Source organism: Corynebacterium stercoris, from assembly GCF_024160105.1.
GTDB lineage: Bacteria > Actinomycetota > Actinomycetes > Mycobacteriales > Mycobacteriaceae > Corynebacterium > Corynebacterium stercoris.
On record NZ_JAMFTQ010000004.1, the window covers coordinates 55,473 to 113,143 of the forward strand.

At 66.9% G+C, this 57,671-nt stretch carries 43 protein-coding genes, 1 tRNA gene and 1 riboswitch (2 of these 45 cut by a window edge); of the genes, 27 read left to right on the forward strand and 17 right to left on the reverse strand.

Annotation, left to right across the window (positions count from 1 at the left end):
• The 4 genes in view from M5J20_RS11490 to M5J20_RS04975 are tightly spaced (at most 6 nt apart) and all read left to right on the forward strand, a layout consistent with a single transcriptional unit that may run on beyond the window.
• Nucleotides 1–135, forward strand: partial view of a siderophore-interacting protein gene (locus tag M5J20_RS11490; RefSeq protein ID WP_253577099.1) — the end only. Its footprint begins 774 nt before the window's first position; only the last 135 of its 909 coding nucleotides appear in the window; its start codon lies beyond the left edge, outside the window; its stop codon occupies nucleotides 133–135.
• A gap of 6 nt (nucleotides 136–141) precedes the next feature.
• Entirely contained in the window at nucleotides 142–1,161 is a 1,020-nt protein-coding gene (locus M5J20_RS04965; RefSeq protein WP_253577101.1) for a FecCD family ABC transporter permease, read from the forward strand.
• A complete protein-coding gene (locus M5J20_RS04970; protein WP_253577103.1) occupies nucleotides 1,158–2,156 on the forward strand; it encodes a FecCD family ABC transporter permease in 999 nt (332 codons plus the stop codon). The genes M5J20_RS04965 and M5J20_RS04970 overlap by 4 nt, the downstream gene beginning before the upstream one ends.
• Nucleotides 2,156–2,923 (forward strand): ABC transporter ATP-binding protein, encoded by a 768-nt coding sequence (locus tag M5J20_RS04975; protein WP_253577105.1) that lies wholly within the window; start codon nucleotides 2,156–2,158, stop codon nucleotides 2,921–2,923. The genes M5J20_RS04970 and M5J20_RS04975 overlap by 1 nt, the downstream gene beginning before the upstream one ends.
• 6 nt (nucleotides 2,924–2,929) lie before the next feature.
• Here the strand turns inward: M5J20_RS04975 and M5J20_RS04980 are convergent, their stop codons facing one another.
• Nucleotides 2,930–3,877 carry an ABC transporter substrate-binding protein gene (locus M5J20_RS04980; protein WP_253577107.1) on the reverse strand — a complete coding sequence of 316 codons (948 nt, stop codon included), beginning with the start codon at nucleotides 3,875–3,877 and terminating at the stop codon, nucleotides 2,930–2,932.
• Between the two features lie 205 nt (nucleotides 3,878–4,082).
• Nucleotides 4,083–4,772 (reverse strand): GAP family protein, encoded by a 690-nt coding sequence (locus M5J20_RS04985; protein ID WP_253577109.1) that lies wholly within the window; start codon nucleotides 4,770–4,772, stop codon nucleotides 4,083–4,085.
• 73 nt (nucleotides 4,773–4,845) lie between these two features.
• Here M5J20_RS04985 and M5J20_RS04990 point away from each other — a divergent pair, with 73 nt between their 5' ends.
• The 12 genes from M5J20_RS04990 (at nucleotide 4,846) to M5J20_RS05045 (ending at nucleotide 24,117) form a co-directional block, all read left to right on the forward strand.
• Nucleotides 4,846–5,418, forward strand: coding sequence for a TetR/AcrR family transcriptional regulator (locus tag M5J20_RS04990; RefSeq protein WP_253577111.1), 573 nt, complete (start codon nucleotides 4,846–4,848; stop codon nucleotides 5,416–5,418).
• An 85-nt stretch (nucleotides 5,419–5,503) separates the two neighbouring features.
• Nucleotides 5,504–7,450: a glycosyltransferase gene (locus tag M5J20_RS04995; protein WP_367614889.1), complete on the forward strand. Its 1,947-nt coding sequence runs from the start codon at nucleotides 5,504–5,506 to the stop codon at nucleotides 7,448–7,450.
• Complete coding sequence (locus M5J20_RS05000) at nucleotides 7,440–7,940, forward strand: phosphatase PAP2 family protein (protein WP_253577112.1); 501 nt, start codon at nucleotides 7,440–7,442, stop codon at nucleotides 7,938–7,940. The genes M5J20_RS04995 and M5J20_RS05000 overlap by 11 nt, the downstream gene beginning before the upstream one ends.
• Nucleotides 7,941–7,949: 9 nt before the next feature.
• Entirely contained in the window at nucleotides 7,950–8,975 is a 1,026-nt protein-coding gene (locus M5J20_RS05005) for a decaprenyl-phosphate phosphoribosyltransferase (protein WP_256478113.1), read from the forward strand.
• 36 nt (nucleotides 8,976–9,011) lie between these two features.
• Nucleotides 9,012–10,823 (forward strand): arabinofuranosyltransferase AftB family protein, encoded by a 1,812-nt coding sequence (locus M5J20_RS05010; RefSeq protein ID WP_253577114.1) that lies wholly within the window; start codon nucleotides 9,012–9,014, stop codon nucleotides 10,821–10,823.
• A gap of 78 nt (nucleotides 10,824–10,901) precedes the next feature.
• Nucleotides 10,902–11,912 carry an alpha/beta hydrolase gene (locus tag M5J20_RS05015; RefSeq protein ID WP_253577116.1) on the forward strand — a complete coding sequence of 337 codons (1,011 nt, stop codon included), beginning with the start codon at nucleotides 10,902–10,904 and terminating at the stop codon, nucleotides 11,910–11,912.
• Nucleotides 11,913–12,384: 472 nt separating this feature from the next.
• Nucleotides 12,385–14,340, forward strand: coding sequence for an alpha/beta hydrolase-fold protein (locus tag M5J20_RS05020; protein ID WP_253577118.1), 1,956 nt, complete (start codon nucleotides 12,385–12,387; stop codon nucleotides 14,338–14,340).
• Nucleotides 14,340–14,837 carry a hypothetical protein gene (locus M5J20_RS05025; RefSeq protein WP_253577120.1) on the forward strand — a complete coding sequence of 166 codons (498 nt, stop codon included), beginning with the start codon at nucleotides 14,340–14,342 and terminating at the stop codon, nucleotides 14,835–14,837. Before M5J20_RS05020 ends, M5J20_RS05025 begins: the two co-directional genes overlap by 1 nt.
• A gap of 13 nt (nucleotides 14,838–14,850) precedes the next feature.
• Nucleotides 14,851–15,834 (forward strand): cutinase family protein, encoded by a 984-nt coding sequence (locus M5J20_RS05030; RefSeq protein WP_253577122.1) that lies wholly within the window; start codon nucleotides 14,851–14,853, stop codon nucleotides 15,832–15,834.
• A gap of 35 nt (nucleotides 15,835–15,869) precedes the next feature.
• Nucleotides 15,870–17,684, forward strand: coding sequence for a FadD32-like long-chain-fatty-acid--AMP ligase (locus M5J20_RS05035; RefSeq protein WP_253577124.1), 1,815 nt, complete (start codon nucleotides 15,870–15,872; stop codon nucleotides 17,682–17,684).
• Between the two features lie 122 nt (nucleotides 17,685–17,806).
• Nucleotides 17,807–22,573 (forward strand): polyketide synthase Pks13, encoded by a 4,767-nt coding sequence (pks13, locus tag M5J20_RS05040; protein WP_253577126.1) that lies wholly within the window; start codon nucleotides 17,807–17,809, stop codon nucleotides 22,571–22,573.
• 2 nt (nucleotides 22,574–22,575) lie between these two features.
• Nucleotides 22,576–24,117, forward strand: coding sequence for an acyl-CoA carboxylase subunit beta (locus M5J20_RS05045; RefSeq protein ID WP_253577128.1), 1,542 nt, complete (start codon nucleotides 22,576–22,578; stop codon nucleotides 24,115–24,117).
• Nucleotides 24,118–24,248: 131 nt separating this feature from the next.
• Here the strand turns inward: M5J20_RS05045 and M5J20_RS05050 are convergent, their stop codons facing one another.
• The 7 genes from M5J20_RS05050 to trmB all read right to left on the reverse strand — a co-directional run bounded on the left by M5J20_RS05050 (nucleotide 24,249) and on the right by trmB (nucleotide 32,390).
• Complete coding sequence (locus M5J20_RS05050) at nucleotides 24,249–24,605, reverse strand: DUF3054 domain-containing protein (RefSeq protein ID WP_253577129.1); 357 nt, start codon at nucleotides 24,603–24,605, stop codon at nucleotides 24,249–24,251.
• A 97-nt stretch (nucleotides 24,606–24,702) separates the two neighbouring features.
• On the reverse strand, nucleotides 24,703–26,007 hold the full coding sequence (locus M5J20_RS05055; RefSeq protein ID WP_253577131.1) for an SAM-dependent methyltransferase: 1,305 nt from the start codon (nucleotides 26,005–26,007) through the stop codon (nucleotides 24,703–24,705).
• Nucleotides 26,000–27,457, reverse strand: coding sequence for an FAD-binding oxidoreductase (locus M5J20_RS05060; RefSeq protein WP_253577133.1), 1,458 nt, complete (start codon nucleotides 27,455–27,457; stop codon nucleotides 26,000–26,002). The genes M5J20_RS05055 and M5J20_RS05060 overlap by 8 nt, the downstream gene beginning before the upstream one ends.
• Complete coding sequence (locus M5J20_RS05065; RefSeq protein ID WP_253577135.1) at nucleotides 27,435–28,523, reverse strand: lysylphosphatidylglycerol synthase transmembrane domain-containing protein; 1,089 nt, start codon at nucleotides 28,521–28,523, stop codon at nucleotides 27,435–27,437. Before M5J20_RS05065 ends, M5J20_RS05060 begins: the two co-directional genes overlap by 23 nt.
• The gene (locus M5J20_RS05070) at nucleotides 28,513–30,939 is read right to left on the reverse strand and encodes an MMPL family transporter (protein WP_253577138.1); all 2,427 of its coding nucleotides are present in this window, start codon (nucleotides 30,937–30,939) and stop codon (nucleotides 28,513–28,515) included. The genes M5J20_RS05065 and M5J20_RS05070 overlap by 11 nt, the downstream gene beginning before the upstream one ends.
• A gap of 10 nt (nucleotides 30,940–30,949) precedes the next feature.
• Nucleotides 30,950–31,627 carry an NYN domain-containing protein gene (locus tag M5J20_RS05075; RefSeq protein WP_253577141.1) on the reverse strand — a complete coding sequence of 226 codons (678 nt, stop codon included), beginning with the start codon at nucleotides 31,625–31,627 and terminating at the stop codon, nucleotides 30,950–30,952.
• Between the two features lie 4 nt (nucleotides 31,628–31,631).
• Entirely contained in the window at nucleotides 31,632–32,390 is a 759-nt protein-coding gene (gene trmB / locus M5J20_RS05080; RefSeq protein WP_253577146.1) for a tRNA (guanosine(46)-N7)-methyltransferase TrmB, read from the reverse strand.
• 175 nt (nucleotides 32,391–32,565) lie between these two features.
• On the opposite strand from trmB, the gene M5J20_RS05085 reads away from it, so the two are divergent.
• Nucleotides 32,566–34,524, forward strand: a complete 1,959-nt coding sequence (locus M5J20_RS05085) for a phosphoenolpyruvate carboxykinase (GTP) (RefSeq protein WP_253577149.1) — start codon at nucleotides 32,566–32,568, stop codon at nucleotides 34,522–34,524.
• Nucleotides 34,525–34,731: 207 nt separating this feature from the next.
• Here M5J20_RS05085 and M5J20_RS05090 read toward each other — a convergent pair whose 3' ends face one another.
• On the reverse strand, nucleotides 34,732–35,526 hold the full coding sequence (locus M5J20_RS05090; protein ID WP_253577152.1) for a class I SAM-dependent methyltransferase: 795 nt from the start codon (nucleotides 35,524–35,526) through the stop codon (nucleotides 34,732–34,734).
• A 46-nt stretch (nucleotides 35,527–35,572) separates the two neighbouring features.
• On the opposite strand from M5J20_RS05090, the gene M5J20_RS05095 reads away from it, so the two are divergent.
• Nucleotides 35,573–36,715: a glycosyltransferase family 4 protein gene (locus tag M5J20_RS05095; RefSeq protein WP_253577154.1), complete on the forward strand. Its 1,143-nt coding sequence runs from the start codon at nucleotides 35,573–35,575 to the stop codon at nucleotides 36,713–36,715.
• Here M5J20_RS05095 and M5J20_RS05100 read toward each other — a convergent pair.
• The 3 genes from M5J20_RS05100 to M5J20_RS05110 all read right to left on the reverse strand — a co-directional run bounded on the left by M5J20_RS05100 (nucleotide 36,712) and on the right by M5J20_RS05110 (nucleotide 39,702).
• Nucleotides 36,712–37,164: a DIP1984 family protein gene (locus tag M5J20_RS05100; RefSeq protein WP_253577159.1), complete on the reverse strand. Its 453-nt coding sequence runs from the start codon at nucleotides 37,162–37,164 to the stop codon at nucleotides 36,712–36,714. The two genes, M5J20_RS05095 and M5J20_RS05100, sit on opposite strands and share 4 nt — an antisense overlap.
• 474 nt (nucleotides 37,165–37,638) lie before the next feature.
• The gene (locus M5J20_RS05105) at nucleotides 37,639–38,019 is read right to left on the reverse strand and encodes a three-helix bundle dimerization domain-containing protein (protein ID WP_253577161.1); all 381 of its coding nucleotides are present in this window, start codon (nucleotides 38,017–38,019) and stop codon (nucleotides 37,639–37,641) included.
• 204 nt (nucleotides 38,020–38,223) lie between these two features.
• Nucleotides 38,224–39,702 (reverse strand): MmpA family trehalose lipid delivery protein, encoded by a 1,479-nt coding sequence (locus M5J20_RS05110; RefSeq protein WP_253577163.1) that lies wholly within the window; start codon nucleotides 39,700–39,702, stop codon nucleotides 38,224–38,226.
• On the opposite strand from M5J20_RS05110, the gene M5J20_RS05115 reads away from it, so the two are divergent.
• Entirely contained in the window at nucleotides 39,701–40,906 is a 1,206-nt protein-coding gene (locus M5J20_RS05115) for an acyltransferase family protein (protein ID WP_253577166.1), read from the forward strand. The genes M5J20_RS05110 and M5J20_RS05115 overlap by 2 nt on opposite strands.
• A gap of 33 nt (nucleotides 40,907–40,939) precedes the next feature.
• On the opposite strand, the gene M5J20_RS05120 is transcribed toward M5J20_RS05115, so the two are convergent.
• A complete protein-coding gene (locus M5J20_RS05120) occupies nucleotides 40,940–43,978 on the reverse strand; it encodes an alpha-(1->3)-arabinofuranosyltransferase domain-containing protein (protein WP_253577169.1) in 3,039 nt (1,012 codons plus the stop codon).
• A 9-nt stretch (nucleotides 43,979–43,987) separates the two neighbouring features.
• On the reverse strand, nucleotides 43,988–44,212 hold the full coding sequence (locus tag M5J20_RS05125) for a DUF2613 family protein (protein WP_253577171.1): 225 nt from the start codon (nucleotides 44,210–44,212) through the stop codon (nucleotides 43,988–43,990).
• Nucleotides 44,213–44,296: 84 nt separating this feature from the next.
• Here M5J20_RS05125 and M5J20_RS05130 point away from each other — a divergent pair, with 84 nt between their 5' ends.
• The 3 genes from M5J20_RS05130 (at nucleotide 44,297) to M5J20_RS05140 (ending at nucleotide 48,156) form a co-directional block, all read left to right on the forward strand.
• Nucleotides 44,297–45,478: a glycoside hydrolase family 3 N-terminal domain-containing protein gene (locus tag M5J20_RS05130; protein ID WP_253577174.1), complete on the forward strand. Its 1,182-nt coding sequence runs from the start codon at nucleotides 44,297–44,299 to the stop codon at nucleotides 45,476–45,478.
• 165 nt (nucleotides 45,479–45,643) lie between these two features.
• Nucleotides 45,644–47,287, forward strand: coding sequence for a VanW family protein (locus tag M5J20_RS05135; RefSeq protein WP_253577317.1), 1,644 nt, complete (start codon nucleotides 45,644–45,646; stop codon nucleotides 47,285–47,287).
• 77 nt (nucleotides 47,288–47,364) lie between these two features.
• Nucleotides 47,365–48,156 carry a type IV toxin-antitoxin system AbiEi family antitoxin domain-containing protein gene (locus M5J20_RS05140; protein ID WP_253577176.1) on the forward strand — a complete coding sequence of 264 codons (792 nt, stop codon included), beginning with the start codon at nucleotides 47,365–47,367 and terminating at the stop codon, nucleotides 48,154–48,156.
• 289 nt (nucleotides 48,157–48,445) lie between these two features.
• Here the strand turns inward: M5J20_RS05140 and M5J20_RS05145 are convergent, their stop codons facing one another.
• Complete coding sequence (locus M5J20_RS05145) at nucleotides 48,446–49,261, reverse strand: alpha/beta fold hydrolase (protein ID WP_302467797.1); 816 nt, start codon at nucleotides 49,259–49,261, stop codon at nucleotides 48,446–48,448.
• 62 nt (nucleotides 49,262–49,323) lie between these two features.
• A riboswitch (SAM riboswitch) is annotated at nucleotides 49,324–49,439 on the forward strand.
• A gap of 125 nt (nucleotides 49,440–49,564) precedes the next feature.
• On the opposite strand from M5J20_RS05145, the gene M5J20_RS05150 reads away from it, so the two are divergent.
• Nucleotides 49,565–50,101 (forward strand): hypothetical protein, encoded by a 537-nt coding sequence (locus M5J20_RS05150; protein ID WP_253577178.1) that lies wholly within the window; start codon nucleotides 49,565–49,567, stop codon nucleotides 50,099–50,101.
• Nucleotides 50,102–50,292: 191 nt separating this feature from the next.
• Here M5J20_RS05150 and M5J20_RS05155 read toward each other — a convergent pair.
• Nucleotides 50,293–50,366: transfer RNA gene (locus M5J20_RS05155), tRNA-Gly, on the reverse strand.
• A gap of 92 nt (nucleotides 50,367–50,458) precedes the next feature.
• Here M5J20_RS05155 and dcd point away from each other — a divergent pair.
• From dcd to M5J20_RS05175, 4 genes are all read left to right on the forward strand, one after another.
• Entirely contained in the window at nucleotides 50,459–51,022 is a 564-nt protein-coding gene (gene dcd / locus M5J20_RS05160; RefSeq protein ID WP_253577181.1) for a dCTP deaminase, read from the forward strand.
• 43 nt (nucleotides 51,023–51,065) lie between these two features.
• A complete protein-coding gene (locus M5J20_RS05165) occupies nucleotides 51,066–51,578 on the forward strand; it encodes a hypothetical protein (protein WP_253577183.1) in 513 nt (170 codons plus the stop codon).
• Between the two features lie 95 nt (nucleotides 51,579–51,673).
• Complete coding sequence (locus M5J20_RS05170) at nucleotides 51,674–52,993, forward strand: UDP-glucose dehydrogenase family protein (RefSeq protein ID WP_253577321.1); 1,320 nt, start codon at nucleotides 51,674–51,676, stop codon at nucleotides 52,991–52,993.
• Between the two features lie 374 nt (nucleotides 52,994–53,367).
• On the forward strand, nucleotides 53,368–57,671 hold the 5' portion of the coding sequence (locus M5J20_RS05175; RefSeq protein WP_253577185.1) for a hypothetical protein. It continues 1,543 nt past the right edge of the window; 4,304 of the gene's 5,847 nt are visible here — the first part of the coding sequence; the start codon lies at nucleotides 53,368–53,370; its stop codon lies beyond the right edge, outside the window.

A 57,671-nucleotide genomic window follows, 5' to 3' on the forward strand; every position in this document is an offset into this window, starting at 1 on the left:
GGGGCGGGCGCGTCCGGCCACACCTACTACTGGATCGCCGGCAAGAACACTTCGGTGAAAGCGATGCGTCGCCTGTTGGTAAATGAGGCAGGGTTGCCGCGCCAGCACGTCTCGTTTATGGGGTACTGGCGGTGACAGACCATGAGTGCGACTAAACAGGCGGTATTCGTCGTTGTGCTCGGGATTTCGGCTGTCGCCGCGGTGTTGCTCTCGCTCGCCGTCGGCGCGCGGGAGATGAGCGTGGCAGAAAGCGTCAACGCTGTGCGTGACGGGCTTGCCCTCGCGTTCCACATTAAATCTGAGCAGGTCAGCGAGGAGGCGCACGTGGTTGCCCATCTACGGGTTCCACGCACGCTGCTGGGCCTGCTCGCCGGCTCGGCGCTAGGCACAGCGGGAGCCCTGCTCCAGGGGCACACACGCAACCCGCTGGCGGACACAAACCTGTTGGGCATCGCCCCAGGGGCGGCGCTTGCAGTGGCTGCGGCAACTGCCGTGTTCGGCTCGCTACCGGTGCTGGTCGCGGTGGTGGTCGGTTTCCTCGGCGCGACATCGGCGGTAGCGCTCGTATTCGCACTGAGCGCGCGAAGCCGCGGCTCCACCCCGATCACGGTGGTGCTCGGCGGGTCCGCACTCGGTGCGGTATGTTCCGCGCTGACCAGCGGAATCGTGCTCACAAACACTCAAAGCCTCAATGACATGAGGTTTTGGACGGCGGGCTCCGTAGCGGGTCGGGACATGCACGTTGTCGCCACCGTCGCCCCGGTCGTCCTGGTCGGCCTGGTCGCCGCGTTCGCCACGGCGAACCGGGTAAACATGGTGAACTTGGGCGATGACGTCGCGCACTCCCTCGGCGTCAACGTCGCAGCTGCACGCGCGGTGGGGATCCTGCTGGTCGCCCTGCTTGCCGGTGCAGCTGTGGCGGGGGCGGGCCCGATCGGGTTTGTCGGCTTGGTAGTGCCGCATATCGTTCGCTCCCTGACTGGGCCAGATTACCGGCTGGTGCTGCCGTGCTCCGCGCTTGCCGGTGCGACGCTGCTGCTCCTTGCGGATGTCGCCGGCCGAGTCATCGCCCGCCCTGGTGAGCTGCAAGTTGGCATCACCCTCGCCTTCGTCGGCGCCCCGTTCGCCTTGTACCTGCTGCGGAAAGGGGCGAAGCTGTGACCCGCACGTTTGTAGTCAATGTCGTGCTCGCGGCGTGCGGGCTCGCCGTTGCGCTCGGGGGCATCATGGTGGGGGAATTCGGGCTTGGGCTTCATGACGTCCTCGCCGCCCTTACCGGACAGTCCACCGGCATGGCCCGCACCGTGGTCGTCGAGTGGCGCTTGCCGCGTGTTGTCACGGCGCTGGCGGTGGGGGCCGCGCTCGGATTCGCGGGCGCGATCTTTCAGACGATCACTCGTAACCCGCTGGCCAGCCCAGACATCCTGGGCGTTGTTTCAGGTGCGTCGGCGTTCGCACTCACGGCACTGCTCGCGGGTGGCGGCACCGGGGCGCTGCTCAGCGCGCTCGGGGTGCCGCTGAGTGCGTTTGTCGGCGGGATCGCGGTCTCCGTGGCGATGTGGTGGCTCAGCCGCGGGGGCGGTCTGGGATCGTTCCAGCTCATCTTCGCTGGCATCATCCTCAATGCCCTGGCGGTGGCGTACAACTCGTTCCTCCTCGTCCGCGCCGACTACCGCGATGTGGGCAAAGCTCAGGCGTGGGTGACCGGCTCGGTCGGATCCTCGGGATGGGGTGACGCCGCTGCTGTGCTGGTGGCGCTTGCGTTGGTTGTGCCGCTGCTGCGCTGGGCGGCGTTCCAGCTCGAAGCCCTATCTCTCGGCGCCGACATGGCCGCGGGACTGGGTGTTGATCCGCGGCGCACCCAGCTTGTGCTCATGGTGCTTGCCGTGGCGTTGACATCGACGGCGGTGGCGGCTTCAGGTCCGATTGCTTTTGTGGCGTTTGTGGCGCCGCACGTGGGCCGTCGACTAGCGCATACCCCCACGCCCCCACTCGGCACCGCGATGGTTGCCGGTGCGCTAATCGTCGCTGGTGCGGACCTCGCGGTGCGCACCGTTGTGCCGGGTGACTTGCCGGTAGGCGTGGCCACGTCGGCGTTCGGTGGGGCGGCTCTGCTCTATGCGCTGATGCGCGCGTCCAGAAAGGTGACCTTGTAATGCTTCACGTGCGTGATCTCACTGTCAGCTACGGTGCGGCAACGATCATCGACGGGCTCGCCCTTGACGTCCCGCGCGGCGGCGTCACCACCATCGTCGGACCGAACGGCTGCGGTAAATCGACGTTGTTGCGTGCGGTCGCTGGCCTGATCCCGCGCGAGCACGGCGAGGTTGTCTTGGACGGCCGAAACACCGAGGAGATGAAACGCCGCGAGATCGCCCGCACGCTCGCGGTGCTGCCGCAAACCCCCGTAGCGCCGGATGGGCTGACGGTGCGAGACCTGGTCGGGCGCGGGCGCCACCCGCACCAGACGTGGCTGCGCCAGAGCTCGGAGAAAGACCGCGCGACGGTGGACGAAGTGATGGAGCTGACCCAGGTGGCCGAGTTTGCGGAGCGCCCGCTCGAGCGGCTCTCCGGCGGGCAGCGGCAGCGCGCGTGGATCGCGATGGTTCTCGCCCAAGACACCCCGCTCGTGCTTTTGGACGAGCCGACCACGTATCTGGACCTTTCCCACTCCGTCGAGCTGCTTGCACTCATTCGCCGTCTCGCCGATGACATGGGGCGCACCGTGGTCATGGTACTGCACGATTTGAACCTCGCGGCGCGTTTTTCCGACCAGTTAGTCGTGATGAAAGGCGGCGAGGTGCAAGCGGCGGGTACACCCGCCGAGGTTGTGTCGGAGCAGTTGCTTGCCGACGTATTCTCTCTGCCTGCCGTGGTCGCCGAAGACCCGGTGGCAGGAGGGCCGCTGATCGTGCCCCGCTAGCGCGCTCTAGAGCTCCTGGTCAAGCTGTGTGATCGCGTACGGGATGGTCAGCGGGTTGGGCATACTCATCGCGTTTGCGGTGTCGGTGTCGAGCCAGTGCACGCCGCCGCGCGTGTTTACGTCGAGGTTCGCAAACGAGGCATCGTTTTTCAGCGCGTCGATCGCGCCGTAATAATCCAGGATGAACACGTAGTCCACATCATTGAAGTCGGAGTAGTTTTCCGGGGACCAATCGATGAAGAAGCTGGATCCGTCACCGTTGAACTTGTCCGGGATGGTAAACCCGAGCTTCTCAATGAAGGAGCCGCGGCCGTCGCCCGCCGTGTACACGCCGAGCTTGCCGCCGTAGGGCATTCCGATGACCGCGGTCTTGCCCTGCAGCTCCGGATGCGCCCGCCGGAAGTCCGCGAAAGCCTGCTCGGATTCTGCGATGAGCTTGTCGCCCTCCGCTTCCTTGCCTAACGCCGCCGCGATCTCCTTGATCTGCTCGTCCCACGGCACCTGCCAGTCTTCGTGTTGGTCGGAATGGAAGGTCGCCGGCGCAATCTGCTGCAACAGGGCCTGCTTGTCGCTGTCGAAACCGCTGTTGACCGCGATGATCTTGGTCGGATCGAGCGCTGCGACCTGCTCAGCGGTATCAGTGCTGAACTCGGTGGTGGTGTTGCGGATCGGGTTCGGCTCGACGGTGAGCTTGTCTTTGGCCCACGGTCCGAGGCCGGACGGATCGCCCGAGCCCTCTGCCTCCCAGGTGGCGTAGCCGACTGGTTGCTCCCCCAGCGCGAGGACGGTGTCCACGTCGCCAAGCCCCAGCGTGACAATACGGTCGTTCGACCCCGCCGCGTCGGTGTGCTGGCTGGAGTCTGCGGACTCGTTGGAGCAGCCGGTGAGAAGCAGCGCAGCCGCAGCGAGGGTAGCTGTCAGCCGCCGGAGCGGCAGTGGGGAAGTGCGTTTCAAGGTTCGCCCTTTCGGTCTGGAACGAAAGCACCCTGAGTTAGGAGTGCCTAAGCTAACGGAACTAGCATACGGCACGGCGCTGCTGTCGGGCAAGCAACCCCCGTCGGGGCGAGCGGTTCGCGAGTGGTCTCGGTGTGAGGGGTAGCTACCGTAACGGCCCCGGGGAGGCAAGCGCACTGCAGCCGCCGCGCGAAAACAGTCCTCACTACGAGGCGGGGAGGTCGCCGCGGATCGTCGCCACGCTGTTTGCCACCATGTAGATGCCGACGATGGCGGCGATCCACAACAGCGTCACCTTCGCCTCGTACTCGAGGCGGGGGATGATGCGCTCGAGCTTCGGGAAGAACCGCTGCCCGAAGACGAGTGCCAGGGTGGCCAGAATGATCGTGGGGGCGATCATGATGAGGCAGTAGATGCCCACGGACCCCACCTTTGCCGCGGTCGGGATGTCCCAACTGCCGATGATGCCCATTGCGGCGAGGTAGGGGAGCATGGTCGCCGCCTCAGTGAGGGAGGCTCCGAGGCCGATGGCCACCATGCTCGGCACGCTGTTTGTCGCTCCAGCTGCCCGTTTCGGAAGCTGCCCGGGTTCGGGCTTTTTGGGGTCAGGGCTGAAGATGCCGAAGATGGCGAGGGCCGCGCCCAGTATCAACGTGATCCACGGGAAGACGTCAGTCTGCGTGAGCCGCTCTAGTGCAGTGCCCAGGCCCGCAAACCCGAGGAGGATCCCGAGTCCGAGGAGGAAATATACCCCGGCAACCGTGACCAGGTACGCGGTCAGCGCCGGAACGCGGACGCTGCGCCAATGGACGATGAGTGCAAGGGGAATGACAAGGGTGCCCAGGCTCAGGCTGTCGAGCAGCGCCAAGCCGATAACGGGGATGACCGAACCCACAGGTCGCTCCGATTCTCTCGTACGAACGTATTACGCCTTACGAACGTACGAGAAACTAGACTGGTGCGCAACCATGAACGACTATTCGTTAGACCACCAGTTTTCGGAATCGGCCGCGACCATCGCCGATGCGACCATCCGCATCATTGCGTCGCGCGGCCTCGACGCTGTCAGCGTGCGGGAGGTGGCGAAGGAATCAGGGTTCGCCGCAGGCTCGGTGCAGTACCACGCACCCAACAGGGACACCCTGCTTGCGCACGCGTTCATCCGCTCTATCCAGCGTTCGCGAGAGCGTGTCGGCGCTGTCGCCGAAAGGGACGGCGTGCTCGAGACATGGGTGGCGAGGCTCGCCGAGCTCCTCCCCATCGGCGGCGTGCGGTCTGAAGACGCCGCGATCTGGGTCACGTACGGTTCAGCTTCGGCTACTCGGGAGTGGATTGCGCAGCTCTATACCGAGGTGCTCGAAGATTTCCAGAATGGCGTGGTCGCGGCGCTCGGCGGTGACGAGCAGTCGAGGCCCAAGGCGCGACTGGTTACAGCGTTGATCAACGGTCTGACGCTGGACAACCTGCGAGTCCCAGAATCCGAGGCCGAGCGCATTCTGGCCGACCTCCGAGAGGGCCTGCGCCTCCTTTTCTCCAGTTGAGTGTTGCGAACTGCGACCCCGTACCGCGCCGCCCGCCCGCGAGCCAGACCGGGAATCCATAACGCACCCGTTACGCTTGGAACCCGTGAATACACCTATTGCAGTCGACGTCCTCGCGCGCGTCCTGATGCCGAAAAAGGGCGAGCCGCGCGATGTGCGCATGCTCTACCTGATCGAGCCGGAGTTCAACAAGCAGCGCCTGACCTGGTCTGACCGCACGAGCTTCGCCGTGCCCGCGGGCAACGAGGTCAGCTTCGAGACGTACTTCAACGCCTTCCCGGCCTCCTACTGGCGCCGCTGGTCCCAGCTGGACAGCATCGTCCTGGCCATGGACATCGAGGGCACGGCCACCATCTCGGTCTACCGCTCGAAGCACGACGGCACCCGCGTGGCCGTCGGCAACTACGAGGCCGCCGACCAGCGCGTCGAGATCCCGCTCGCCCTCAACAACTTCGAGGACGGCGGCTGGCTGTGGTTCGACATCACCGCCGAGACCGACGTCCGCGTCGCCGACGCCGCGTGGTGCTCCCCGCAGGAGCCCAAGGAGCAGGTGCTTGCCGACGGCACCGTCGTCCCGCCCCAGCCCAAGCAGGTCGCCGTGGGCATTCCGACGTTCAACCGCCCGCGCGACGCCGTCAACGCACTGCATGCGCTTGCGGAGGACGCGGAAGTACTTTCGTCGATAAGCCATGTCCTCATGCCGGACCAGGGCAACCAGCACCCGGCGGACGAGCCCGACTTCGCCGCAGCCGAGGCTGCGCTCGGCGGCAAGCTGCGCATGTTCTCGCAGGGCAACCTGGGCGGCTCCGGCGGCTACGCCCGCATCATGTACGAAGCGCTGAACACCACCGATGCCCCGTTCATCCTCTACATGGACGACGACATCGCTATCGAGCCGGACTCTATCCTGCGCGCGGTGCAGGTGGCGCGCTACGCCAAGCAGCCGTTCCTCGTCGGCGGGCAGATGCTCAACCTGCAGAACCGCTCCCAACTGCGCACCACGGGCGAGACCGTGGACAAGGACATCTTCATGTTCCGCCTCGCGGAGCACGCGGTGTACGACCACGACCTGGCGAAATACCCGCTGGGCTACGTAGGCACCCCGGAGGAGCAGATGGATCCGCGCAAGATCACCTCGCGCCCGCTGCACCGCCGCATCGACGTGAACTACAACGGCTGGTGGATGGACCTGTTCCCCCGCGTCGTCGCCGAGCGTATGGGGCTGCCCCTGCCGCTGTTCATCAAGTGGGACGACAACGAGTACGCCTTCCGCGCGGGCGAAGCCGGCTTCCCGACGGTCACCTGGCCCGGCGTCGCAATTTGGCACATGGCCTGGGCAGACAAGGACGACGCGATTGACTGGCAGGCGTACTTCCACATGCGCAACCGCCTCATCGTCGCGTCCCTCTACGGCCCGGACACGCCTGACGCGATGCTGCGCAACATGATGAAGTCCACCCACAAGCACATCATGTGCATGGAGTACTCCACCATGGCCATCCAGCTGGAGGCCATGCAGGACTTCCTCCGCGGCCCCGACCAGCTCTTCGACATTCTCGAAACCGCGCTGCCGAAGGTCCAGGCGATCCGCAAGGACTATTCCGATGCGCAGATTGTGGCGTCGGCAGCCGACCTGCCCGCCCCGACCGGCGCGCCGGGCGTGCCCACCCGCAACATCGGCGGCCGCCTGGCCAAGATCAAGAAGCTGCCGTGGGCGGCGAAAGCGTTGCTGCACCAGCGCAAGCCGGAGGACCGCGCCCACTGGGAAGCGCCGCAGCTCAACCTCACCGCCGACGAGGCCCGCTGGTTCACCCTCGCCCGCGTCGATTCCGCGACGGTGTCCACCGCGGGCGGCACCGGTGTGGCCTTCCGCAAGCGGGACAAGGCGCTTGCCGACGATCTTTTGGAGCAGACCAAGACACTCTACGACGAGATCAAGAAGCGCTGGCCAGAGCTGCGCGAAACGTATCGCGCGGCCATGCCCGAGCTGACCAGCCACGAGAACTGGGGGAAGATCTTCGATGAACAGTAGGGAAGCCGACCTCCTTGTTTGGCTGCAGGACAAGGCGTACTCCCCGGCCGTCGCGAAGACGGCGAGAGGCCTGAGCCACTTCGGCGAGCACGACTTGGGCTGGATGGCCGTCGCCGCGGCCGGTGCGGCGCTGGATGGGAAGCGCCGCCGCAAGTGGATTGCGCTCGGTGTGGGCACGTTCACGGCGCACGCGGTGAGCGTAGTGCTGAAACGCATCGTGCGCCGCCCGCGCCCCCACGACGAGCGCGTGACTATCGGCGTGAAAACGCCGTCAAAGCTCTCCTTCCCGTCGTCGCACGCCACCAACACCGGTGCCGCTGCGGTGCACCTCGCGGACATCACAGGAAAGAAGTGGCCTTTCGCACTCGTGCCGGTGATGATGCTTTCGCGTAACGTCCTCGGGGTGCATTACCCCACCGACACCCTGGCCGGTGCCGCCCTCGGCGCCGCGGTGGCCAAGGGGGTCATCGAGGCGGAAAGGCGGATCTAAGTGAGCGAGCTGAGAAGCGAGGCGGCTGCGTACGACGCGCGCAACCACGACCGGAACCCGGAGCACGAGCCCTTCTTGAAGCCGGAGCCGCACACCGAGGGCGTGGACTACCAGCGCAAGAAGACCCCGCCGAAGAACCTGCCGGACGCGATGATCAAGGGCCTGCGCCCGAAGCAGTGGGTCAAAAACGTCCTGGTGCTCGCAGCGCCCCTGGCCGCCGGCTTCGACGCATTCACCGGCCGCACCGTCGTCGACATTCTGATCGCGTTCATCGTGTTCTGCTTCGGCGCGTCGTCGATCTACCTGATCAATGACGCCCGCGACGTGGAGTCGGACCGCCAGCACCCCACCAAGCGCTTTCGCCCGATCGCCTCCGGCATGCTGCCGATCAACCTGGCATACGCCATGGCGGCGATCCTCATCGCGCTGGCCATCGGCCTGTCCTTCCTGGCCACCGACGGCTCGGCGCTGGCCACCGTCATCGCCGTCTACATCGCGCTGCAGCTCGGCTACTGCTTCGGCTGGAAGCACATCCCGGTCATCGACATCGCGCTGGTGTCCTCCGGCTTCATGCTCCGCACCATGGCCGGCGGCGTCGCCGCGGGCATCGTGCTGTCCCAGTGGTTCCTGCTGGTCGCCGCCTTCGGCTCCCTGTTCATGGCTTCCGGCAAGCGTTACGCGGAACTCATCCTCGCCCAGGAGACGGGCGCGAAGATCCGCAAGGCGCTCGAGGGCTACACCCCGACCTACCTGCGTTTTGTGTGGACACTGTCCGCCACCGCCGTCGTGGTCTGCTACGCCCTGTGGGGCTTCGAGCTCTCCGCCGAGGTCACCGGTGCCGCCGCGCTGTGGTACCAGATCTCGATGGTCCCGTTCGTCATCGCCATCTTGCGCTACGCCGCCGAAGTCGACGGCGGCCGCGGCGGCGCCCCGGACGAGATCGCCCTGGAGGACCGCGTCCTGCAGCTGCTCGCCCTGGCATGGATCTTCTGCATCGTCATGGCGGTGTACGTCGCCCCTGCTCTGGGCTGGTAGCCGGTTACCTCCTGGCCACGAAGTAAACTCCGCATAATGCATCGCAACGCCCGCGCCTCTCTCGCCGTCGCCACGGTGATCGCGGGCGTTTTCGCATTCTGGGGCGGCTGGGCGCGGCGTTGGATGTCGGACGACGGCCTGATCGTCCTACGCACCGTGCGCAACCTGCTCGCCGGCAACGGCCCCGTGTTCAACGTCGGCGAGCGCGTGGAGGCCAACACATCCACCCTGTGGCAATACCTGATCACCGCCGTTGCCTGGCTTACCGACGGCCGACTCGAAGACATCGCCACCGCCCTTGCGCTCACGTTCACCGTGCTCGCCGCGAGCTTGGGCACCTACGCTTCCGGCCGTTTCTGGCAGCTCAGCTTCCGCCGGGCACTGCCCGTCATCCCCTTCGGCATCATCATCTATCTCGCGCTGCCGCCGGCGCGGGACTTCGCGACCTCCGGCCTCGAATGGGGCCTAGCCCTGTTCTGGCTGGCCATCTGGTGGGCGCTGCTCGTGGAGTGGGCCACGCCCGCCCGCCGGGCGGTGCCGTCCGCCGGGTACCTGCTGGCCTTCTGGTGCGGCCTGTCCTGGCTGGTCCGGCCCGAGTTCGCGCTCTACGGCGGCGTGACCGGCATCCTGCTCATCGCGTACCCGCCGCGCAAGACGCCGGGCATTCTCGCCGCCGCGCTGCCGGTGCCCGCGGCGTACCAGATCTTCCGCATGGGCTACTACGGCCTGCTCACCCCGCACACCGCGGTGGCCAAGTCCGCCGCGGACTCGCAGTGGGGTCAGGGCTGGAACTACATGATGGACTTCGCCGGCCCGTACGCGCTCTGGCTTCCGGTGGTGATCACCGCCGCGGTGCTGGTGCTGCTGGGGAGGCGGGTAGGCGGACGTCGGCTAGCAATTGTGCTCCTCGTCGCAGGCTGCGCTCTCGCGCACGTCCTGTACGTGCTGCGCGTGGGCGGCGACTTCATGCACGGCCGCATGCTGCTGCTGCCGCTGTTCGCGCTGCTGCTGCCGGTGCTCGCTGTGCCGTACAACCGCGGGATGGCGGCGCTGGCGACGGTGCTGATCGTGTGGGCCACGGTGATCGTGGTGCGATCGAACCCGGTGGATGAGGACAACTACCAGGGCAAAAACATCAGCATCGTCGACGAGCGCGATTTCTGGACCGTCGCCGTCGGGCGCGAACGCGGTAACCCGCCGCAGTACGCAGAAGACTTCCTGGGCCTGCCGATGATGCGCCACTTCACCGAGAAAATCGCGGAAGGCCGGGAAGAGGACGCGGCGCAGGCCACGCTCGGCCTCGACGAGGACGATCCGGAGCTTTTCGAGTGGTGGGTGCGCCCGCGTATCGACGATTCTGAGACCGACCTCAACGACCTCGCGCTGACCGCCTACTGGATCAACCTCGGCATGACCAGCATGAACACCCCGCTGGACGTGCGCGTGCTGGACACCGTCGGCCTGGCCACGCCGCTGGCCGCGCGCATGCCGCGCGATCTCGACGGCCGCGTGGGCCACGACAAGCAGCTGCCGGAGCAGTGGCAGGTGGCCGACACGGCATTGGACTTGGACGATCTGCCGGATTGGTTCGACATCCGCGGCGCCAAACAGGCCCGCGCAGCGCTGCGCACCGAGGACATCGCCGAGCTGCTGGCGTCGTCACGCGAGCCGATGAGCCGCGAGCGCTTCTTCAAGAACATCCGCTACGCCCTCGGCCCCGGCCGTACACTCCAGCTTGACGACGATCCCTCCACCTATCTCGATGCCGCCACCCTGCGCGCGATCCGCAACGGCGAGGACCCCGGCCTGCACAGCGATATCGCACGAATCGCCTGGCCTACCCGATAGCAGCGCCAAGCGACTGGCTCGGCACGCCCCCTGTTGGTAACGTTGCGGTAACAATCACCAAGTTTTGAGGGGTTTACTATGTCCGCAGTATCCAAGCGCCGCAGCTTGCTGGCTCTGCTGGTCGCGATGTTCACCATGCTGGGCAGCGTGATCGCCGCACCGCAGGCCCAGGCTGCGCACCGCGACTGGCTGCGCCCGGACGCCACCGGCCACTGCGAGTGGGACCCGGTCGGCTACTGGGTGCAGCGCTGCGATGTGTGGTCGCCCGCCATGAACCGCACCATCCCGGTGCAGATCCAGCCGTCGCAACGCGGCGGCAACGCGGGCCTCTACATGCTCGACGGCCTGCGCGCCATGGACACCACCAACGCGTGGGTGCACGACGTGAATGCCGCGGCCAGCTTCGTCAACCACAACATCACCCTCGTGATGCCGGTCGGCGGCCAGTCCTCCTTCTATACGGACTGGAACGCGCCGGCAACGTATGACTTCAACAACCCCGTCACCTACAAGTGGGACACCTTCCTGACCAAGGAGCTGCCGGTCTACCTCGAGCAGCACTTCGGTGTCGCCCGCTGGAACAACTCCATCCTGGGCCTGTCCATGGGCGGCACCGCCGCGATCAACCTCGCCGCGCTGCACCCGGAGCAGTTCCGCCAGGTCCTGTCCTACTCCGGCTACCTCACTACCACCATCCCGGGCGCGCAGACGGGGCTTCGCGTCGCACTTCTCGACGGCGGCCTGTACAACCTCAACGCCATGTGGGGATCCGTGCTCAACCCGCGCCGCTACGAGAATGACCCGTTCCTGAACATGGGCAACCTTCGCGGCCGCGACGTGTACGTGTCCGCCGGCAGCGGTGTGCCGGGTCCGGCTGATGCCAAGTACCTGCCGGAGCACCGCGCGGCCGGTATCGCGCTGGAGCGCGTCGCCAGCTTCACGACGAAGCTGTGGGCCGCCAAGGCGACCGCGACCGCCGTGCCGCACACCGCCGTGTTCACCCCGACCGGCCTGCACAACTGGGACCAGTTTGGCTCCCAACTCGAGGCGACCAAGCCGCGCATCCTCGACGTAATGAACGCCTGGTAGGGGGCATCCCCGCCACTCATTTCGTTGACAGCTCCAGGGGTGGAGCTGTCAACGCTGTTGCTGTCAGGTGTCCAACGGAAACACCCAGGTCACAGGGTTGGTGCTGACAGCTCCAGTCGCTGACAGCTCCAATCGCAAAATGCACTGCGCTCTCCATTCGTTGAGAGCTCCAGGGTGGAGCTCTCAGCGCTGTTGCAGACAACTGTTTGTTTGGAAACTGCAGGTCACAGGGTTGTCGCTGAGGGCTCCAGTCGCTGACAGCTCCAATCGCTAAAAGTGCACTGAGCTCCACCCGCTGAGAGTTCGAATGCCTCACCGCCATCACCCCCAAATCCCCAGCTCGCGTGTGGCTGGTGTGACTCATCTGATATCCCCCGGCGTGTCGCCGTGTTAAAGTCTCAAGTGAAACTTAACCTTTTGGGTACTCCCGACCCCAAAAGTTTCCCGACCGAGAGTATTGAGGCTGACTTTCATGCGCGCACCACGATTCTCCAAGCAGGCCACCCGGGCACTCGCTCTCCCCGCAGCGGCGGCGATGGCCCTGTCGCTGCTGCCGGCCTTCACCGCCACGGCGCAGGCGCAGGACCTGTCCTCCCGGCTGTCGTCGAATAGCTCGAACCGTGGCATCTCGGACGGCATCCGTCCGGCGGACCCGCCGCAGCGCACCCCGATCGAGGTTGACCGCAACCCGCAGATCCCGGGTCTGCCGGCTGGCGTGTCGGTGGACCGTATTGAGTGGCTTACCAACCGTCGAGTAGCGGTGTTCATTAAGTCCGCAGCTATGCCGGAGCAGCTCGTCCAGGTGCAGATCCTCCTGGCGCGCGACTGGCACTCCAACCCGGGCGCGAAGTTCCCGGAGGTCTGGGCGCTCGACGGACTGCGCGCGCGTGACGACGAAAACGGCTGGACCATCGAGACGAACATCGCGCAGTTCTACGCCGACAAGAACGTCAACGTGATCCTCCCGGTCGGCGGCGAGTCTTCCTTCTATGCCGACTGGCAGCGCCCGAACAACGGCAAGAACTACAAGTGGGAGACGTTCCTGACCAAGGAGCTCGTGCCGATTCTGAACAACGAGTTCCGCTCCAACAACCGCCGCGCCGTCGTGGGCATTTCCATGGGCGGCACCGCCGCAGTGAACCTCGCGGAGCGCAACCCGCACCTCTTCGACTTTGTCGGTTCCTTCTCCGGCTACCTGGACACCACCACCACCGGCATGCCGGCGGCGATCAAGGCCGCGCAGCTGGATGCGGGAGGCTACGACACCGACGCCATGTGGGGCCCTCCGGGTTCCCAGGACTGGATCGACCACGACCCGAAGATGGGCATCGAGAACCTGGCGGGCAAGACGGTGTACGTCTCCGCAGGTTCCGGCCGCGACGACTTCGGCACCGCGGATTCCATCGCCAAGGGCGCGGCGAACCCGGCCGGCAAGGGCCTCGAGGTGATTTCGCGTCTGTCCACCCAGACCTTCGTGGATTACGCGAGCCGCACCAGCGTGAAGCCGATCGTGCGCTTCCGCCCGTCCGGCGTCCACTCCTGGGAGTACTGGCAGTTCGAGATGGCGCAGGCGTGGCCGTACATCGCTAACGCCCTGTCCGTGCCGGAGGCTGACCGCGGCGCCGCCTGCACCGCGATCGGCGCAATCGGCGAGGTGACCCAGTCCGGCGTCGTCGGCACGTGCGTGAACGACGAGTACCCGGTGGGCGAAAACGGTAAGGGCCGCGCGCAGGACTTCCGCGGCGGCACCGCGTTCTGGTCCCCGGAGACCGGCGCGCACGCGCTGTTCGGCGCGATCTTGGCGAAGTACTCCGGCCTCGGCGGCGCTGCCGGCTGGCTGGGCTTCCCGCTCACGGGCGAGACCAAGACCCCGGACGGCAAGGGCCGCTTCGTGCACTTCCAGAACGGCTCCATCTACTGGACCCCGGAGACCGGCGCGTACGCCATCCCGGGCGACATGGTGAAGGCGTGGGGCGAGCAGGGCTTCGAGACCGGCCAGCTCGGCTACCCGGTGGCCGAGGCGACCAAGACCGGCGAGGGCTACGTCCAGCGCTTCCAGGGCGGCTACCTGACCCGCAACCCGGATAAGTCACACAACATCGTCATCGGCGCGATCGCCAAGAAGTACGGCGAGATGGGCGCCGCGAACTCCGACCTCGGCTTCCCGAAGAGCAACGAGATCGCCATCCGCGGCGGCTTCTTCCAGGAGTTTGAGAAGGGCAACATCTACTGGTCCGCGGGCACCGGCGCCCACTGGATCGGCTACGGCGACATCTTCAACGAGTGGGGCAAGCGCGGCTACGAGCAGGGCGCGCTGGGCTGGCCGACGTCCGATTACGCCGCGATCCCGGCCGGCGGTCTCACCATCGACTTCCAGCACGGCCGCCTGAAGCAGGTCAACGGCATCGTGGTGGAGGAGAAGCGCTAATGCGCCGCGCACTCGGGGCTCGCGGATTCGGGGCACTGTGCGTATCGACGCTTCTTTACGCCACCCTCACAGCCTGCGGCGGGTCCGCCACGGTCGAGGGCGACAAGGCGACGGTGACCCCGACGACCACTACCGCGACCTCGACGACGGCGACCGCCGCGACATCGGCCACCACGACCACCCCGCGCGCCTCCGGCGGCGCGGCGGTGCCCCCGGGCGACGGCGACCGGCCAGCCCGCGAGGTGGAGACCGTGCCCGACCAGGCAACGGGTTACTCTCCGGCGGAGGAAGCTTTCCTGGAACAGTTGCGGGAAAACGGTCTGAATATTGAGGGTGTTGAGGACCAACTCACAGCAACAGGCTTTAGCGTGTGCTCGAACGACATGATCACCCGCGACGCGGTGGCCGGTCAGCTTGTCGAGCAGCGACGCACGGACATGGATCCGGCCGCCCTCGGTCAGCTACTGACGGACACCGCGCGCGCCAACCTCTGCTAGGAGGCGTTGCCGCATGCGCGATTCGCGCACGCGCCCCCGCTCCGGGGGCGCCCGAAACGTATTCGTCGTCGCCGCTGTCATCGTGGTGCTCGCCCTGATCGGGCTGGGCATCTACCAGTGGCGCTCCGGCCCCGGCCCGCTGCCTGGCCCGGACCCGATGCAGACGCAGACCGAGGCGCAGCCCGAGGAAACGACCACAACCCCGTCGCAGCCCGAATGGTGCCCTGCGGTGGAGTTCGTCTCGGTACCGGGCACGTGGGAATCCTCGCCCGAGGATGATCCCTTCAACCCGCAGGCGAACCCGGCGAGCTTCATGCTCACCATCACGCGCCCGCTGCAGGAGATGTACGACATCAACCACGTGCGCGTGTTCACCGTCCCCTACACCGCCCAGTTCCGGAACATCCAGACGGAACGCGGGCGCGCGGAGATGACGTACGACGACTCCCGCGCGGAGGGCACGGCGAAGCTGAATGGTGAGCTCGCATTCGTCGGCAAGCTGTGTCCGGATACGAAGTTCATCGTCGCCGGGTTCTCCCAGGGTGCGGTGATCGCGGGCGATGTGGCGAGCGAGATTGGCAACCGTCGCGGCGTGATCCCGCCGGAGCGGCTGCTGGGTGCGGTGATGATCGCCGACGGGCGCCGCGAGAACGGTGTCGGCGTGAACCCGGGTGTCGAGATGGCTGGCCAGGGGGCGGAGATTACGATGCAGCCGCTGCAGCGCGTCGTCGACCTGGCCACCCCGGGCGCGACGATGACGGGCCCGCGCCCGGGCGGCTTCGGCGAGGTCGCGGACCGCGCGTACGAGATCTGCGCACCGAACGATACGGTGTGCGACGCGCCGCTGGCGGTGGGGAACGCGATCGACCGCGCGTCGGCGCTGCTGCTCGCGAACGGCAACCACGCGCTCTACGCCACGAATCCGGAGGTAATTCCGGGAACTACCGCGTCGCAATGGACCGTGGACTGGGCGCGCTCTACAATCGATACTTTGTAGGTAGAAACTATCCCGAGTGAACGTGAAGGAGTCCCATGGATCTCGAAGTAATCATCCAGAAGTTCCTGGATGAGCAGGGCAACGTTGTCCTCCCGCCGAACTTCACCATCCCCGCGCTGACGGAGATGCTGTACGGTGCAGCTGTCCAAATGGGCCAGGCAGACACCGTGAACCTGCGGTTCTGGGACTACTCGCAGGACGTGGACGGTGAAACAGTCGAGTACACCCGCCGCGAGTGCAACACCCGTTTCAAGGCCGTAGCCGCGCGACTTCAGCAGGTGGGCCAGCCGGGGGACCGCGTGGCCATCCTGGCCGGCAACTCCCCGGAGTACATCTTCGGCTTCATGGGAGCCCTCTACGCCGGCCAAGTGCCGGTGCCGCTCTATGACCCGAACGAGCCGGGCCACGAGCACCACCTGCGCGCGGTGCTGGGCGATTCCGGCGCGAAGACGGTGCTGACCAACAAACAGGGTGCCCCGGCTGTGCGCGAGTACTTCGCCGAGCTGCCTGCTGCGGAGCGTCCGCGCATCCTCGCGGTGGACTCCCTGCCGGATTCGCTGGCGGATTCTTGGCAGCCGATCGAGGTGCCGGAGGGCACGGACACCTCGCAGAACGTCTCCTTCCTGCAGTACACCTCCGGCTCCACCCGCAACCCGGCTGGCGTGGTGCTGACGAACGAGTCCATCGTGACCAACGTGCTGCAGATCTACACCGGCATCGGCATCCAGCAACCGATGCGCATCCCGTCCTGGCTGCCGCTGCACCACGACATGGGCATCATCCTGACGCTGGTGCTGATGATTCTTGGCAACGAGCTGGAAATCTTCGCCCCGCGCGACTTCATCCAGCAGCCGAAGCGCTGGCTGGACCGCCTCAACCGCCGCGAGGGCGACCCGGAGGACATGAAGATCTACACCGCGGTGCCGAACTTCGCGCTCGAGCTCAGCGCCCGCTACGCCACCCCGGAGAACGCGGGAGACTTCGACTTCTCCCAGGTCGAGGCCGTGCTCTGCGGCTCCGAGCCGGTCACCGAGTCGTCCGTTGAAACGTTCCTCGGTGCATTCGGCGAGTCCGGCATGCGTCGTGAAGTACTGCGCCCCTCCTACGGTCTGGCCGAGGCGACGCTCATCGTCTCCACCCCGCAGACCGGGGACCGCCCGAAGTTCGCCTACTTCGACCGCGCCCAACTCGCTGAAGGCAAGGCCGTCGAGGTGGGGGAGGCCGACGGCGTGGCGTTCGCCTCGAACGGTCAGCCGGTGAAGTGGATGCACTTTGCAATCGTCGATACGCAAACGCGCGACGAGCTGCCGGAGGGCAGCATCGGCGAGATGTGGGTGCACGGCAAGAACAAGGCCGCCGGCTACCTCGACCGCGAGGAGGAAACCCGCGAGACCTTCGAGAACACCATCGGCGAGACCATCCAGGAGAACCTACCGAAGGACGGCTGGATGAATACCGGCGACCTGGGCACCCTCGTCGACGGCCACCTCTACATCACCGGCCGCGTGAAGGACCTCGTTGTCATCGCCGGCCGCAACCACTACCCGCAGGACATCGAGGCCACCGTGCTGGAGTCCTCCGAGCACGTGCGTGCGGACTCCGTCGCGGCGTTCTCCGTGCCGGGCGAGGACGTGGAGCGCCTCATCCTGCTCGCCGAGCGTGCCGACGACGCCTCCGAGGACGGCGACAAGGCCGCCGAGGATGCCATCCGCGCAGCCGTGACTACCAAGCACGGCATCAGCCCGGATGTCATCGAGTTCTACCCGCCGAACGGCATCACCCGCTCCTCCGCGGGCAAGATCGCGCGCCGCGTGAACGCGAAGCGCTACATGGAAGAGCACGCGGAGTAAAAACGCCCTGGTTGGGCCCCTCGCGGGCCCAGCTTTGTCGTTTTCGCTCTACCAAAATTGCCTGCCCAACGCGCGCGGGCGTGATAACGAATTGGATACGGTTGCGCGATAAGCTTCGCATTATGACAGAGAACGAATTGACCGCATGGCTGACGCGGTGGGTGGCCGCCACGACCGGCCAGCCGGACGTGGATACCGCAACACCGCTCGAGGCTTACGGTCTGTCGTCTCGTGACGCTGTGGTGCTCTCCGGCGAGCTGGAAAACCTGCTGGGGCGCAAGATCGACCCCACCATCGCGTACCAGTACCCGACCATCGAGGCGCTGGCGAAAGCCCTCGTGGCGGCGCCTAGTGCGGCGGCGCGCTCCTACGAGCGTCGTGAAGCGGAGAGCTCCCCTGCGGAGCGCGACATCGCCATCGTGGGCGCGGCGGGGCGCTTCCCGGGCGCGCGCACCGCGAGCGAGTTTTGGCAGGTGCTTATCGACGGTCGTGTCACCACCGGCCCCCTGCCCGCCGGGCGCTGGAGCGAGTACTCGGGCGACCCGTACTTGCGCACCAAGATGGCGGAGGAAGCCACCGACGGCGGCTATCTCGACGACATCGCGTCCTTCGACAACGAGTTCTTCGGGTTGAGCCCGCTTGAGGCGCAGAACATGGACCCGCAGCAGCGCATCATGCTGGAGGTCGCGTGGGAGGCGCTCGAGGACGCGCACATCCCGGCCGACAGCCTGCGCGGCGAGGCCGTAGGCGTGTTCGTGGGTTCGAGCTCGAATGATTACGGCATGCTCATCGGCGCGGACCCGGCGAACGCTCACCCGTATGCGCTGACTGGTTCCTCCTCAGCGATCATTCCGAACCGCATCTCGTACGCGTTCGATTTCCGCGGCCCGTCCATGAATGTGGACACCGCGTGCTCGTCGTCGCTGGTCAGCGTGCATCACGCCGTGCGCGCGCTGCGCGACCGCGAGTGCGATGTGGCGCTTGCCGGCGGCGTGAACATTCTGGCCAACCCGTTCGCCTCGCTGATGTTCTCCGAGCTCGGCGTGATCTCGCCGACGGGCGCGATCCGCGCGTTCTCCGACGATGCCGACGGCATCGTCCGCTCCGAGGCTGCCGGTTTCGTGGTGCTCAAGCGCGTTGCCGACGCGATTGCGGACGGCGACGAGATCCTCGCCGTGGTCAAGGGCTCCGCCACCAACTCCGACGGCCACTCCAACGGCCTGACCGCCCCCAACCCGGAGGCGCAGGTGGACGTGCTGCAGCGCGCCTACGCCGACGCCGGCATCGACCCGGCCGAGGTGGACCTGGTGGAAGCCCACGGCACCGGCACCATCCTTGGCGACCCGATCGAAGCAACCGCACTGGGCACCGTGCTGGGCCGCAACCGCACCAACGCGAGCCCGCTGCTGCTCGGCTCTGCGAAATCGAGCATCGGCCACGCCGAATCTGCCGCCGGCGTCGCTGCGCTGATCAAGGTGATCGAGGCCCTTAAACACGACACCATCCCGGCTTCCGCCAACTTCACCGCGCCCAACCCCTTCGTGGACTTCGACGCGGAGCACATCGAGGTGGTGCAGGATCCGCGGGAGTGGCCGCGCTACTCCGGCCGCCGCGTCGCAGGACTCTCCGGCTTCGGCTTCGGCGGCACCAACGCGCACGTCGTGGTCGCGGACTTCGACGCTGGCGAGTACGGTGCCGCGGGTGAAACCGCGGCACCGGGAGACATCGACACTGGCCTCGCCGGGCTCGAGGTGGCAGCGTTGCCGGTCTCCGGACTGCTGCCGTCGCGACGCAAGACGGCCGCCGCCGCGCTCGCCGATTTTCTGGAGGGCCGCCCGGACGCGGACCTGATCCCGGTCGCGCGTTCCCTGGCGAAGCGCAACCACGGCCGTTCCGCCGCTGTGGTGCAGGCCGCCACGACCGAGGATGCGGTGGCGCGGCTGCGCCAGGTCGCCGAGGGCAAGATCGGCACCGGCATCACCGTTGCCGATGCCCCCAACACGATGGGCCCCGTCTTCGTCTACTCCGGCTTCGGCTCCCAGCACCGGCTGATGGCCAAGCGCCTGATGGAAGCCTCCGAGGTCTTCGCCGCCCGCATGCGCGAGCTGGACCAGTACGTCCAGTTTGAGGGCGGCTGGTCCATGCTCGACATCATCGCCGACGACGAGCAGACCTACGACACCCAGACCGGCCAGGTCACCATCACCGCCATCCAGATCGCGCAGACCGACTTGCTGGCCACGCTCGGCATCACGCCGGCAGCCACGATGGGCATGTCCATGGGCGAGATCGCGGCCGCCTACGCCGCGGGCGGCATCTCCGACAAGGATGCGATGCTCATCGCCTGCCAGCGCGCCCGCCTCATGGGCGAGGGTGAGGCCATGATTGCCGGCACCCCGCAAGAAGGCGCGATGGCCGTGGTGGAGCTCGGCGCCGACGAGCTCGCCGCTTTCGTCGAGGAGCACCCGGAAGCCGCCGGCGTGGAGCCGGCCGTCTACGCCGGCCCCGGCATGACCACCATTGGTGGACCTGGTGGTGCAGTGGATGCTGTCGTCGAAAAGCTCGAAGCCCAGGAGAAGTTCGCCCGCAAGCTCAACGTGCGCGGCGCGGGCCACACGTCTGCCCTGGACCCGATCATGGGCGATCTCGCCGCCGAGATCGCGGGCATCACCGCCCGCCCGCTGCGCGTGCCGCTGTTCTCCTCCGTCGACCGCGGCGAGGTGTACCCGGCCGGCGCCGTGGTGCACACCGACGAGTACTTCCTGCGCATGACCCGCCAGCCGGTGTACTTCCAGGACGCGACCGAGGCCGCGCTCCACGCCGGCCACACGACGCTGGTGGAGATCACCCCGAACCCGGTCGCGCTCATGGGCATGATGAACACTGCCTTCGCTGCCGGCAAGCCGGATGCGCAGCTGCTGTTCACCGCCAAGCGCAAGGTCGACGAGGCCGAGTCGCTGCTCGATCTCGCCGCGAAGCTCTACGTGCAGGGCACGCGCGTGGACTTCACCGGCTTCTACGGCGCCGAGCCGCGCATCGACGCGCCGGGCGTGGTCTTCAACCGCAACCACCTGTGGACGCAGGCGCGCCCGTCTTCGAACGGCGGCACGCTGCTCGGCGCGAAAGTGGTGCTACCTGACGGTCAAGTCGCGTTCGCCACGCCTGCCGACGCCGTCTTCAGCCCCTACCAGCTCATCGAGGCCGCAGCCGCCGAGGTCGTGCCCGGCGCCACCGTCGTCGCCACGGAAGAGCACAGCTACCTGCCCGCCGACGGCGAGGTGACCACGCTCGTCGCCCGCTCCCTCGGCGGCGCGAGCATCAGCGTCTACGACGGCACCACCCTCATCGCGGAGGGCTTCGCATCCACCCTCGACACCGGCGCGCGCCGGCAGGAAGCGGGGGTCGCGGAGGTCGCGGCTTCGGAGCCCGTGCTTATCGACGACAGTGATGACGCCTTCAGGTGGGATCCCGCCACCGGCGAGACCGTGGCCGAGCGGCTGCGCGCCATCGTGTCGGAATCTATGGGCTTCGAGGCTGAGGACCTTCCCGACGAGTTGCCGCTCATCGACCTGGGCCTGGATTCGCTGATGGGCATGCGTATTAAGAACCGCATCGAGCACGACTTCCAGATCCCGCAGCTGCAGGTGCAGACGCTGCGCGACGCCTCGGTTGCGGACGTGATCCGGCTTGTCGAGGACTCCGTGGCCGGCCGCGAGGACGCGCCGCAGCCGATGGCCATGAACGCCGAGACCCGCGACGTCGCCACCGAAGTGGCCAAGGCCCGCGAGGGTGCGCAGGGCGTGGGCGTTGCTCCGCGCGATGCGTCGGAACGCATGGTTTTCGGCGCCTGGGCCAAGTTCACGGGTGCGGCTGCGGCTGGCGTGACCAGCGAACTTCCGTCGATAAGCGAAGCCCAAGCCGAAGAGCTCGCCGAGCACCTCACGCAGCGCAGCGGCATCGAGATCACCGCGGAGCAGGTGCGTGAGGCGCGCACGCTGGAGCCGCTGGCGAACTTGGTGCGCGAGGGCCTCGAGACCGAGGTCGAGGGCAACATCCGCGTCTTCCGCGACGGCGATGCAGGTGTTCCGCCGGTGTTCGTGTTCCACCCGGCCGGTGGCTCGAGCGCGGTGTACGCACCGCTGGCGCGCCGCCTGGATGAGCACGTGCCGGTGTACGGCGTGGAGCGCCTCGAAGGTTCCCTGGAGGAGCGCGCGGCTGCGTATGTGCAGGATATCGAGCAGATCGCGGACGGCCGCAAGGTTGTCCTCGCCGGCTGGTCCTTCGGCGGTGCGCTGGCCTACGAGGTCGCGCACCAGATGGGCAACGACAAGATCGAGTACATCGCGCTGTTAGACACCACGCAGCCGTCTGTGCCTATCCCGCGCACGATGGAGGAGACCAAGGCGCGCTGGGGCCGCTACGCCGCGTTCGCCAAGGAGACCTACGGCCTGGACTTCGAGGTGCCCTACGAGCTGCTCGAAACCGCAGGTGAGGAGGCGCTGCTCGCAATGCTGCAGGAGTTTTTGGCCAACACCGACGCCTCCGAGCACGGCCTCGCCGCGGGCGTGCTGGAGCACCAGCGCGCGAGCTTCGTGGACAACCAGATTCTCAACCACCTCGACTTCTCCCGCTGGGCCGAGGTGGACGTGCCGGTCCTGCTGTTCCGTGCGGAGCGCATGCACGACGGCGCGATCACCCTCGAGCCGAACTACGCCCACATTGACGAGGACGGGGGATGGGGCGCTATCGTGGATGACTTGACCATTGTCCACCTGCCGGGCGACCACCTGGCCGTGGTGGATGAGCCGGCGGTGGGGATCGTCGGCAAGCATATGAATGAGTGGCTGGCGGCGCTGCCCGGACGCGGCGTCGGGAAGGGTGACGTGTAGTTGTGACTACCGCGGAGAAGCTCGCTGACCTGCGCGCGCGGCTGGAAACCGCCCAGGACCCGGGCTCGGAGCGCTCGCGCAAGCGGCGCGACGACGCCGGCCTGACCACGCCCCGCCAGCGCATCGCGGCGCTCCTCGACGAAGGCTCCTTCGTCGAGATCGGCGCCCTCGCCCGCACCCCGGGCGACGAGAACGCGGTCTACTCCGACGGCGTGGTCACGGGCTACGGGCGTATCGACGGTCGCCCCGTGGCCATCTACGCGCACGACAAAACCGTGTACGGCGGTTCCGTCGGCGTGACCTTCGGCCGCAAGGTGGTCGAGGTCATGGAGTTCGCCATCAAAATCGGCTGCCCCGTGATCGGCATCCAGGATTCCGGCGGCGCCCGCATCCAGGACGCGGTGACGTCTTTGGCCATGTACTCCGAGATCGCCCGCCGCCAGCTGCCGCTGTCCGGCCGCTCCCCGCAGATCTCCATCATGCTGGGCAAGTCCGCCGGCGGCGCCGTGTACGCCCCGGTGACGACGGACTTCGTCATCGCCGTCGACGGCCAGAGCGAGATGTACGTGACCGGCCCCGACGTGATTCGCGAGGTGACCGGCGAGGACATCACCTCCGCCGAGCTCGGCGGCGCCCGCATCCAGGAGCAGTCCGGCAACATCTCCGCCGTGGTAGGAAGCGAGGAGGAGGCGTTCGACTTCGTCCGCGACCTGCTCGACCACCTGCCCACATCCACGTTCGACCCGCTGCCCGAGGTGTGGGCGCCGGCCGATGAAGAGCTCGACGACACCGAGCTGGACGCGTTCCTCCCGGACGACACGAACGCGGGCTACGACATGATGGAGCTTCTGGTCCAGCTTGGCGACGATGAAGAGCTCGTAGAAATCCAGTCCGGGTACGCCGAAAACCTGATCTGCGCTTTCGGGCGTATCGACGGCCGCCCCGTCGGCTTCGTCGCCAACAATCCGCTCTACCTGGCCGGATGCATCGACGCGGACGCCGCGGATAAGGGCGCGCGCTTCATCCGCACCTGCGACGCTTACAACATTCCGATTGTCTACGTCGTGGATACGCCGGGGTACATGCCGGGCGTGGAGCAAGAGCGCCAGGGGCTGATCCACCGCGGCGCGAAGTTCGCATTTGCGGGCGTGGAGGCCACCGTGCCCAAGGTGACGCTGATCGTGCGCAAGGCCTACGGCGGCGCGTACGCAGTGATGGGCTCGAAGAACCTGAACGGCGACATTAACTTCGCGTGGCCCACCGCGCAGATCGCGGTGATGGGCGCGGCCGCCGCCGCAATCACGCTGCAGGGCAAGCAGCTCGCCGCGGTGGAGGACCCGGTGCAGCGCGAGGCCATGAAGAAAATGTTCATGGATTTCTACGACGAGAACATGACTTCGCCGTACGTGGCTGCGGAGCGCGGCTACATCGATTCCATGATCCAGCCGTCCGAGACTAGGCTGGCCCTGCGCCGCGCCCTTCGGCAGCTGCGCACCAAGCAGGCGTTTGACCTGCCGAAGAAGCACACCATTTCCCCGCTTTAAGCGGGCACTGCGAAAGGCGTACCCATGCTCTCCAGCACCCTTGACCTGCTCGGCGACGTCATCTCCAACCTCGTGTGGTTTGTGAACGGGCTGCTCTCCGGCAACCCGCTCTACGCCTGGGGCTCCAGCTTCTAGGCCTTCTTGCCGCCCACCAGCCCGGCTACCGCGCGCCACCCGAGCATGAGCAGGGCGGACATGACCGTGGCCACGATGACGAAGGACCAGTGCGGCACCGCCTGATTGCGCAAGCCCCAGATGACCAGGCCGGTGATCACGGTGACCGCCCAAATGATGCCGCCCTTGTTCTGGCGCACGATCAGCCACCCCAGCGTCACGCCGAGCGCGAACGGCCACAGGGTGGATAGCCACCCCGTGAAGGTGAATGGCATGTCGTCGCTTCGGTGCGCCGCTCGCGCCAGCAGCGCGAAGACGGCAATGGCTACGTAGTCCGCGGCGATTGCCGACGGCTTCGAAATCGTTCGCTTCATGCCCACCACTCTAGGCTCGGCAAACGGTCATGACCAGATGGTCACCTGCAGAGTGTTGCTAGCAAAGGCGCAGAATCCACAGCCAGCGCACGGCCCTTTAAAATACCGAGTCGTTCCACCACCGGCGCTCGGGCGTCCCAGCGCGTGAGCCGTTGCTATCTAGTTTGATGCCCAGCACCTGGTGCAGTTCCACCACGTCGTGTTCGAAGCCCCACTGCGACCCAGCCATGTACATCCCCCACAGCTTGGCGGTGTTTTCGCCGGCGAGCGCGACTGCTTCGTCCCAGTTGTCTTTGAGGTTGAGGCACCAGTCGCGGAGCGTGCGCGCGTAATCGAGACGGATGTTCTCTTCGTGGAACACCTCGAACCCGTTGTCCTGCATCATCTTGATAATCGTGCCGGAACCGGTCAGTTCCCCGTCGGGGAAGATGTAGCGGTTCATAAACGCGCCTTTGTCCGTCTTGTGGTTGTCCGGGTACGTGATGCAGTGGTTCACCATGACACCGCCCGGGCGCAGCTTGTCCGAAAGGAACTGGAAATAGCTGGCGTAGTTGCCCACACCGATGTGCTCGAGCAGGCCGATGGACGAGATGGCGTCGAAGTCGGTTTCTGAAACGTCGCGGTAATCCAGAAAGCGCACCTCCGCGAGGTCTTCGAGACCCTCCTCCTTGATCTTCGACTGCGCCCACTCGGCCTGCTCTTTGGACAGGGTGACGCCGAGCGAATGGACACCCTGGCGCGCAGCGTAGCGCACCATAGATCCCCAGCCACAGCCCACGTCGAGGTGCCTGTCGCCAGGCTTCAGGCGCAGCTTTTCAAACACGAGCCGGAACTTGTTCTCCTGCGCCTCGTCCAGGCTCGCGTCCGGGGTGGGGTAGTAAGCACAGGTGTACGCCATTGAATCGCCGAGGAACAGCTCGTAAAAGTCGTTGCCCACGTCGTAGTGCGAGGAAATCACCTCAGCGTCGCGCTGCTTGGAATGCACGGCCAGGCCTTGGCGCACGCGCCTCTCCAGCCAGCTCGCCTGCTCCGCCTCGGGGATTGGCTGGATCTGGATCGCACCCATAGATCGCAGGGAGCGCATGATGCGTACCAATGCGCCCGCGTCCGGCTTCTGAAACGAGTCGTACAGTGTTCGCAGATTATCGAAAACCCCGTAGGGGTACGCCAAGTGCTCGCCCTCGACTACAAGGCCCCCGGTCACCCACGCACGCGCAAGCCCCACGTCGCCGGGCGCGGTCACAATATAAGACAACCCCTCCGGGCTGGTCACGCGGACCGTGTGCTCGGCGTCCTCGGGGCCGGTTGCCGTGCCGTCGAAGGCGACCCACCGGAACGGATTGTTGGAGGGAAACAGCGTGTCGACGATGTCGGCCACCGTCATCGGTTCAAAACTAAGCATTCTCCACCGCCTTTTCGTAGAGGCCCGGGAATCTGCCGTCCGGGTCGTAGGTGCGTTTCATCTGCTGGGGAAGCTCGCCGCCGTATAACGCTGCGAACTGCTCGCGAGAGTAGAACGCCTCCGAGTACAGCGACTTATGCCCGCCAAGATCGGAGACTTTCGCCTCAATGACCTTGTTGAAGGCACCGGGTTCCTGCGCGGGCGAGACGTGGTCAGCGGGCACGCCGGACCAGAACCCGACGTTGACCCACGTCGTGCCCGGCTTCAAGGGGTAGAGAGGCCACGGCTCGGCCGCGTCGATACCCGCTCCGGCCAGCTCCTCAACGCCGCTGCGCAGCCGGATGGGGCACAGCCACACCGGCTGAATCGAGCTCGCGTCAAAGAACCAGTCTAGGAACTCGGCGAGCCGGCCGTCGGTGACCTCGATGTCTTGCACCACGCGCTCGGTGCGGGCAAGCCCCTTTGGCTTCTTCAAGAAGCGGTACTCCAAGTCGTACTTTTTATCCAAGCCGACCAACTTCCAGTAGAAGGAGCTGCGGCGCAGCTCGCGTGGCCACAGTTTGCGCGCGGTGGGGTGCTGTGCTCCGAGTGCGCGCGAGCACCAGAACCAATCGGTGTCCCAGCGCCAGATGTAATCGCGGATGGTCAGGTAGTCGTGCTTCGTCCCGTGTGGGTGCTGGATCGATCGGTAGTAAATCTGCTGCCGCGTGTAATCAGACACCCCAGGCGCCGACTCGGCGCGAAACGCGAGCACGAGGTACTGCTCGTCCTTGCTAAACGCCACGCCGTCGAGGCCGTAGATCGCCCGGCCGTCCCACTCGCCGCTTTCGGCAGCGCGGGCCAACGCGGCTTCGTAGTCGCGCAGGTCCGAAAACCGCACGTGGTTAAGTTCGATGAACTCGGGCACGGCTTCCAGCTCGATGGTCAGACGCACGGCGTAGCCGAGCGATCCGTACGAGTTCGGGAACGCACGGAATAGCTCCACATTCTCGGTGCGCGAACAGGTGACGATTTCGCCGGTACCGATCAGCACATCCATCTCGATGACGGATTCGTGCGGTAGCCCGTTGCGAAACGATGTCGATTCGACCCCCATGCCGCTCACGGCACCGCCCAGGGTAATCGTCTTCAACTGCGGCACCACCAGTGGCGCGAGCCCGAAGGGCAACGTTGCGTCGACAAGATCCTCGTAGGTGCACATGCCCTGCACATCAGCGGTTTTCGCCACCGGGTCAACCGCAATCACCCCGCCGAGCCCGCTGACGTCAAGCCCCGCGCCGCCGCTTTTCCGTTTGCGAAACAGGTTGGAGGTCTTCTTCTTCAGCCGCACTCTGCCTGTTTCAGGAAAAGAAGCTTGTAGCTTGTCGACGCCCCGCTGATGCCCCTCCCAGCCCACACACGCAATCGGCTCCCAGTCAACGCTACGTTCAGTTATCGGTGGCAGCTTCATTCCCCGCAGCATAGTTCCGTCTCTCAGCATCCGCTAGGCGAATTCCTAGCATGTACCCGCGGCCCGCGTAGACCCAGGCGTACACCACCCAGCCGATCGCGGTGATGAGCGCGAAGGAGATGGTGCGGTACAACACGGTTGCGGCGGTTGCGTCGATAAGCGTCATGCCCCCGGCCACGAGCATGCCCGCAAGGACCGGCTCCACTGTGCCCACGCCGCCCGGGGTGATCTGCGCGGCGCCGGCGAGTTTGGTCATGATGAACGCGATTGCCACGCCCATGATCGTGATCTCGTTGAGCCCAGCGGTGAAGCCGGGGGCGCTGCCGAGGACGGCCCAGACGGCGAAGACCATGGTGCAGACGTCGAAAAGCTGGTTGAGCAGCGACAACACCGCTGCCGTCACGAACTGGCCGCCTGTCATGCGGATCTCCGCGACCTGATCGATCACCCGCTCCACCCGCTCGCGCACCTTCTGCGGCACGAATCCGACCCAGCGCTTGAGCACTTCGGGGTGGCGCGTGGCCCAGAACAGCCCGCCGATTGCCGCCACTGCGAGCAGGAGCGTCACGCTTAACGACGTCAGCGACAAGTCAGCCCCCATGAGCACCACCGCGGCCACTCCGATGACCACCATCCACACGGTGGATAACGCGCCGGAGATGACGAAAAACCACCCGCACAGGCCGACGGACGCGCCCCATGAGCGGTGCACGCGGTAGGTCAGCCACGCCGAGATGGCGGGGCCGCCGGGCACGGTGGTGGACCATGCGTTGGAGGCGAGCGTGATTGCGTTGGTGCGGGCGGGGTCGGTGATGCGGCCTTCGATGTTGAGGAGGATCTGCATCACCCCGGCCATCGCCGCGATGGCGAGCGAAGCCGTGATCACGCCAGCGACCACCGGCCACGGCTGCGCCCTGCCGAGCACCTTCCACGCCTTGCCGAGGAACGGCAGCTCGTCGCGGAAGACCAAGAGCAGCAGGGCAAGCAGGACGACGGGCGCGAGCCAGCGCAGCCACTGCTGCCAGCGGGGCTGCATCGGCGGTGCGTCAGCGGTATTAACGCTCAAGCTCGGGCTTCTTCAGTTGCTCGAGGGCCTCGCGCCGGCGGCGCTGCTCCAGCTCGCGCATGAGCTGGTCGAACGGCACCAGGGAGGAGTCCTCGTCGACGCTCACGCCGGAGCGGTAGGGCTGGGTGTCCACGACCATCTCGCCGATGGCCACCTCGTCTGCCGGGCGGGTGCCTCCGCCCGCGGCAGCGCCGGCACCCGCCATCGCCGGGGCAGCTTGGCCATCGGCCACCCCGCCCGCAACTGCCCGACCAGCGAACTTCCCGCCGTCGCCGCTCTCGCCGAGCGCGGCCGCGGCGCGCTTGACCCAGCGGGGGGCCCACCAGTTGTCCTCGCGCAGCAAGTGCATCACGGCGGGGACGAGGAGGAGGCGGATGATGGTCGCGTCCAAAGCCAGGGAGAAGATCATGCCGTAGGCGATGTACTTCATCATGACGATGTCGCTCATTGCGAAGGCGGCCGCGACCACGATCATGATCGCGGCGGCTGCGGTGATAATGCCGCCGGTGTGCGCGGTGCCGTCCTTGATCGCCTTGTCGGTCGATGCGCCACGGTTGCGGGCCTCCACCATGCGGGAGACCAGGAACACCTCGTAGTCGGTGGACAGGCCGTAGAGGATCGCAATGATCAGGACCAAAACGGGCGACATCAGCGGGCCCGGGGTGAAGTTGAGGAACCCGGAGCCCACGCCGCCCACGAACACGGCGGTGAGGAAGCCCAGCGTTGCGCCAATGCCGAGGATGTTCATGATCACGGCCTTCGCCGGCAGGATCAGTGAGCCGAACACCAGCGCCATCAGCAGGAATGTGGCCAGCACCATGTAGAGCGCCATCCACGGCAGCCGTTCGAGGAGGGCCTCGATGGACTCGACTTCCATGGCGGGGGTGCCTGAAACGTACGTCGATACGCTCTCGGGCACCTCGATGGCGCGGAGTTGCTCGACGACGTCCTTGCCGTTGTTGCGGTCCGCAAGCGGCGCGGAGAGCACGGTCGTGCCGTCCTCGGTGGGGTGCACCGGCGCGAGCGGGGCGGCGAGCCCGGTGACGCCGCGGGTCTGCATCACGATGTTCACCAGGTCCTCGTTGCTCGCGCCCGTGACCACGTACTTGATGGGGTCGGTGCGGAACGCCGGGAATTCCTCGTTGAACGCGTCCTGCGCCTGGCGGGTCTCCTGGCTCGGCGGCAGGTACGTCTCGTTGATGCCGCCGAAGGTGATGCCCACCATCGGCACGGTGATGAGCAGCAGCAGTGCGCTCACACCGACGGCGACACTCTTCGCGCGACGCATCGCCCACGCGGGGATGCGGTACCACACGGTGTCCTCGAGGCGCCGTCCGCTTCGCGACGTCCGCCTCACCGACCACTTATCAATATTTGTGCCCAGCATGCCGAACAGCGCCGGCAGCATGGTGACGGAGATGATCGCGGCGAGCCCCACCGCGCTGATCGCGCCGTAAGCCACCGACTTGAGGAAGGCCTGCGGGAACATGAGCAGGCCGGACAGCGCCACGCCCACCATGAGCGCGGAGAAGAACACCGTCTTGCCGGCGGTGGTGGTGGTGACGGCGACAGCCTCAGCGACAACCTCCGGTTCGTCGCTGTGGTGAGAGGAACCGAGGCGGTCCAGCTCCTCGCGGAAGCGCGACACCATGAACAGGCCGTAATCGATAGCCAGGCCCAGGCCCAGCAGCGTGATGATGGACTGGGAGAAGATGTTCACCTGCTGGTACTGCGCAAGGATGGCGAGCAGCGACAGCGAGCCGACGATGGAGAGGATGCCCACGATCAAAGGCATCGCCGCCGCGACCACGCCGCCGAAGACGAACAGCAGGATGATGGCCACGAAGACGAGGCCGATGCGCTCGGCGCGCGCGATGTCGTCGGCCATGCCCTTGTCCAGCGCGTCGGCGACTGCGGTGGCGCCGGCGATCTGCACCGTCGCGTCCCCCGGCAGCTCGATCGCGTCGAGGGCGGGCTTGATGGTGCGGAAGTCCTTGAGCGTCTGCTCGCCGTCGCCCGCCAGGCCGATCGCCGCGAATGCCGCGGTGCCGTCGGCGTTCACCTGCTGCTGGTTCGGGTTGGCGAAGTAACTGCGTATCGACGCCACCTCCCCCGGGAACTGCTCCCGCAGCCCGTTGATCTGCTCGTTCGCAGCGTGGAACACCGCCGGGTCATTCACCCCGCCCGGCGCGGTGACGTACACAATCACGTCGCCGGAGTTGTCGCGCCCGAACTCCTCCTGCTCGATCACCGCAGCGGTGGTCGAATCCGCGCGCGGATCCTCCCACCCCTCCTGCGAGAGGCGCTCGCCCAACTTTGAGCCGAAGAACACCTGCATGAGGATGATCAGCAGCACCACCACAATGGGGATGATCTTGCGGTGGCGGTAGGCAACGTGGCCCCACCTGTAGAACACAGCGCGCCTCCTACTGCTCGCGGGTGTTGGTCAGCAGCGAGATCAGCGGGCGGAACGGCTGCAGCCAGGCGCCGCCCTCCGGCAGCGCATCCAGGTTGACGCGCGGCAGCGGCTCGCGGAACACGCCCGGGATGTCCTCGAGATCGATGAAACGCACGTCAGGCGAGTTCACGGCCCACGACGCGTGCTCGTGGAACCCGATCACCGTCACCGGGATGCCGTCGGCCGCCAGCGCCTCGATCGGCTCCAGGAAGTTCTGGCCGTCCGCCGAGGCCACAACCACGCCCCGGAGCACGCCTTCCGCTTGCCGACGCTCGATATGCGCCAGCATGTCCTTATCCACGTCCGAATCTTCGTCGCTCTTCGGCTTGGCGAAGACCGCGAAGCCCACGTTGCGCAGGGCCTCAACCCATGGACGCACCGAATCCGCACCTTGCGGGGAGACGTTCGTGAACACGGTCGCTTCGGGCTCGACGCGCTGCCCGGAGGCGTCGGCAAGCGCCTGCGCCTCGCCGATCAGCCAGCGGCCGATCGCGTCGAAGCGGGGGCGGTGCGCCGATGTCGGGCGCCCGCCGAGAATGGCGCCGAGGCCCATGTCCAGGTTCGGGGCATCCCACACCAGCAGGTAGCTGGCGGGGCCGGGGGTCGCGCCGGGCGTGTACGGGTGGGTCAGTTCGTGCAGGTCCATGCTCCTAGCCCTTCTTCCGCCACAGGTATTCGCGGATCACGTGGTCCTTCTCCAGGCCCTTGCCCTCGAACTTAGTAATCACCTGGCGGTCCGTGAGCAGGGGTGCCTCCTCCCACGGCCAGCCCATGTACTCCAGCTGCGGCTCAACCTCCACCAGCTCGTCGATCCACTCGGCGTAATCGGCATGGTCCGTGGCCACGTGCAGCACGCCGCCGGGTTTGAGGCGGGTGGCGATGAGGTTCAGCGTGCCGGACTGGATGATGCGGCGCTTGTGGTGGCGAGCCTTCGGCCACGGGTCCGGGAAGAAGATGCGCACGCCGTCGAGCGATTCCTCCCCGAACATGCGGGCCAGCACCTCGACGCCGTCGCCGCGCACCATGCGGATGTTCTCGATCTCCCCGCGCACCACCGAGCCGAGCAGCTTCGCTAGGCCCGGCTTGTACAGCTCCACGGCCACGATGTTCGTCTCCGCCTCCAGCGGAGCCATCGCGGCGGTCGACGTGCCGGTGCCGGAGCCGATCTCCAGGATGGTCGGATGGCCCTCGCGTCCGAACCATGCGGGGATGTCTATCGTTTCGTCGGCAAGCGTGCGCCCCAAGCGGGGCCAGTGCTCCTCGAACAGCGCTTCCTGGTTGTCCGTGAGCGTGCCGCGGCGGAACGTCACCGACCCCAGACGCGGGTAATCCAGGCCGGTGTCGAAGTCCGTCTGCATGGGGCGGCCGTGCGGGAGCTCGCCCGCACCGTGGCGTTGCGTAGTATTCATCGCCTCAATTGTCCATATGACATGCGCAAAAACAACTTCCCACGCCCGCAAACCCAGCTGGGAGAAGCTTGGGGCTCCCCACTTTTTAACTGGGCTTTTCCAAGTTCACCACGGGTGCGAGCGGGTTTCGTTAAGCTGGGAGTGATACCGCGTAAAGGAGAGACAAGGAGAGACCATGACCACTGCAGTCAAGCGCCTGGAGGGTCCCCAGCCGACCGAGAACGAGGAACTGATCGCCTGGATCAACGAGGCAGTCGATCTTTTCAACCCGGATCGTGTCGTGTTCGCCGACGGCTCCGATGAGGAGTGGGACCGCCTCGCCGCCGAACTGGTGGAGAAGGGCACCCTGATCAAGCTCAACGAGGAGAAGCGCCCGAACTCCTACCTCGCGCGCTCCAACCCGTCCGACGTCGCTCGCGTGGAGTCCCGCACCTTTATCTCCACCGAGAAGCAGGTCGGCGCCGGCCCGACCAACAACTGGATGAAGCCGGAAGCGCTCAAGGAAGAGATGCGCGAGCACTTCAACGGCTCCATGAAGGGCCGCACCATGTACGTGGTGCCGTTCTGCATGGGCCCGATCTCGGACCCGGACCCGAAGCTCGGTGTCCAGCTCACCGACTCCGAGTACGTCGTCATGTCCATGCGCATCATGACCCGCATGCGCACCGAGGCGCTGGACAAGATCCAGGGCGACAACTTCGTGCCGTGCCTCCACTCCGTCGGCCACCCGCTTGAGGAGGGCGAAGAGGACGTCGCCTGGCCGTGCAACGACACCAAGTACATCTCCCACTTCCCGGAGACCAAGGAGATCTGGTCCTTCGGCTCCGGCTACGGCGGCAACGCCATCCTGGCGAAGAAGTGCTACGCCCTGCGCATCGCTTCCGTCATGGCGAAGGAAGAGGGCTGGATGGCTGAGCACATGCTCATCCTCAAGCTGACCAACCCGGAGGGCAAGGTCTACCACATGGCCGCCGCCTTCCCGTCCGCCTGCGGCAAGACCAACCTCGCCATGCTCACCCCGACGCTGGAGGGCTGGAGCGCCGAGGTTGTCGGCGACGATATTGCGTGGCTCAAGCTTCGCGACGACGGACTCTACGCCGTCAACCCGGAGAACGGCTTCTTCGGCGTCGCGCCGGGCACCAACTACGAGTCCAACCCGATCGCCATGCGCACCATGGAGCCGGGCAACACCCTCTTCACGAACGTCGCGCTTACCGACGACGGCGATGTCTGGTGGGAAGGCATCGACGGCGAGAAGCCGGAGCACCTCATCGACTGGCGAGGCAAGGACTGGACGCCTGAGGACGACCGCAAGGCAGCCCACCCGAACTCCCGCTACTGCGTCTCCATCTCCCAGTGCCCGACCGCGGCGCCGGAGTACGACGACTACAAGGGCGTGAAGATCGACGCCATCCTCTTCGGCGGCCGCCGCCCGGACACCGTGCCGCTGGTCACCGAGGCGTACGACTGGGAGCACGGCACCATGATCGGTGCGATGCTCTCCTCCGGCCAGACCGCCGCCTCCGCCGAGGCCAAGGTGGGCACCCTGCGCCACGATCCGATGGCGATGCTGCCGTTCATCGGCTACAACGTCGGCGACTACTTCCAGCACTGGATCGACATGGGCGAGGCCGGCGGCGACCGCATGCCGAAGGTTTACCTGGTCAACTGGTTCCGCCGCGGCGACGACGGCCGCTTCCTGTGGCCGGGCTTCGGCGACAACTCCCGCGTGTTGAAGTGGATCACTGAGCGCATCGAGGGCAAGGTTGGCGCACTCGAAACCGTGGTCGGCCACACCGCCCGCGCCGAGGACATCGACCTCACCGGCCTGGACGTGCCGCTCGAGGACGTCCGCGAGGCACTGCACCCGGACCCGGAGGGTTGGAAGTCCGACCTCGCCGAGTCCCGCGAGTACCTCGAGGAGCTGGGTGCCCGCGTGCCGCACGAGATCTTCGACGAGCTCGACCAGCTCGGCGAGCGCATCAAGATTGCCAACCGCGCCTCCCAGAAGATGGCCGAGGCCATCGCCGAGGCCGTGTCCAAGGCAATCGCAGAGGCCAACGCCACCGGCGACGCCAAGGCCGCCATGGCCAAGGCCGAGCGCGAGGCCGAGGCAGCCGTCAAGGGCAAGTAGGTCTTGTTGGGCGGCCGATTGGTCGACTTGTAGGTGGCCCCCGGGCGAGTGTTGCGCACTCGCTTCGGGGGTTTTCCCTTGCCTGGAGGCCCGCGAGCCGTCCCCGGGCCCGCCCCTCCTCCAGGATCTTGTCAGCGAATGTAGTGACCTGGGGATTTGCGGGCGTTATGAAAGATTCTGTCGACAAATGTGGAATGGCCGCCCCGACTACTCCTTGACCATCACCAGGACGAGGTTGGACACGAGGAACTCGCGCAGCACGGGCACCCGCACCAGCCACCAGGCCCACCAGGGGTGGTAGCGGGGAAACGCGCAGGCCAACCGGGTGCCAAGGCCACCGCCACCCGCACCACCGCCCGTACCACCGACCCCCTCCGCCCACCGCAAACCCTCTCCAGCGGAAACAGCGAACAGCGATTCGCTCCAGACGTTCTTGGGCGGGTACCCGTGGACGCGTTCGTAGCGTCGGCGAGCGAAATCGCCGCCCACGTAGTGTTCCCACACCCCGGTTTCGTGGCCGCCGAAAGGCCCCAACCACACGGTGTAGCTGATCACCGCGAGGCCGCCGGGGCGGACAACGCGCAGCATCTCTTCGCCCATCGCCCGCCAATCGGGGATGTGCTCGGCCACGTTGGAGGAAAACACCAGGTCAAAAGAACCGTCCGCGAACGGCAGCGCGACGGCGTCGCCGCGCACTGCCCCGTACCCGGAAATTCCCGCCGCGGACATCTCGGACACGCTCGGCTCCATGCCCACGTACCAGCCTTCCGGAAACATGCGGGCGAACTCGTCGGCGAAGTAGCCCGGCCCGCCGCCCACATCGAGGACGGAAGCCTGGCGGAGGCCGGTGCCGGTGAGGTCGTGGGAACAGGCGTCGAGAAGCGAAAAAGTGTCCCGCGCGAGGCCGGAGTAGAAGATGCGCGGGCGGAACTGCTCGTAGGTGAATGAGCGGAGGAGCCGCAGCGAGCGTCGGAGCGTGGCGAGGCGGCGGGTGCGGTGCATGCGCGCGATGCTAGCAGCGAGGCCGCGGTGCTACGGTTGGGCTGCGATGAAGATCTTGCTGTTGTGCTGGCGCGATTCGACGCACCCGCAGGGTGGGGGCTCGGAACGCTACCTGGAGCGGGTGGGGGAGTACCTGGCCGCGCAGGGGCACGACGTGGTGTACCGCACGGCGAAGCCAACGGACGCGCCGCGGCGCTCCACGCGCGGCGGGATCCGCTACGAGCGCGCCGGCGGCAAGTACGGCGTGTATCTCCTCGCGCCGCTGGCGATCTGGCGGCACCGCCCCGACGTGATCGTGGATACGCAAAACGGCATCCCGTTCTTCGCGCGCCTGTTCACGCGCCGCCCGGTGGTGCTGCTCACGCACCACTGCCACCGCGAACAATGGCCGGTGGCGGGCCCGCTGATCGGCCGCCTCGGCTGGTTCCTCGAATCGCGCGTCGCCCCGCGCGTGTACCGCGGCGCGCCGTATGTGACGGTGTCGGAGGCGTCGCGGCGCGACCTGGTGCGTCTCGGGGTGCGCGAGGCGGACATCACCATCGTCCCGAACGGCGTCGACCCGGTCCCACCTGCGCCTGTGCTTGCCGACGACGGCCTCACCCACCTCATCACCCTCTCCCGCCTGGTGCCGCACAAGCGCCTCGAGCTGGCGGTCGACGCGGTCGCTGAGCTCGACGGCTGCGTCCTCGACGTGGTCGGGTCCGGCTGGTGGGAGGACAAGCTGCGCGCGTACGTCGCCGAGCGCGGCGTGGCGGATCGGGTGGTGTTCCACGGCCACGTCGCCGAGGACCACAAGCACGCCCTGCTCGCGCGGGCCGCGGTGCACCTCATGCCGTCGCGCAAGGAAGGCTGGGGCATTGCCGTGATCGAAGCGGCGCAGCACGGCGTGCCGACGGTCGCCTTCAGCGACGCCGGCGGCGTCAACGAATCCATCCGCGACTTTGAAACCGGGCGGCTCGTCGCCGCTGGTGAGGACTTCACGGGTGTCGTCGCCGAACTGGTCCGGGAGTTGTCGGCCGAGCCTGGCGGGGGCTGGGCCTTGTCTATGCCCGCCTCGCCGATGCCCGCCGCCGCACGCGAATGGGCGGCCACGTTCTCCTGGGAGGAAACCGGCCGCCGTTTCGCCGACGTGCTCGCGCGGGCGGCCGGGTCTCGGGCGGCTGGGTCTCGGGTCGCCGAGTCGCGCTAGATCAGCTGCGTCGACCAGTTAATCTGCTGGATCTTCGTGTCCAGCTGGCGGTATTCGCGCGAGGCCTTGTCCGCCATGTCGCGCAGTTGCGCCACGTCGACGGTGGGGACGAAGCGCACCTCGGAACGCGAGTAGCGGTCGTGCCGCACGGTCGCCGACTGCGCCACGTCCGTGTAAATCCGGCGGGCTTGCAGGAGGGCATCGCGCCTGGCAATGGCGTCGGTAAGCGTCGCCCCCTCAAACGGCGTCTGCGCGTTGGTGTGGTTGATGCGGCGCACCAGCGTCTCAATCTCCTGCAGCAGCTCGGCGACCTCAGAAAGCAGCGCAGCCGGATCCTCGGCGGGCGCGTCGCCCTCCTGGATCAGCGCGCTCTCCGCCAAGCGCAACTTGAGCGCGTTCAGCCGGTCCTGCGCCTCCGCACGGCGCGCGAGTGCTTCTGCGAGCAGCATGGTTGCCTCCTTGAAAAGTTTGTCCCCGTTCCCAACCCTCGCCCGCACATGCTTGCCGACGCCTCCCCCCAACGCCGCGGTAGTAATCAATGCGAAGTGCGGACCCCTTGTGAGGGTCTGTGCCCATGTGCTCCGTGCAGGCCGCGAATCTGTGCGGTGAGCGGAGTCGAACCACTCGGCCCTTTGCGGCCACAGGGCGCCATGAGACCTGCCATAGCCCGGGCAGATGCGGGGTTCCTGGCGTTCGCTGAGGTGGCGGTGGCGCGCAATGCGAGCTACCGACAGATGAAGTTGTGTAATGGCCGATCGTAGCCGAAAGGGCCGCCGCGCTGCCAGGGGCTGCGCGACCCAGCGGCCAAGGAGCCCGCTGAGACGCCGTACCCCCATAGGCAGGCCCCCATAGTGATGCGTTTGAGCGCCACTATGGGGGCATGCCTATGGGGGTCTGTAGAGGCCGGCTCGGCCGGCGGGGGCTTAGGCGGCTGCCGGGAACAGCTCGCCTGCGTAGAGACGGTTCTTCATCTCGGCCTCGACGAGCACCGGGACAAAGTCCTCGATGACGGCGGTTGCGCGGTGGTGGCGTAGGACGGCGTCGAAGGCGTCGTTGATCTCGAGGGCGTCGAAGCGGTCTGACCACTCGTTGAGCAGGTCCTCGCGGATGTTGCGCAGCGCGCGCTCGCGGATGATGGAGAAGTCGATGTTGTTGATGTCGGTGACGTTGCGCATTGTGGTGCGTCCTTTCTTGAAGTTCTTGAAGTTCTTATCGTTGGTTTCGCCGATCGCGGCGGGGAAGGCCTGCGCGTACGCATCGTTGTCGCACTGCGTTGCGATCCCGCCCTCTTCCAGGTCTGGCATCGGGGTGGCCTCCTTTCTGGTTCACCGGTTGCGCCCGAGGACGTAACCTTTTGTTCATCTGGCGTTCACTTTAGGACCGTGGCGTTCATCATGCAAGCATGTCCACTATTGGCACTCGCCATTTATGGGTGAGAGCCAACTATGGGTCGAAAACGCCCAGGTCAGAGGCCTGAGAACAAGAAAAAACGGCGAATGTGATCTCCGTCACTGATTGTTTCTGAGGCACATTTCGCCAGGTCGCAACGCGAGCAACGGCGCCGCGCACCACAGTGCAAACAGGGCCACGCCAAGCGGCGGCCACCCGCCGGCCGGAGCACCGGTATCCACCGCGCGCCCGTCGGGGTACACCACCACCCCGATGTCGAGGTCGCGCAGCTCAGCTGTCGGATCGCCCCCCGCCCCGAGCGCCGCATGAGCTTGCGACCAGCGGGGCGATGGTGGGTCGGTGAACACGCCGTCGACACGCAATGCCCCGGACTCGACGGTGTTCATGGCCTTCGGCGCGGGGTCGACGGCGACCGTGCCGGAGCTGAGGGTGATCAGCGCAGGCCTGTCGACGAAGAGGACATCGCGGCCGCAGGCGTCCACGAATGGCACCTCAACTGTCGTCGGTACGAGCGCAGCGACGGCGAGCGGCGCGTCCGGGACCTGCAGCAACGCCAACCCGACGGCGAGTGGGGCAAGGCGCGGCCGCAGTGCGCCAGCGGCGGCGACGAAGGCGGGGATGGCGAGGATGAGCCATTTTTGGGCGTCGCGAAGCAGGCCGCCGCCGGGGACGTGCGCGACCACCGGCGTGAGCCAGCCCGCCCACGACGCGAGCGCCACCGCGAAACCCAGGCCCGCCAGCACCACCCAGCGCCGCGGCACCGCTCGCCACGCGCACGCCAGGACCAGGAACAACGCCATGCCAAAGACCGCCAACCCCGCCGCGCGCGACGGTGGCACCGCGTGCGCGTTCCAGATCCCCCCGAGCCCCACGAGCGCCCCGAGCGTGCCGACGTACCCTTCCGCACGCGGCGCGAACGCGGCCGCGCCGGCCTCCGTCGACGTGCCTGCGCCGGTTGCCAGCGCCCCCGCCACGACCCACGGTGCGCAGGTGACCGCGCTGGTCAGCGCGCCGAGGCGCCCGCGGGAACACAGCGCGGCCGCGATCGCGCCCGTTGGCGTGAGCGAGCAAACCCACTGCGCGACCACGCCTGCCGGCCGCAGGCCCGGCCGCGACCAGCACAGCGCCACCGCCGGCAGCAACCACGCCGCCGCAACCAACGACCACTGCCCCTGCAACAGCCGCTCCACCACGAACGGGTTCCACACCGCGACCGTCATCGCCGCGGCGCGCCCGAACGTGGAGCGCCCGAGCTGCCACCCCGCCCAAGCGGCGAGCGCCGCCGAGCCGACCATGATCACGCGCACCGCCAGCATGGGCCGCGGCAGAATCCCCAGCAGCGCGTCCTGCGGCACGTTGCGCGCGGGCAGGTCCCCGAAGCCGAGCGACGCACGGGTGAGCGCCATACCGTCGAAGACCATCATGTCGCGCAGCGCGAACGCCGCCACGGAGCCGCCGGCAGCGCCCGGCCCGCCCTGCCCGAACGCGCTCGGCACCAAAAACGGCCAGGTCACCGCGACCACGAGCGCAGCTGCGTACGCGCGCAGCCACCACACGGCCCGCCCGCTACCGCCCATGCGCGTTTCCTACAATGGCCACATCGGAAACCATAACGTACTGCCTGAGCTGGAGGGTCTGCGCGCGGTCGCAGCCCTCGGCATCCTGACCACGCATGTTGCGTTCCAAACCGGCACCGACTCCCCGCTTCTCGAGCGCTTCGACTTCTTCGTCCCCGTCTTCTTCGCCCTCTCCGCATTCCTCCTCGCGCGCGGCGGGCTGCGCGAGGGCTATTACGAACGTCGATTAGCACGGCTCGCGCCCGCGTACCTCGTGTGCGCCGCGACGGTGCTCGCAGTGCTGCCGCCGCTCACCACGGTGACGGGCGGGCAGGCGCTGGCAAACCTGCTGCTCGTGCAGATTTACGTGCCGGACGGGCTGATAGAGGGCCTGACGCAGATGTGGTCCCTGTGCGTGGAAGTCGCGTTTTACCTGGTGGTGCCGCTGTACCTCCGCCTCGGCGCGCGCGGCCGCTGGACCGTGCTCCTCGCCGCGGTCCCGCTCGGCCTCCTCTGGCCCTGGCTCATCGACGGCGCCGCGCTGAACCTCCAGATCTGGCCCCCGTCCTACGCGCCGTGGTTCGCCGTCGGGCTGGTGCTCGCGGAGCTCGAGCGTTACGACGTTCATTTCACCGGACCCCGCTGGCCATTTCCCCTGCTCGGGCTGGGTGTGGCGTGGTTCGCAGGCGTGATCGGCCCGCCCGGTTTGACCCACCCCACGCCCACCGAGTTCAACGCCCGCGTGATCCTGGGCACCGTGTTCGCCGCCTGCTTCGTCGCGCCCTACGCGCTCGGCCCGCGCTTCGACGGCGTCCTCGCCTCCCACCCCATGCGGCTGCTCGGCCGCTGGTCCTACTCGCTGTTCCTCTGGCACGTCGCGGTGCTCTACTTCGCCTTTCCGACGCTCGGATACACCCACTTCACCGGCCATTTCCTCCCCGTCTGGCTGTTCACCGTGGTGGTGAGCGTGGCCGTGGCCTTCATCTCTTACGAGTTGGTGGAGGTCCCCGGGGCGCGGCTGGTGCGCTCCGCGCTCGCTGCCCGGCCCCGCCCGGCTCTGCCACAGAATGCATTTTCGCCTGCCACAGAATGCATTCCGGGGTCGGAAAGACCCCGTTTTGGGCACGCAATGCATTCTGTGGCAGAGAGCGGGGGCGGCGTCCCCACATTTGGTGACAAAATCTTTCATAGAGACCGGAAAACCCCAGGTGGCTACATTTGCTGACAAGATTCTGGAGGAGGGGCGAGCCCGCAAGCCCTAAATGCCGGTGGCGTTGGCATCGTCGGGCCACGCGAGCGCCGCGACCGCCAGGCAGCCGGCCACGGCGAGCAGCCACGAGTCGCCGGCGTAGCCCGGGGTCGGCCACGGGGCGCGGGCGAGCCACAGTCCGGCGGCAGCCATTGCGCCGCTAGCCAGCCACGAGGCCCTGATCAGCGTGAATCGGCGAACCACCCACGCGACTGCGACGGCGACAAGGCCGGCGAGCGGCCCGGCGGCCACCGCGGCGAGGGTAGGCGGGAGCACCTCGGCGAGGCGGGCGGTACGGCCGGCGTCCGCGAACCACTCAAACCGCCGCCACGGCACCCACAGGCACCCAGCCAGCACGACCAGCGAGAACGCGCCGCCGAAGAACAGCGAGCCGCGGTAGACCCGGTCGCCGGCGTGCCACATCGCAACGTCACCCGAGGCGCCGGCGGGGACGATGAAGGCTTGGGACGCGGCGTCGATACGCACAGGCTCCAGTGGCACCCCGCCGACGCTCGCGCGCAGACCGTCGTTGAACGCGCGCGTGGTCAGCAGGATGCGGTCGCGATCCGCCGCCTCGACGGTGCCCGCGAAGGGTTCCCAACTGGGCAGCCGCAGCTCGCGCGAAAGCAGGACGGTCTCGGCGCTGGTGACCAGCTCGTGCGTGCCGGCGGGCAGCCGGACGGTGCCGCTGACCTCGGCACCGTCGATGCGCGCGGGCGCGGAGAGCGTCCATTCGGCGTCGACGGCGGTGGTGAAGCGGCGTTGCAGCACGTCGGTGGCAGGGAAGCGGCGCTGGAAGAAGTACGCGTCGCCGGTGCCGGGGACGTCGACGATGCGGGTGATGCCGGCGTCGATCTCCGCGATGCCCGCCGGCTCGGTCAGCCGAATCCACGGCGCGGCGGCGACGGTGCGCGGTTCGCCGCCGACCAGGGTGACGGTGCGGCTGCGCTCGCCGTCGGAAAGCTCGACGCGCGTGGTGTCGGTGGCGGTGATCGTCATGGTGGGGCTTTGCGTATCGACGCTCACCCACGCCGCCTCATCGCCCGGCGCCGGCCACCACGCCGTGTTCTCCAGGCCGTCGAACGCACTGGTCAGCGACTTGGCGGGGTTGGGGCCGCCGAACGCCCCGGCGTCCGCGGCGGAGGAGGATGCCCGCGCGCGGCCCTCCATCGCGACCGCCGCGCGCGTGCCTGACGACGGATAGTCCTTGACCCGATTGCTCACCGACCCGTCCTCGTCGAGGTCTGCGAGGTGGGCGGATTGGCCGTCGAGGGTGCCGTAGTTGCGGGCGGCGAGCGCGGGCGTGTCCGTGATCACCGCGGCGCCGCTCCCCGCACCCCCGCCGCCCACAAGCCGCGCGGGGAAGTAGCCCAGCTCGCGCCACAGCAGCGGCAACGCTTCGCCGCCGGCGTCGACGGTGAGCGGCTCGTCGGCGGTCAGCATCATGCCCCGCTCCGGTTCCAGCATGTAGATCGCCACGTCGCCGAAGCGTGCCGCCGGTTCGCCGAGTTCGCGGATCGCGCCCGGCTGCGGTTTCAGCACGCGGCCGGCGCCGCGTTTGTCCAGGTCGCGGCGCACCACCACCGCGCCGACGCCGATGGAACGCAGCGCCTCCGCGTCCAGCGCGGCGACCTGGCCGTCGAGGCCGCGGATGGCCTCAGGATCGACAAGCGGGATCGCGTCGCGCACCGCGAACGGCACCGAGGCGAGCGCCTGGATCGGTTCGTCGCGCGTCCATCCCCACTCCTGGCGGGCGAATGAGGCAGCCGGGACGACAATCGTGCGGGTGCCCGCTGCGTGCTCGGTGAGCCACTCGCCGACGGCAACCCAATCCGGAGAGACCTCGTCCCACGTGCCCTGCGGCATGAGCCGCAGCGACCATGCGGGCGCGACAGCCACCGCAGCCACCAGCACCACACCGACCACACCAGGCAGCGCCGCCCGCCGCCCAGCCGCATGCCTGCCACCGGCGCCAACGTCCGCGGCTAGCACCGTTACCGCCCACCCGGCACCCAGACACAAGGGCAGGCGCACCAGCGAATCGAATTTGTGGAGGTTCCGGAAGGCGGCGAAAGTGGCGTCGTAAAGCGAAACTGCGAAGTGCGCGCTGGCCAGAAGCGCGAAGCCGACGCTGAGCACGAGGACGAACGCCCCGCGCTGCGGCATGTCGCGGCGCGCGAGACCCGCGAGCCCGACCGCGGCGACGGCGCATGTGGCGAGGACGAACGTCGGCTCGGCGACGAGGAGGAAGCCGGCGGTGCGCTCGGCGTCGACGAACGGCGCCCAGCTCGTGGTGCCGCGCAGGATTTCGGCGGGGCTGAGCCAGGAGGTGGTGACGGTGGCGGATTCGATGAAGTCGGTGAACGGCGGGGAGTAGCGGCCGAGGACCACGAGCGGGCCGAGCCACCACGCCGACACCGCCGCCGCGCCGAGACCGAACCCGGCCGCGCGCAACCACTCCCTGCGCCACAGCAGATAAAGCCCCGCCGGCACGCAAGCCGCGATGGTGGCGGTGGCGTTGACACCGCCCATGAACGCGACGGGGACGATCGCGGCCGCGACGTTGGGCCGCCGCCCGACCAGCGGCACCAGCGTCCACGGCACAAGCGCGACGGGCCACGCTTCGGAGGAAATCGCGGTCAACGTCGTGAGCACGCGCGGCGACAGCGCGTAGAGCACCGCGGCCACCACCGGCCCCGCCCAGCCGACGCGCGGCCCGAGCACCCGCCGCGCCAGCACCAACGTGCCGGAATACGCCAGGCCCACAAGCAGCGTCCACCACAGCCGCTGCGCGATCCAGTCGGGCACGCCGAGCAGATCTGCCAGCCAAAACCACGCACCCTGCGGAAACAGATACCCGTAGGCCTGGTTCTGCATTTGGCCGAGGGTGAAGTCGTCGGTCCACGCATGCAGCGCGCGGCGCAAGAACCCGCCCGGGTTGGCCGTCAGATCAAACTTGGTGTCCGCCGCGACACGCCCCGGCTGCTGCAGAAACGCAAGCAACCCCAGCGCCAGCCACCCGAGGGCATGCGCCAGCCGCGCACCCATCGCGCGCCCCTACTGCCGCGAGCCGTACTCCGGCCCGCCGAGCACGGCCTGGTCCGCGGGCACCGCGCCGCCGGTGGGCACGGTGGTCTGCCCGGAAAACGTCGCGATGCCCAGCACGCCCACGATTCCCAGCACCACGCCGACAACGACGCTGGCCAGCACCGAAGACAGCGCACGGCCAGACGCGGGCCCTTCCTGGGGCGCGGCGGGTGCGACTTCCACGCGGTGCGACATGGCAAGAACCCTACCAGCGCGCCCCGATAATCAATGCGTACAGTTGAGGGCGTTTCGCGCTCGGAAAAGGAGGGAGGCAGCAGCATGGCACGTATCGCACGCGCGCTCCTCGCAGGGGCTTTGAGCTTGACGACGCTCATTTCCTGCACCCCCACACCCGAGCCGACCACCGCGGTGTTGGAGTCGGCGGAGGCGCCGGTGGCGGAGGTGCCGCCAAGCGTGAGCCCCGCCGAGGCGCGCGTACCGCAGGACCTGCGCGCGAAGGTGGCCAGCCTCATGGTGGTCGGCGTAGCCAACTACGAGCAGGCGCGCGCGGCGCTCGACCAGGGCGCGGGCGGGCTAATCATCCCGAGTTGGGCGGACCCGGCGCTGCTGCATGAGCCGGGGCGGGACTTGAACGCCCTGCGCGCGGAGTACGGCGGCTACGGCCGCCCGTTCTCCGTGGCCATTGATTTCGAGGGTGGGCGCGTCCAGCGCCACACGCACGTGCTGGGGGATTTCATGCCGCCGCGCGTGCTCGCCGGCACCCCGCCCGAGGTGATTCAGGGCACCGGCTACGACATCGGCGTGGCCCTGCGCGCGCACGGCATCAACGTGGATTACGCGCCGGTGGTGGACTTGGACCTGGTCGGGCTGGAGATCGTCGGCGACCGCGCCCTCGGCTCCGATCCGGCAGAGGTCGTGCGCGTGGCGGGCCTGTTCTCGCAGGGGCTTATCGACGCCGCCGTCACCCCCACCTTCAAGCATTTCCCGGGCCACGGCCGCGCCTCCGGCGACACGCACCACCAGCTCGCGGTGACGCCGCCGATCGAGGAGCTGCGTGCCGCCGACACCGCGCCCTACGGCCCGCTGCTCGCCCGCTTCCCTCAGGCCAGCGTGATGATGGGCCACATGATCGTCCCGGGCCTGGTACCCGCTGGGTGGAACCCGGCCGACTTCGGCGTGGGCATCCCGAGCTCGCTGAACCCGGAGGCGTACCGCATCCTGCGCGAGGGCGACTACCCCGGGGGCGTCCCCTTCAACGGCGTCGTGGTCACCGACGATCTCTCCGGCATGCGCGGCATTCTCGATTACGCGCCCACGCCGGAGGCGGTGAAGCGCGCCATCGGCGCCGGCGCGGACCAGGCGTTGTGGTCCTCCGGCGCTGACCTGCCGCACATCATCGACGTGGTGGTCGCGGCCGTCGAGGCGGGGGAGATCCCGATAGAGCGAGTCGACGAAGCTGCAACTCGTGTTCAACAGCAGCTCATCGACGTGGGGCTTTGAAGCCTGCCGACGGTGTAGGTCGCCCGATGCGCTAGCGTAGAACGGGTGAGTACGGTACAGGCGTCGTCACGCAAGTCCGGCGGCGGCAAGGGCGGGAAGATCGCGCTTGGCGTTGTGCTGGGACTTTTCGCGGTCCTTATCGCCATCTACGTCGCGGATGTGGCCATGAACCGCGGCACCGTGCCGCGCGGCACCACAGTCGGCGGCGTGGCCATCGGCGGCATGCAGCCCGATGAGGCGGAGGCCACCTTGCAGCGCGAGCTCGGCGGGGTGGAGGACAAGCCGGTGGAGATCAAGGCCGGCAGCAAGCGCGCGCAGCTCACCCCGTCGAAGGCGGGGCTGGGCATCGACTGGCAGGCCACCGTGGACGCGGCCGGTGAGGAATCGCTGAACCCCTTCACCCGGATCGCCGGGTTCTTCCGCACGCACGAGGTGGACGCCGTCGCCGCCGTCGACGAGGCAAAGCTCGAGCCGGCGCTCAACCGCACCCGCCGCAACCTCACGCTCGAGCCCAAGGACGGGGCAATTACTATCGACGCAGGCAAAGCCGTCATTCAGGCCCCCGAACCCGGCCAGGAGGTCGACTACGACGCGCTGCATGAGCGCGTCACCCACACCTGGCTCAACCCGGACGGCGTGAAGGTCGAGCCGACTGTGATCCAGCCAGCCGTGGATGATGCCGCGATCAAGGCCGCCCAGGAAGGCCCCGTGCGCGCCGCCCTCAACGGGCCGCTGATCCTGCGCGGCGCGTACAAGGTCGACGCGGGCGACGCGATGGACGCGTCGCCGGAGGGAGACGAGGCCGCGGGCGGGGCGGACCACGGCCCCGTCGCCGCTTCCGTGCCGCAGGACCGCCTCGGCGAGATCGTCCAGTTCCCGGTGCGCGAGGGCAAGCTCACCCCTGAGATCAACCGTGAGGTCGCACAGGCCATCCTTGGCGAGCAGCTCGCCGACACCGAGACCGAGAAGCGCAACGCGCGCGTGCTCGCCGGCGGCGGCGTCGAGCCATCCGTGGACGGCTACGAGATCGATTGGGAAGCGACCTTCGACAAGTTCGACGACCGCGTCCTAGGCACGCTGCCCCGCGAGTGGGACGCCACCTACCAGGAGGTCGCGGCGGACTTCACCACCGAGGACGCCCAGAACGCCACCTTCAATCAGGTCGTCGGCTCCTTCACCACCGGGGGCTACTCCGCCGCCTCCGGCGAGAACATCGCCGTGGTGGCCCGCACCGTCAACGGCGCGATTGTGAACCCGGGCGAGACGTTCTCCCTCAACGGCTACACCGGCCCGCGCGGCACCGCGCAGGGCTACGTGGAATCCGGCATCATCCTCAACGGCCGCGCCGACAAGGCCGTGGGCGGCGGCATCTCCCAGTTCGCCACCACCCTGTACAACGCCGCGTACTTCGCGGGCATGACCGACATCGCCCACACCCCGCACTCGTACTACATTTCCCGCTACCCGGCGGGCCGCGAGGCCACGGTCTACGAGGGCGCGATTGACCTGCAGTTCCGCAACGATTCGGCCTACCCGGTGAAGATCACGACTTCCGTCGGCGGCGGCCAGGTCACCGTCAGCCTCATGGGTGTGAAGACCGTCAACGTCGAATCCGTCAACGGCGGCCGCTGGGCGCAGACCGAGCCGAAGGAGCAGACGGTCACCGATTCCTCCTGCATCGCGTCCTCGGGCACCCCGGGCTTCACCACGTCCGACACCCGCATCATCTACGACCTCGCCGGCAACGAACTTTCCCGCGAGACGCAGACGACGGTGTACAACCCGCAGCCGATCGTGAAGTGCGGGTAGGACGCAGGACGCACATTTTGAGGCTCGAAGTAAAGTAGCCGCGGCTCAAAATGTGCGTAATCGGTATATTTTGAGCCGTGAAAGCTCCTGAAGCTCTTGAGATAATCGGTGAGTTAGCCTCCCAGCAATGGGGCCTGTTCACTGCCACCCAGGCAAAGGATGCGGGCGTTGATCCGACAAGCATTCGTCGATTAGCGGAACGCGGCCTGACCTTGCGTATGCGCCACGGCGTTTATGCCATTGCTGGCACCCCATTTTCACCTGACCTAGAAGTGAAAGCGCTTTGGCTCGGGCTTCGGCCCGGTATCATGGCCGCGGATCGGACTCGCGGTTTCGATCCCGCAAACGACGCTGTCGTTTCGCATTCCACCGCGGCCAGTATCTGGAGAGTTGGAGACCTCTGGCCGGACGGTGCTCACTTCACGGTGGGAGGCAGAAAGCGGAGCCGCCAACCCGAGGTTGTTTTCCACCTCTCTCAACTGGGGGTTGACGAATGGGTGATCCATGAAGATGCAGGATTACCGGTTACCTCCGTTCCCCGGACACTCGTAGATTTGGCTGAGGCTGGCACCGAAATTAGCCACCTGTCGTCCCTCATTGGTGATGCGGCAGATGCATTGCTCACTGACCAAGAAGAGCTGATCCGAGCGTTCAACGGTCGAGAAGATGCGCTCGGGCTCGAATTGGGCGATTATGCGGGATTGAGGGGGTTCATTCGAGAAGCGTTCCCGACGGTTGAACTGGATCCCCGGGTCGTTGAAGCAATTGAAAAATCGTTGGCCCCATACATACAACAAATGGGTGACTTCTTGGCGGGTAGGACTAATGCATCAAAAGGGGGGAACGGTGCAGGGAGCGAGCAAGGGTAGGGGCATCAAATCGACTCATGGTCAGACCCTCCCTGCGCACTGCCATTGATTCCCAGAGACGAATTCGAGCACTTTCACTTCCGTCTCAGGTTGAGGTTCCGGACGAATCCTGGGTCGAGCAATATCCAGCGAAAGCAATGACGTTCGGAGGCGCATACCAGGCGCTTCAGAATCTCGGCGAAGCGATAGGAGTGGCTGGCCTGCTACTCGACCCAGTCTTAGCGACGCCTCCGATCCAGGCTCAAACCTGGGATCCGGACCGCATGGTCTGGGATTAAGCGCAAAGGGGCTAGATCCACTCCACCCGCGGCGGGGTGTGGTCGCCCGGCTCGCGCGACAGCCCCCACTCCGTGAGCACCGCGAAGAGCGGATCGCGCGGCATCAGCGAGTGGTGCGGGGCGTAGCCGTCGTACCACTCAGCGACGTCGATATTGGCTACGTCTGCGCCCTCATCGCGCAGCGCCGACGCGGAGTTCGGGGTCACCACCGTATCCGCCGGTGAGTACAGCGATGTGTACACCACCCGCGGATCCGTGTCCGGAATCCCTGCGCGCTCCGCCGCCCACGCCGATCCCGCGAGCTGCTGCGACGCACCCCTCGTAGCAAACAGCCGCCCCAGCCACGGGTGATCAGTCAGAAGCGGGCCCATCCAGGAGACGCGTCCGTGGAAGTCCGTGCCGTGGAAGTTCGCGCCCATTGCCACCACGCGCCGCACCTTCTCCGCACCGCCCGCAGCGATGTACAGCTTTGTCATCAGCCCGCCTTGCGAGTGCGCCACAATATCCACCTGCTCCGCGCCCGTCCGCGTTAGCACCCGGTCGACGTTCTCGGCCACATCGCCGACAATCGCGTCGAGATCCCCGATCCCGCGCACCCCCGGCGCCAGCTGGTCGCCGTAATCGTAGCCCCACACCCAGTACCCGCGATCCCGCAGGTACTCCGCATTCTGGCGGAAGGCACGCGTGCGCGAATTGATGCCGTGGAGGTAGATCACAGGCGTCGGAAAGCGCGGCTCGAAGCTCATGTCGTTGAAGGGCAGCGCCGGGCGCCCGCCGAGGCCCAGCGCCGCTCCCGCCGCCCACATCGCCGCCACTGCAATCCGCATAGGGAGCATTATGCTTGCCGACGCTTGCAATAGACCAAGCGGTCTACTATTCTCGACCTCACGATCACGAAGCCCGACGCAGGACTCCCGGCCCGTCGGCTGGCAACCGCGCAGCTCGCGCACGGTGCCTCCGGGAGAAGATCGGCCAGTCGCTGACCTGCGGTTGGAAGTGCGAAGCCGGCGGGGCGTCTTTGACCTCCGCAGCTGCGATGAATTTAAGGAGAAGAAGCCTTGTCGCAGACTGAGCGGTCTAATAATCTGGGGTCACCTTCGGACCGACCGTGGGAGAGTGAGGAGTGGGAGATGTGGGCACCTGCAACCCTGGATAACCTGACCGGACAGACCCTAACGTTCCTGGTAGATAGCGCGCCGGTGGTACGTACCTTCCCGTCGACCGACGCCGTGATGAAGTTCGTTGGCACCGCCGGGACCCGCTTCGAGTTCAACGCACTAGACAACTCTGTCCGTTCCGCCGACGGTGTTGTGATTGACCTTCCGGAGCTCGCCGCGCCCCAGCACTTCGTCCACCACACCAAGTGTCGGCTGGTGACGGCCGGGCACCGCGTCCACCACATCCCGTACCTGCATGCCGTGAATGATCGCGACACGCTCTGGGTGCCCGTGGACGTCCTGGGTGTCGACGACCAAAAGGTGGTGTTCTCCACCCCCGACGGCGTGACCACCGGATACACCCACGATCCCGAGCGTTTCGCCGGGATGCGCGAGTTCTCGCCGAAGTGGAAGATCCTGCGCAGCGGCGCTGCGGAGCACGCGCTCGGCGGCGTGACGCGGGACTTTGCAAACTTCTCGCCCGTCCCGATCAGCCCCTGCGTGGGGTAGCGGTTCGGGGTGGCGGTGCGGGATAGCGGCGCCCGTGTTGACGCATCAATGCGCTACATACATCCGCCGAATCCAATAATTGGCGCATTTGCGAAAAAACCTACTCGGCCCCGCACCTGTCCGGACCCCGCGACAGAAACACCCCAAAAACAAAAAGCGCAGCAAGCGAAAGCCAGCCGCACTAACAAAATTGGAGCCGGCGACGAGAATCGAACTCGCACTCTCAGCTTGGGAAGCTGATGTTCTACCACTAAACTACGCCGGCACTGCCAGGCGAACGCCCAGCGCAGCTCACTTTAGCACCGCCCTCCCGCGCCCCAAAAACACCCCGACGAGCGCCCCACTAGACTCAACGACGTGCTGCTCTCCGACCAAGACATTCGCGCTTCCATCGATTCCGGCCAGCTCCAGATCGACCCGTTCGACGCGAGCCTGATTCAGCCCAGCTCCATCGACGTGCGCATGGACAACCTTTTCCGCGTCTTCAACAACTCGAAGTACACGCACATTGACCCGAAGCAGGAGATGCCGGACCTGACCACGCTTGTGGAGGTCCCGGAGGATGAGCCCTTCGTCCTCCACCCGGGCGAGTTCGTCCTTGCCTCCACGCTGGAAAAGTTCACACTCCCCGCAGACCTCGCCGGCCGCCTCGAAGGCAAGAGCTCGCTCGGCCGCCTGGGCCTGCTCACGCACTCTACCGCAGGCTTCATCGATCCGGGTTTCTCGGGGCACATCACGCTTGAGCTTTCGAACGTCGCAAATCTGCCCATCACCTTGTGGCCGGGGATGAAGGTGGGGCAGCTCGCGCTGTTCAAGATGACGTCGCCGGCGGCCACGCCGTATGGCGCGCAGGAACTCGGTTCGAAGTATCAGGGGCAGCGCGGCCCGACGCCCTCGAAGGCGTACTTGAATTTTCGGTAACCTTGAGTTGAAGCATCAAGCTTTCCGACGAAAGGAACACCCCATGACCACCCCGAACAACGAGGGCCTGTACACCAACGGCGCTGACCTGAACACCGAGGCCAAGTCTTCCTGCGGCTGCGGCCACCACAAGCCGGTGGAGACCACCGAGGTGCGCGAGGAGATCAAGATCGTTCCGGCCGACCACGCCGCTACCCGCGAGGGCGCTACCTGCAATTGCGAGCCGGGCCACTGCAACTGCGGCCACCACCAGACCTGCGATTGCGCTCCGAACGAGTGCAAGTGCGGCCACAACGACGGTCTCAAGGAGACCGCGCCGGCAGAGCAGTCTTCCTGCTGCGGCGGGCACGGCCACGGCCACCACGGGCTGACCGAGGAGGAGTACTACGACCCGGACAAGACCGACACCCACGGCGTTGACCCGGCTGTGAAGACGGTCGAGGAGGCCCAGGGGTACGACGAGTCCGCGGGTTGGAACGACGGCATCCGCCCGACCGACGCTGGCGAGGCCGCCGAGTCCGGCGCCGGCAAGTCCGACGACGGCCAGATCAACTAGCCACACCTCTCACGAAAGCGTCGCGCCCACCGCGCGGCGCTTTTCGCTTGCCGACGTCCGCTGCGCCGACCCATAAATTGGGCATAATGAATCGCATGCGTATGACGGTGATTGGAACGGGCTACCTCGGTGCCACCCACGCGGCCTGCATGGCGGAACTCGGCCACGAGGTCCTCGGCGTGGATGTGGACCAGCGAAAGATCGACTCGCTGCAGAAGGGCGAAGTGCCGTTCTACGAGCCGGGTCTGCCGGAGGTGCTGGAGCGCAACCTCGAAGCTGGCCGCCTTGCCTTCACCACGGATTACCAAGAGGCCGCGGACTTTGCGAACGTGCACTTTATTGGCGTCGGCACGCCGCAGCAGCGCGGCTCCTACGCGGCCGATACCCGCTACGTCGAGGCTGTGATCGAGGATCTGGTGCCCAAGCTCAAGGGCGAGCACCTAATTCTCGGCAAGTCCACCGTGCCCGTCGGCACCGCCGCCGCGCTGCAGCAGAAGGCGGACGAGCTCGCGCCGGAGGGTACGAGCGTCGAGATCGCCTGGAACCCGGAGTTCCTGCGCGAGGGCTACGCGGTGAAGGACACGATCACCCCGGACCGCATCGTGCTCGGCGTGCGCGGCGAGGATTCCGCTGCCGAGGCCGTAGCCCGCGAGGTCTACGCCACTCCGCTGTCTAACGACACCCCGTTCATCGTCACCGACCTGCAGACGGCCGAGCTGGTCAAGGTCTCCGCGAACGCGTTCCTGGCCACCAAGATCTCCTTTATTAATGCAGTGTCCGAGGTCTGCGAGATCGTCGGCGCCGACGTGACCCAGCTTGCCGACGCCATCGGCCACGACGACCGCATCGGCCGCAAGTTCCTCGGCGCCGGCCTCGGCTTCGGCGGCGGCTGCCTGCCCAAGGACATCCGCGCCTTCATGGCCCGCGCCGGCGAGGTCGGCGCCGACCAGGCGTTGACCTTCCTGCGCGAGGTGGATGCCATCAACATGCGCCGCCGCCAGCGCGTCATCGACCTGTCGCGCGAGGTGCTGGGCAGCTTGATCGGCAAGCGCGTCACGGTGCTGGGTGCCGCGTTCAAGCCGAACTCCGACGACGTCCGCGATTCGCCAGCGCTTGCCGTCGCCGGCCAGCTGTCCCTGGCGGGCGCGAGCGTGCGCGTCTACGACCCGCAGGGCATGGACAACGCCCGCAAGGTCTTCCCGACGCTCGACTACGCCTCCTCCCTCGAGGACGCCCTGCGCGGCGCCGAGCTGGTCATCCTGGCCACCGAGTGGGACGAGTTCAAGACCATGGACCCGGAGTGGGCCGCAGGGCTGGTTGAGGGCAAGGTGCTTATCGACGGTCGCAATGTCCTACCCGTCGCCGCCTGGCAGTCCGCCGGTTGGGAGCTCCACGCGCTGGGGCGCAGCCTGTAGTTCGCGGGGTTAGAAAAATTGCGCGGGATCTAACCCCGTGGCCGGGAGTCCTGAGCGTCGGAAAGTGGTGTGCGACGGGTGGAGGGCACGGCTTATCCGTGGCTCGCTCACGGCTAATTTCCAGCGAATCGAATTCGATCCTGGGATGCCGCGGAGATTTTCCGCTGCTCAGGGGAAGGGGAGGGGATCTCGCAGGTCAAGCGAGGAAAGTAAGCGAATCCGTGGTTGAAAAAGGGGGTTCGTGTTGACTGTGGGCGGCACTCCAAACTGACAACCAACTGCCAACTTTCCCGGCTAACGGTATGGTCGGAGGCGGAAATAATGTGTGCAGCCTAAATACACGTGTAGGTTGCCCTTTGACGTTTGGAGTCCCCGTGAGTTCCCACACCAGTGCACCTCGCACCAACCGCCGTATCGCGAACCGCGCGCTCGGCGCCGCAACCGTCGCCATCCTCGGCCTGACCACCGTGCAGGTGGCCGCCCCCGATTCGACCTTCCTGCCAACCGCCGATGCCGCGACGCGCACGGTTCAGGGCACCACCGTCACCTACGACGATCAGACCCCGGCGTCGGTGCCGTGGTCGACCACGGTGAAAGCAAGCCCGTCAACGCGTTTCGGAGCCCTCTACCTGAGCCTGGACGCCGTCGAAAAGGACGGCATTGCGAAGACCGGTACCTACGACCAGTGGGGCAGCCCGGTGCCGCTTAATATTTGGGACGCTGCGAAGCCGACGATTTACCGCAATGGATTCACATCCACCGTCCGCCCCGACCCGTTCAGCAACTCCAACAAAATTACGACTCAGCTTGGCGACTGGACCTACGTCTCCCAAAGCTCCACGTTTTCGGTGACCTGGAACCCGGCGCCCGGTTACATCGGCTATGCCCCGCCGCTGCCGATCCAAATTGACCCGCTGAAGCCCGACGGCCAGCCCGCTCCACGGTATCACTACGCCACGACCGGTCTCCCGGGCAAGACCAAGAGTCCACTGGCCTCTACGGGCGCACTCGGCACCACTCAGACTGCGCAGGCCGGTACGGGTTTCCAGGGTGTCACGGACGGCATCGTCTGGGCCTACCTGCCGACGTACGCGTTCCAAATTGATAGGAACGACCCGATTGCGGCCAAGGCGACGATCGCGGGCGCGGACTTTGCCACCGACGCAGACGGCAACTACGTCGGCTACGTCACCAACGAGCTGAACACCAGCGAGGGCCGGTACACGATTAACCCGGACTCCGGCGAGGTCACGTTCACCCCGAACAACGACTTCTTCAAAACAGGCGACCCGACCACCAAACAGGCCACCCCGATCCGCGTGATCGTGTCCAACATGACCACGAACACGGACGAGGGCAACGGCCGCGTCATGGCGTACGGCGTAACCCGCCCCGCGCACACGATCAACGCGAACAACCAGTCCTACTCCGAGGTCAACACCACTTACACCCCGACGGTGACCAAGCCGTCGGTGCAGCTCGTGGACGTCGCAGGGCAGAACCAGGTCGGCCGCGCCGTGACGTTGCGCCCGAACTACGCGCAGGCTGACGGCGCCCCGGCGATCAACACGGACACCGTTGAGCTGCTGAACCCGGACGGCACGACCGCAGGCAAGACCCTCGCCGTCCCAGGCGAGGGTACCTGGCAGGTCAACAGCAACGGCACCGTCACCTTCACCCCGCAGGTCGGCTTTATCGGCGACCCGACCCCGGTGAAATACACCGCGAAGAACACCGTCGGCATCCAGGCGGACCCGGCCACGCTCACCGTCGACTACTTCGTGCCGGACGGTCGCCCGGCAACGACGTTCGGCACCCAGGGCGTGACGCAGAAGTCCACCGACAGGACCACTTCCGAGGGCGACCGCGGACTGACCGCCCAGCAGATGTTCCCGGGGTATCCCACCAACTGGTACAGCTCGTTCACCTACCAGCTTGTCGACCGGAACGGCAACGCAATCGCGCCGAACACCGCGCTCACGTACGACAACGTTGGCACCTACACCATCGACGCCGCCTCCGGCGAGGTCACCTTCACCCCGGACCCGCTCTTCACCGGCCCGGCACCGGAGGTCGGCGTGCGCATCGCCAACCTCACCACCGCGAACGGCCAGGAGCGCGGCGCGGACGGCTCCTACCTACCCGTGGTTACCGCCTCGAACGTGTACCTCCAGCCCGCGTTCGCCAACGGCGACGTCGGCGACACGCTCAAGGCCACACCGGACTACGCGATCGCCGGCCTGCCGAAGATCGACACCCAGAGCATTTCGCTTATCGACGATTCCGGCAAACGCGTCGGCACCACACTCCCGGTCCCTGGCCAGGGCACCTGGACCGTCGATCTTGCGACCGGTGAGTTCTCCTTCACCCCGGTTGCGGGCTTTTTGGGCAACCCGGCACCGGTGAAGTACACCGCGCGGAGTGTCGACGGTATCGCGGCCCGCGAGCCATCCACCGTCACGGTTACCTACAACCCGCTGGTCACCCGTACCGCCACCACCATCGGCGGCCCGACCGAAACCCAAAAGTCGACCGACCTGAACTCCCCGGGCGACGCCGGCAAGACCACCGCGGAGCTCTTCCCGGGCCTTCCCGAGGCTTGGTTCAACGCGCCGATCCAGTTCAAGCTTGTCGACGGCACCAACCTCGTCGACACCCTCACCGTCGATGGCGAGGGCACCTACACCATTGATCCCGCCACCGGCGTGGTCTCGTTTACCCCGGTCGACGGGTTCCTTGGCGGCCAGCCCTCGAAGCAGGCGGGCGGGGTGAAGATTCAGGCCATCAACACCACTGCCAACGGCACGAAGGTGAACTCGACGCTCATTGCGCAGTACATCCCGACCGTCGAAGACCGCACGTACACGCTGCCGTCCGCCACCAACTTGGCGCCGATCGGCCAGCCGGGTAAGGCGACGCCCGATTACGGCACTACCATCGCCCCGACGAGCGTGCAGCTTCTCGACGCTGCCGGCAACCCCGTCGGCAAGACGCTGGATGTTCCGGGCCAGGGCACTTGGACCGTCGACCCAACGACGGGCGAATTCACCTTCACACCGGTGCCGGGATTCGTCGGCACGCCGGTGAGCGTGCTCTACACCGCCGCGGCCACCAACGGCGGCACGGTGACCGGCACCGGTGGTGTGACCATCACCTACCCGGCGGCCATCACGGTCCCCGCCACCACCGTCGGCCCGCAGGGCACCGCCCAGAACAGCTCCGACAAGGACGCGAACGACACCGGCCGCACCCCTGCCGAGATGTTCCCGAACCTGCCCGGAGATTGGTACGGCAAGGACAACAGCCCGGTGAAGTTCCAGCTTGTGGGCGCAACCGACAATGTTCTTACGGTCGACGGCGTGGGCACCTACACCATCGACCCGGTCAAGGGCACCGTGAAGTTCGAGCCGGAGAAGGACTTCACAGGCCAGGCCCCGGCAGTGGAGATCCAGACCGTCGGCCTCAGGGACGCCAGCGGCCAGCCGGCCGAGATGACCAGCACCTACCAGCCGTTCGTGGTGCCGGTGCGTGTTGAGATCCCGTCCGACTACGCCAAGGCCACCCGCATCGGGCAGCCGATCACGGTCACCCCGGAGTACCTGGACACGACGGTGGACAAGAGCACGATCCGGATCATCGCGCCGCAAGGCAGCACGCTCTCCGATGACGGCAAGACGCTGGTTGTGCCAGGCGAGGGCACATGGACCGTCGATAAGCAAGGCAACTTCACCTTCACTCCGCAGGGACCTGACGGTGAGGGCGGCGCGTTTGTGGGCAGCCCGACCCCCATCGACTACACCGCCACCAACTTCGACGGTATCCCTGCACAGGTGCCCGGCCAGATCTCGGCGTTCTACCCCACGCCGGATCCGACGTCGGCTGTCACGACCAATCTGCAGGGCGTGACGCAGCACTCCGACGACAAGAACCGCCAAGACCAGGGTCTCACTGCGAAGGAGATGTTCCCGAACATCGCCCAGGCCACCTGGTGGGACCAGGCAGTCTTCGGGTTGTTTGCCCCGGACGGCACCCCGGCGGAGAACAACACCCTCACCGTCGCGGGCGAGGGCACGTACACCATCGATCCGACAACCGGCCAGGTCACGTTCACCCCGGACCCGGCATTCGTCGGCACAGCGCAGTCGGTCGGCATCGGCATCGTGAACGCGCAGGGCACGCCGATGGCGAAGTACACCGCCGTCGTTGAGCCGGTGGATGTGCACCTTTACGACGCCTCCGTGATCGGCAACATCGGCACCCCGCTGAAGGTCACGCCGAGGTACCTGGACACGATTGATAAGTCCACGGTCGAGTTCGTCGGCCCCGACGGGAAACCCGCGGGCAAGGAGCTCAAGGTTGACGGGCAGGGCACGTGGACCGTCGATAACAACGGCACGTTCACCTTCACCCCGGTAGACGGCTTCTACGGCACGCCGACCCCGGTGAACTACACCGCGAAGAACACCAACGGCGTGCAGTCCACCGACACCGGCACAGTCTCCGGCGACTACTGCTCGCCGAGGACGTCTCCGTCGATAAGCACTGGCGATGTGAACCAGACCCAGACCTCGAAGACTGGCGCGGAAATGTTCCCGTCCTTCCCGAGCACCTGGACCATCACGTACTCGCTGCCGGGCGCGACGGACAACAAGATCGAGACCGATGAGGGCGCGTTCCA

Excerpts from the sequence above, each read along its gene's own strand:
- M5J20_RS05060 (WP_253577133.1), bottom strand. The coding sequence starts at position 27,457 with ATGAAGCTGCCACCGATAACTGAACGTAGCGTTGACTGGGAGCCGATT.
- M5J20_RS05150 (WP_253577178.1), top strand. The coding sequence starts at position 49,565 with ATGTGGGCACCTGCAACCCTGGATAACCTGACCGGACAGACCCTAACG.
- trmB (WP_253577146.1), bottom strand. The coding sequence starts at position 32,390 with ATGAATACTACGCAACGCCACGGTGCGGGCGAGCTCCCGCACGGCCGC.
- pks13 (WP_253577126.1), top strand. The coding sequence starts at position 17,807 with ATGACAGAGAACGAATTGACCGCATGGCTGACGCGGTGGGTGGCCGCC.
- M5J20_RS05105 (WP_253577161.1), bottom strand. The coding sequence starts at position 38,019 with ATGCCAGACCTGGAAGAGGGCGGGATCGCAACGCAGTGCGACAACGAT.
- M5J20_RS05125 (WP_253577171.1), bottom strand. The coding sequence starts at position 44,212 with ATGTCGCACCGCGTGGAAGTCGCACCCGCCGCGCCCCAGGAAGGGCCC.
- M5J20_RS05025 (WP_253577120.1), top strand. The coding sequence starts at position 14,340 with ATGCGCCGCGCACTCGGGGCTCGCGGATTCGGGGCACTGTGCGTATCG.
- M5J20_RS05165 (WP_253577183.1), top strand. The coding sequence starts at position 51,066 with ATGACCACCCCGAACAACGAGGGCCTGTACACCAACGGCGCTGACCTG.
- M5J20_RS05100 (WP_253577159.1), bottom strand. The coding sequence starts at position 37,164 with ATGCTGCTCGCAGAAGCACTCGCGCGCCGTGCGGAGGCGCAGGACCGG.
- M5J20_RS05020 (WP_253577118.1), top strand. The coding sequence starts at position 12,385 with ATGCGCGCACCACGATTCTCCAAGCAGGCCACCCGGGCACTCGCTCTC.
- M5J20_RS05085 (WP_253577149.1), top strand. The coding sequence starts at position 32,566 with ATGACCACTGCAGTCAAGCGCCTGGAGGGTCCCCAGCCGACCGAGAAC.
- M5J20_RS05095 (WP_253577154.1), top strand. The coding sequence starts at position 35,573 with ATGAAGATCTTGCTGTTGTGCTGGCGCGATTCGACGCACCCGCAGGGT.
- M5J20_RS05110 (WP_253577163.1), bottom strand. The coding sequence starts at position 39,702 with ATGGGCGGTAGCGGGCGGGCCGTGTGGTGGCTGCGCGCGTACGCAGCT.
- M5J20_RS05000 (WP_253577112.1), top strand. The coding sequence starts at position 7,440 with ATGAACAGTAGGGAAGCCGACCTCCTTGTTTGGCTGCAGGACAAGGCG.
- M5J20_RS05035 (WP_253577124.1), top strand. The coding sequence starts at position 15,870 with ATGGATCTCGAAGTAATCATCCAGAAGTTCCTGGATGAGCAGGGCAAC.
- M5J20_RS05030 (WP_253577122.1), top strand. The coding sequence starts at position 14,851 with ATGCGCGATTCGCGCACGCGCCCCCGCTCCGGGGGCGCCCGAAACGTA.
- M5J20_RS05115 (WP_253577166.1), top strand. The coding sequence starts at position 39,701 with ATGCGCGTTTCCTACAATGGCCACATCGGAAACCATAACGTACTGCCT.
- M5J20_RS05010 (WP_253577114.1), top strand. The coding sequence starts at position 9,012 with ATGCATCGCAACGCCCGCGCCTCTCTCGCCGTCGCCACGGTGATCGCG.
- M5J20_RS04990 (WP_253577111.1), top strand. The coding sequence starts at position 4,846 with ATGAACGACTATTCGTTAGACCACCAGTTTTCGGAATCGGCCGCGACC.
- M5J20_RS05120 (WP_253577169.1), bottom strand. The coding sequence starts at position 43,978 with ATGGGTGCGCGGCTGGCGCATGCCCTCGGGTGGCTGGCGCTGGGGTTG.
- M5J20_RS05050 (WP_253577129.1), bottom strand. The coding sequence starts at position 24,605 with ATGAAGCGAACGATTTCGAAGCCGTCGGCAATCGCCGCGGACTACGTA.
- M5J20_RS05170 (WP_253577321.1), top strand. The coding sequence starts at position 51,674 with ATGCGTATGACGGTGATTGGAACGGGCTACCTCGGTGCCACCCACGCG.
- M5J20_RS05130 (WP_253577174.1), top strand. The coding sequence starts at position 44,297 with ATGGCACGTATCGCACGCGCGCTCCTCGCAGGGGCTTTGAGCTTGACG.
- M5J20_RS05075 (WP_253577141.1), bottom strand. The coding sequence starts at position 31,627 with ATGGACCTGCACGAACTGACCCACCCGTACACGCCCGGCGCGACCCCC.
- M5J20_RS04975 (WP_253577105.1), top strand. The coding sequence starts at position 2,156 with ATGCTTCACGTGCGTGATCTCACTGTCAGCTACGGTGCGGCAACGATC.
- M5J20_RS05145 (WP_302467797.1), bottom strand. The coding sequence starts at position 49,261 with ATGCGGATTGCAGTGGCGGCGATGTGGGCGGCGGGAGCGGCGCTGGGC.
- M5J20_RS05090 (WP_253577152.1), bottom strand. The coding sequence starts at position 35,526 with ATGCACCGCACCCGCCGCCTCGCCACGCTCCGACGCTCGCTGCGGCTC.
- M5J20_RS05055 (WP_253577131.1), bottom strand. The coding sequence starts at position 26,007 with ATGCTTAGTTTTGAACCGATGACGGTGGCCGACATCGTCGACACGCTG.
- M5J20_RS05015 (WP_253577116.1), top strand. The coding sequence starts at position 10,902 with ATGTCCGCAGTATCCAAGCGCCGCAGCTTGCTGGCTCTGCTGGTCGCG.
- M5J20_RS05135 (WP_253577317.1), top strand. The coding sequence starts at position 45,644 with ATGAACCGCGGCACCGTGCCGCGCGGCACCACAGTCGGCGGCGTGGCC.
- M5J20_RS04965 (WP_253577101.1), top strand. The coding sequence starts at position 142 with ATGAGTGCGACTAAACAGGCGGTATTCGTCGTTGTGCTCGGGATTTCG.